The 57,671-nt window shown below is 39.7% G+C and carries 38 protein-coding genes (1 of these 38 running past the window's edge); 24 read left to right on the plus strand and 14 right to left on the minus strand.

Going from position 1 to position 57,671, the window contains the following annotated elements; all coding sequences use genetic code 11:
• The first annotated feature begins 885 nt into the window (after positions 1-885).
• The 9 genes from MTF66_RS34115 to MTF66_RS34155 all read left to right on the plus strand — a co-directional run bounded on the left by MTF66_RS34115 (position 886) and on the right by MTF66_RS34155 (position 10,477).
• Positions 886-2,109 carry a reverse transcriptase family protein gene (locus MTF66_RS34115; protein ID WP_248529984.1) on the plus strand — a complete coding sequence of 408 codons (1,224 nt, stop codon included), beginning with the start codon at positions 886-888 and terminating at the stop codon, positions 2,107-2,109.
• A complete protein-coding gene (locus MTF66_RS34120) occupies positions 2,099-2,824 on the plus strand; it encodes a retron Ec48 family effector membrane protein (protein ID WP_248529985.1) in 726 nt (241 codons plus the stop codon). The genes MTF66_RS34115 and MTF66_RS34120 overlap by 11 nt, the downstream gene beginning before the upstream one ends.
• A gap of 73 nt (positions 2,825-2,897) precedes the next feature.
• Positions 2,898-3,209 carry a glycosyl hydrolase 108 family protein gene (locus tag MTF66_RS34125; protein WP_248529986.1) on the plus strand — a complete coding sequence of 104 codons (312 nt, stop codon included), beginning with the start codon at positions 2,898-2,900 and terminating at the stop codon, positions 3,207-3,209.
• 111 nt (positions 3,210-3,320) lie between these two features.
• Positions 3,321-4,058, plus strand: a complete 738-nt coding sequence (locus MTF66_RS34130; RefSeq protein ID WP_055021487.1) for a hypothetical protein — start codon at positions 3,321-3,323, stop codon at positions 4,056-4,058.
• Positions 4,059-4,139: 81 nt separating this feature from the next.
• Positions 4,140-4,340: a hypothetical protein gene (locus tag MTF66_RS34135; protein WP_248529987.1), complete on the plus strand. Its 201-nt coding sequence runs from the start codon at positions 4,140-4,142 to the stop codon at positions 4,338-4,340.
• 1,175 nt (positions 4,341-5,515) lie between these two features.
• On the plus strand, positions 5,516-6,895 hold the full coding sequence (locus MTF66_RS34140) for an MATE family efflux transporter (protein ID WP_248529988.1): 1,380 nt from the start codon (positions 5,516-5,518) through the stop codon (positions 6,893-6,895).
• Complete coding sequence (uvrB, locus tag MTF66_RS34145) at positions 6,892-8,886, plus strand: excinuclease ABC subunit UvrB (RefSeq protein WP_248529989.1); 1,995 nt, start codon at positions 6,892-6,894, stop codon at positions 8,884-8,886. Before MTF66_RS34140 ends, uvrB begins: the two co-directional genes overlap by 4 nt.
• A gap of 5 nt (positions 8,887-8,891) precedes the next feature.
• Entirely contained in the window at positions 8,892-9,821 is a 930-nt protein-coding gene (locus tag MTF66_RS34150; RefSeq protein ID WP_248530015.1) for a class I SAM-dependent methyltransferase, read from the plus strand.
• On the plus strand, positions 9,821-10,477 hold the full coding sequence (locus MTF66_RS34155; protein WP_248529990.1) for a tRNA (adenine(22)-N(1))-methyltransferase TrmK: 657 nt from the start codon (positions 9,821-9,823) through the stop codon (positions 10,475-10,477). The genes MTF66_RS34150 and MTF66_RS34155 overlap by 1 nt, the downstream gene beginning before the upstream one ends.
• Before the next feature lie 15 nt (positions 10,478-10,492).
• Here the strand turns inward: MTF66_RS34155 and MTF66_RS34160 are convergent, their stop codons facing one another.
• From MTF66_RS34160 to MTF66_RS34200, 9 genes are all read right to left on the minus strand, one after another.
• The gene (locus MTF66_RS34160) at positions 10,493-10,735 is read right to left on the minus strand and encodes a hypothetical protein (protein ID WP_058583760.1); all 243 of its coding nucleotides are present in this window, start codon (positions 10,733-10,735) and stop codon (positions 10,493-10,495) included.
• A 69-nt stretch (positions 10,736-10,804) separates the two neighbouring features.
• Positions 10,805-11,650 carry a DMT family transporter gene (locus MTF66_RS34165; RefSeq protein WP_308200337.1) on the minus strand — a complete coding sequence of 282 codons (846 nt, stop codon included), beginning with the start codon at positions 11,648-11,650 and terminating at the stop codon, positions 10,805-10,807.
• Positions 11,651-11,733: 83 nt separating this feature from the next.
• Entirely contained in the window at positions 11,734-11,892 is a 159-nt protein-coding gene (locus MTF66_RS34170) for a YbaM family protein (RefSeq protein WP_082401733.1), read from the minus strand.
• The gene (locus MTF66_RS34175; RefSeq protein ID WP_217874466.1) at positions 11,889-12,161 is read right to left on the minus strand and encodes a late competence development ComFB family protein; all 273 of its coding nucleotides are present in this window, start codon (positions 12,159-12,161) and stop codon (positions 11,889-11,891) included. Before MTF66_RS34175 ends, MTF66_RS34170 begins: the two co-directional genes overlap by 4 nt.
• A gap of 46 nt (positions 12,162-12,207) precedes the next feature.
• Positions 12,208-13,101, minus strand: a complete 894-nt coding sequence (locus tag MTF66_RS34180; RefSeq protein WP_248530016.1) for a histone deacetylase — start codon at positions 13,099-13,101, stop codon at positions 12,208-12,210.
• Positions 13,098-13,706: a primosomal replication protein gene (locus MTF66_RS34185; RefSeq protein ID WP_054563653.1), complete on the minus strand. Its 609-nt coding sequence runs from the start codon at positions 13,704-13,706 to the stop codon at positions 13,098-13,100. The genes MTF66_RS34180 and MTF66_RS34185 overlap by 4 nt, the downstream gene beginning before the upstream one ends.
• Complete coding sequence (locus MTF66_RS34190) at positions 13,707-14,483, minus strand: TSUP family transporter (protein WP_055021493.1); 777 nt, start codon at positions 14,481-14,483, stop codon at positions 13,707-13,709.
• Complete coding sequence (gene dinG, locus MTF66_RS34195) at positions 14,483-16,558, minus strand: ATP-dependent DNA helicase DinG (RefSeq protein ID WP_248529992.1); 2,076 nt, start codon at positions 16,556-16,558, stop codon at positions 14,483-14,485. The genes MTF66_RS34190 and dinG overlap by 1 nt, the downstream gene beginning before the upstream one ends.
• An 85-nt stretch (positions 16,559-16,643) precedes the next feature.
• On the minus strand, positions 16,644-18,356 hold the full coding sequence (locus MTF66_RS34200) for a tetratricopeptide repeat-containing sulfotransferase family protein (RefSeq protein ID WP_248529993.1): 1,713 nt from the start codon (positions 18,354-18,356) through the stop codon (positions 16,644-16,646).
• A 68-nt stretch (positions 18,357-18,424) separates the two neighbouring features.
• Between MTF66_RS34200 and MTF66_RS34205 the strand changes: the two genes are divergently transcribed.
• The 3 genes from MTF66_RS34205 to MTF66_RS34215 all read left to right on the plus strand — a co-directional run bounded on the left by MTF66_RS34205 (position 18,425) and on the right by MTF66_RS34215 (position 25,593).
• Complete coding sequence (locus MTF66_RS34205; RefSeq protein WP_248529994.1) at positions 18,425-20,773, plus strand: DNA polymerase II; 2,349 nt, start codon at positions 18,425-18,427, stop codon at positions 20,771-20,773.
• Positions 20,774-21,028: 255 nt separating this feature from the next.
• Entirely contained in the window at positions 21,029-23,887 is a 2,859-nt protein-coding gene (locus tag MTF66_RS34210; protein WP_248529995.1) for a TonB-dependent receptor domain-containing protein, read from the plus strand.
• Positions 23,888-23,946: 59 nt separating this feature from the next.
• Entirely contained in the window at positions 23,947-25,593 is a 1,647-nt protein-coding gene (locus MTF66_RS34215) for a sulfotransferase (RefSeq protein ID WP_248529996.1), read from the plus strand.
• Positions 25,594-25,633: 40 nt separating this feature from the next.
• Here the strand turns inward: MTF66_RS34215 and MTF66_RS34220 are convergent, their stop codons facing one another.
• From MTF66_RS34220 to MTF66_RS34230, 3 genes are all read right to left on the minus strand, one after another.
• The gene (locus tag MTF66_RS34220) at positions 25,634-27,424 is read right to left on the minus strand and encodes a putative 2OG-Fe(II) oxygenase (protein ID WP_248529997.1); all 1,791 of its coding nucleotides are present in this window, start codon (positions 27,422-27,424) and stop codon (positions 25,634-25,636) included.
• A 53-nt stretch (positions 27,425-27,477) separates the two neighbouring features.
• A complete protein-coding gene (locus MTF66_RS34225; protein WP_248529998.1) occupies positions 27,478-28,623 on the minus strand; it encodes a DUF547 domain-containing protein in 1,146 nt (381 codons plus the stop codon).
• Positions 28,624-28,685: 62 nt separating this feature from the next.
• The gene (locus MTF66_RS34230) at positions 28,686-29,861 is read right to left on the minus strand and encodes a DUF547 domain-containing protein (RefSeq protein WP_248529999.1); all 1,176 of its coding nucleotides are present in this window, start codon (positions 29,859-29,861) and stop codon (positions 28,686-28,688) included.
• Positions 29,862-30,501: 640 nt separating this feature from the next.
• Between MTF66_RS34230 and MTF66_RS34235 the strand changes: the two genes are divergently transcribed.
• From MTF66_RS34235 to MTF66_RS34260, 6 genes are all read left to right on the plus strand, one after another.
• Positions 30,502-33,165, plus strand: coding sequence for a TonB-dependent receptor (locus tag MTF66_RS34235; RefSeq protein ID WP_058583747.1), 2,664 nt, complete (start codon positions 30,502-30,504; stop codon positions 33,163-33,165).
• 115 nt (positions 33,166-33,280) lie between these two features.
• A complete protein-coding gene (locus tag MTF66_RS34240) occupies positions 33,281-35,221 on the plus strand; it encodes a S9 family peptidase (protein ID WP_248530000.1) in 1,941 nt (646 codons plus the stop codon).
• 291 nt (positions 35,222-35,512) lie between these two features.
• Positions 35,513-38,179 carry a TonB-dependent siderophore receptor gene (locus MTF66_RS34245; RefSeq protein WP_248530001.1) on the plus strand — a complete coding sequence of 889 codons (2,667 nt, stop codon included), beginning with the start codon at positions 35,513-35,515 and terminating at the stop codon, positions 38,177-38,179.
• Between the two features lie 243 nt (positions 38,180-38,422).
• The gene (locus MTF66_RS34250) at positions 38,423-42,577 is read left to right on the plus strand and encodes an ATP-binding protein (RefSeq protein WP_248530002.1); all 4,155 of its coding nucleotides are present in this window, start codon (positions 38,423-38,425) and stop codon (positions 42,575-42,577) included.
• A 110-nt stretch (positions 42,578-42,687) separates the two neighbouring features.
• A complete protein-coding gene (locus MTF66_RS34255) occupies positions 42,688-42,993 on the plus strand; it encodes an H-NS family nucleoid-associated regulatory protein (RefSeq protein ID WP_054564036.1) in 306 nt (101 codons plus the stop codon).
• Positions 42,994-43,061: 68 nt separating this feature from the next.
• The gene (locus MTF66_RS34260; protein ID WP_058583744.1) at positions 43,062-44,807 is read left to right on the plus strand and encodes a DEAD/DEAH box helicase; all 1,746 of its coding nucleotides are present in this window, start codon (positions 43,062-43,064) and stop codon (positions 44,805-44,807) included.
• 26 nt (positions 44,808-44,833) lie between these two features.
• Here the strand turns inward: MTF66_RS34260 and MTF66_RS34265 are convergent, their stop codons facing one another.
• Complete coding sequence (locus MTF66_RS34265; RefSeq protein ID WP_248530003.1) at positions 44,834-45,166, minus strand: ribonuclease E inhibitor RraB; 333 nt, start codon at positions 45,164-45,166, stop codon at positions 44,834-44,836.
• 171 nt (positions 45,167-45,337) lie between these two features.
• Here MTF66_RS34265 and MTF66_RS34270 point away from each other — a divergent pair, with 171 nt between their 5' ends.
• From MTF66_RS34270 to MTF66_RS34295, 6 genes are all read left to right on the plus strand, one after another.
• Complete coding sequence (locus MTF66_RS34270; RefSeq protein ID WP_248530004.1) at positions 45,338-47,065, plus strand: autotransporter assembly complex family protein; 1,728 nt, start codon at positions 45,338-45,340, stop codon at positions 47,063-47,065.
• Complete coding sequence (locus MTF66_RS34275; RefSeq protein WP_248530005.1) at positions 47,065-50,751, plus strand: translocation/assembly module TamB domain-containing protein; 3,687 nt, start codon at positions 47,065-47,067, stop codon at positions 50,749-50,751. The genes MTF66_RS34270 and MTF66_RS34275 overlap by 1 nt, the downstream gene beginning before the upstream one ends.
• 91 nt (positions 50,752-50,842) lie before the next feature.
• Complete coding sequence (locus tag MTF66_RS34280; RefSeq protein ID WP_248530006.1) at positions 50,843-51,733, plus strand: peptidylprolyl isomerase; 891 nt, start codon at positions 50,843-50,845, stop codon at positions 51,731-51,733.
• A gap of 260 nt (positions 51,734-51,993) precedes the next feature.
• Positions 51,994-55,884 carry an ATP-dependent RNA helicase HrpA gene (gene hrpA / locus MTF66_RS34285; RefSeq protein ID WP_248530007.1) on the plus strand — a complete coding sequence of 1,297 codons (3,891 nt, stop codon included), beginning with the start codon at positions 51,994-51,996 and terminating at the stop codon, positions 55,882-55,884.
• Positions 55,885-55,957: 73 nt separating this feature from the next.
• On the plus strand, positions 55,958-56,371 hold the full coding sequence (locus MTF66_RS34290; RefSeq protein ID WP_282658903.1) for a two-component system response regulator: 414 nt from the start codon (positions 55,958-55,960) through the stop codon (positions 56,369-56,371).
• Positions 56,372-56,379: 8 nt separating this feature from the next.
• On the plus strand, positions 56,380-56,676 hold the full coding sequence (locus MTF66_RS34295) for a PilZ domain-containing protein (protein ID WP_054564030.1): 297 nt from the start codon (positions 56,380-56,382) through the stop codon (positions 56,674-56,676).
• Here the strand turns inward: MTF66_RS34295 and MTF66_RS34300 are convergent.
• A protein-coding gene (locus tag MTF66_RS34300; protein WP_248530008.1) for a class I SAM-dependent methyltransferase crosses the window boundary here: on the minus strand, positions 56,673-57,671 show its 3' portion. Its footprint extends 192 nt past the window's final position; 999 of the gene's 1,191 nt are visible here — the last part of the coding sequence; the start codon falls outside the window, past its right edge; the stop codon is at positions 56,673-56,675. The genes MTF66_RS34295 and MTF66_RS34300 overlap by 4 nt on opposite strands.

The raw sequence follows: 57,671 nt of genomic DNA on the forward strand, positions 1-57,671 counted from the left end.
CCCCTCCCCGACTCGAACGGGGGACCTGCGGATTAACAGTCCGTCGCTCTAACCAACTGAGCTAAGGGGGAAGCGTCATGCCTTTCAACGGGGCGAAATATTAATGACAGCATTGCAAAGTGTCAACATAAAAACTTCATAAATTCAAAAAAGAAGCTTATTCGATGTTTTTATGTTCGATCTGAGCAAAATGTAGCTGAAAAGCTCAACATTTTTTGCTTAGCAGCGGGGGATCTATGTCGAATGCATCACTTTTTTGCATGCTTTTTGAGCTGAGTCATTTTTTAAAAATATAAAAAAGGTTTCTTTGCTAAGTCATTCTTTACCAAATCGAGGAAATCACTATTAATGCAATGTTTTCAAATTTTAAAGTTGAACCTATAGAGCATTAAAAATGCTCAGAAGGCATTGCGAGATATTCAAATATGGCAGGAGTTTAATGGTCAAGTCATCTAAGCTTTAGCCATTAAATTTGGTTTAACGCAAAGGCGTGTTGCTGAGGTAATTCAGCAACAGCGAGGGGTCGAAGTACAGAGAAGACAGAGAAGTTTATTTTGATTCATTCACTTTAGATTCATATTGCAGCATTTTCTCTTTGGTGTTAGTCTTAAATAATCAGTGGCGCATCGCCACTCTGCTTTGTACTAATGTCTTTGATAGTAAATGCTATCTTTCGATAGCCGTTCTAGGAATTCAAATTGACTTCACTAGAACTACAAGGGGCTGCCCTCCACCATTGCCTGACCCGGCGAGCGGCTGCAGTCAAAATGATAAGCCTGGCAGGTTGACATTTAGGTAGATACTATCAAAAATTTAGTAATAAAAAGCGGCTGAATGTTAATTCCTATTGTATGGATAGCCAGGCTTATATCAAAAAGGACTTTTGTGAAAACTCATTTTCAGTATCACATTAAAAAAAGAACAAACAGATCTATCCCCTCAATAGGGGTACTTAAAAGGACATTAAGTATTACCGATGAAGAGTTTGACTCTTTTTATACCTTAATTGCTAATGATGATGCTTATAAAAAGGTATCAGGGCACTTCAAAAGTTCAGGCGATGAACGGCTAGTTTATAATCCTCACCCACTAGTCAGAAAAATTCAAAGAATGATTAACTCTCGCATTTTTAATCCAAAGAAACCTAAGGAAGGGGTAGTTATTTGGCCAAAATATTTATATGGTTCAGTACCTAATACACTAAAATGGGTAGATGGTAAGCTAGAAGTTTTTCACAGAGATTACATCTCATGCGCTAAAAACCACTGCCTTACCAAAAGCATTTTAAAAGTTGATATTAGCGACTTTTATGAAAATATACATTGGCAGGACGTTTACGAAATATTTAATAAAGTATTTAAATATGCCGATGATGTCTCGAAGGCATTAGCTGACTTTTGTACTTATGATAACAAAGTGCCACAAGGAGGATTAACTTCTAGCTTCATAGCATCGGCAGTTTTACATGATGTCGAGCCCAAGCTAGTTCAGAGGTTACATAAAAAAAAGCTTATTTATACACGTTTGGTTGATGATATAACAGTTTCAAGCTATACGAAGAACTATGACTTTACTCTAGCTGTCGGATTAATCAAGGAAATGCTTTTAAGTAAGGATCTTCCAATTAATGAAGAGAAGCTAGTTATCTCTAATCACTCAAACTCTTCAACGTTAGTACATGGCCTGAGAGTGAACTTTAAGCAACCAAGGTTACCAGAGGACGAAGTCTCTAAGATCAGGGCTTCTGTTCGCAGCCTAGAAAACTTAGCTAAAGATTCAAAGTATAGGACTAGTCGAGATTATAGAAAAAGCCATGCTATGTGTATGGGCCGTGTAAATAGAATGCAAAGTATAGGTCATAATCAAGCAAAGCAGTTACTTAACAGAGTCTTAAAAATACTGCCACTGCCTTCATATCAAGACATAATTACAGCACATAAGCTAGTCTATAGGCTCGAAAAGAACTTTGAAAATGACAAAGGGAAATACTCTTATAAACGAATATATAACCTTGCTCATTATGAACTTAACCTTCTGCAAAGAAGTTTCTCCAGTCATGCAAAGGGTTTGAGGTTAAGGCTTAAAGAAGTGAGGCCAAATGAAGTTTAATTTAAAATGCGATCCACTTAAGGTATCAAAATATTTAATAATTTTTCATGTAGTGATCACATCGCTTGCTTTTATTTTTATAACGTCAGTAATCTATATAGAGCAATCTTATTTCAACAGACCTTTTTGCTTCACTCAAAAATGCATTAAAACATTCGGGCTTAGCTTTAAGGATGCATTTGACTTCTTAGAGATATCTCTAAAGCTGTTATTCACTTCAGTAACAATATTTAGTATTTATTTTGCTTTAAGAAATTACATAAGCGCAACAACCGCTGCAAAAACCACGATTCACCTTACTAATTTAAACACTTTTAAGGATTATTTAATTTCAGAATCTAAGGGTGAAAATGCTTTAAACGTAAAGAAAATAGATATCTTGAAGTGGTACAATATCATCTATCCAGATTCTCGTTTCGGGGAACTGTATGTTTCCGAAACCTATAAACAGAAATTGAGTGAGATAAATAGGCTAATAGACAATTCAAATTCTTGTTTTTCAGGAACTTCAGAGGAGGTAAGTTTCTTTGATTATAAACAACATCAAACTCAAATGATTAATTTACTCAAGACTATAGGAATTAGCCTACCTCGTTCGCCAAGAAATAGCTTTAAAGATAACGAAAGATCAGTTTTTAGTTTAATTAATAAAATAAACAAAGAGTTCTGTGGGCATAATAATGCAACTTTGATTAAAGCTCAAAACTATAGATAATTCCCGAAACCCCGCACGGCCATAACTAATCGAATCCCAACCACAATACCGAAAAACAACATGGTTTTTCGGTATGTCTCAAACAATCAACCTATCCCCATTTAAACAACTGCCAGAAGTAAAGGCAGCGTTAGCGCCTTATTCACTGCACTTTTCTGAATGCATTTTGACACTGCTATTTTTGGAAGGTGGTTTGCGAAGTGATGGCGGGCTAAATGATAAAGCATCAGACCGTGGAGGTTTAACTAAGTTTGGCATAAGCCAACGAGCTTACCCTAATTTAGATATAGCCAATTTAACACTGGCCCAGGCTGTGCGTATTTATCACCGTGACTATTGGCGCGCCATGTGGTGTGAACAATGCCCGCCAGGTGTTGCATATTAGCTACCAGGTGGAAGTTTAAAAGAGGATAAAATTCTTTTTCTGGGTTGATTTTAAAGCCTGTTCGTACTTCATATTGCAACCTCTCTTATGTGGAGTTAAAAATCGCTTAGAATGAGTTTTAAACAGCATTTAAACAGGTTAGAGTTTGCAACTCTGTATTTTAATATGATGAAAGGCTTAACAGTGCTAAAAAAAATTATAAAATTTATCATTATCTTGTTGGTTGGTGGACTCGGTTCAGGAGTTTGGGAGTTATTTTTAAAGGATACTATTTTCACTATCGGAGAGTTGTTTGTGAGGTTTTTTAACTCTTTTATCAGTGATTACAACAACAGCTTATATGAAAATGTGGGAAGTGGAGGGGAAGCCTTGAAAGTTTTTTCTTCAATTATACTTCTTGTTTTGCTGTGTCTGATTCCAATTTTTTATTATATAAGGTTTTGTCGAACCTGGTCTGAAATTGAAGAAAGTGGTGAATCTAAGTTTTCTGAACCTGAAGAAAACAATGAATCTAACTTTTTTGAACTGTTTATAGAAAAACATCCTATGATAGTTAATATTATCGTCTTTTTCGCGATGTTAACTTGTTCCTTAATGTACGTGAACCTCACTATTCAGTTAGCATCAGAGACTGCTGCGGTGAATGCAATAAAAAGAAGACTAGATATTATTAGACCTTATATAAATGAAAATGAGTATTTCAAACTTTATAGTGAATATAGACAAATTGATGGTATTTTTACATTACAAAGATTGATAAACAAAACAGAAGCTATTGCTGTTGAGAAGAAGGTTCAATTACCAAAAGTTAACTTATATGGGATAACTACACCGAAACTAGAAAATTAAAATTCCTGAATTTCCGCACGGCCAATAATCTCGCCTTAAACACCAAACTGAACACAGATTTTTTAAAACCTGTGTTCAGTAATGACGACTAAAAAGCCAAAACCACTTACAGTTTTAAATGCCCTGCACCCGAATAGCTTGGGGGTCGCTGCATGTCGCTTTGATAGTGAAATTAACGAGCAGGGGATTAGCCCGCGCGTTATGGTTATGCCAGATGGTCATTTTAAGTCACACTATGGCCGCCCATTTGATGTGCCAATTAATAATTGGTCTTGTGACTAAGTTACTTATGATGATCTTAAAAAAATAGAATCACTTGCACCAATGTCTTTTAATTTGATACAAGCTTCGAATTATTAAGAGAGTGAACGAAATGGCATGCAAGGTTAGTCTTAACTATGGTCGAAGTTTAATCATATAAAAGCGAATATGGAGTGAAACATAGGTTTAAAGTTATGTTTCAGCATATTTTAAGGTTTTTTTATAGGTTCTTCAAACAAGCTTCAATTCTTTATAATTGGAAAAATAATGATGAGTTATACATTAAATTATCTAACTTATTGAAACAGGTGGTGTAAGTTAAGGTTTTATCAAATTGTTGAGAGTTTCACCGTTAGGGAGCCGTACAACGCATTTAAGAGGCTTTACCTCTAAACCTAACAAGTAAGCTCATTGAATTGTTTCAAGGCGCTGAATAGCCTATTGAAAGGCTATATGAGACTGGCAAAGACCTATTACAATCTATTTCTGCATTACTGAAGTTTACAAAAGCTTTTACAGATTAAAAAAACAGCACCCGCTACTTTTTTCTTACCAACCCTTACCCATTCTAGTCTGCGCGGCTTTCGTGGATAATTTAAGTTTACACATCATAACCCTTGCAATTACCGCGATTAGTATCGCGGCTACAGTTGTAGAACATTTTTTGCGCCTTCTTTTCACTAAACTTATAAAACGGTTAAAACAAGATGCTTTGCTATTTATAGTATTGTGCGTTTCAGGCTAGCCTTAAAAGCCTTTATATTTGCGGCTTCTAGCGAGTTATCCACGGTTTCTGTGGATAACTCTGTTTATTAAACTTTAAGAACAGCTATAGTGCTAGGATTTTCGAGGGCTACAGCAATTTCAAGTATTTAATTAACTTTTTTTAATTCATTTTAAATCAATGTGTTAGCGTTTTTATCTGAAGCCTTGCTGAATTGATGAGTAAATTTATTCGTGACGATGAAATGGTGCTATTTATTGTGTAAAAAAACAGCGAATACTGCCTTTTAATTGTAACAAAGCTATTAAACTTGTTTTTATATTGTTTTTTATGAGGGTTAGTGGTTATTTTTATGTCAAAGCGGCAAAAGTAATAGTTTTGTGTATGAATTTTGATTCTGTTAATAAAGCATAGCTTGCAAGAGAAGGATGCTTTAAACTTACAGGTTCAGAAAAAGAGGCAAAGTATTCCCATGAGCGTGAAACCGCAGAGCAAAACTAAACCTGATCTTTTAAACTCACCCATTCTGCCAACCTTGAAAAAAATGACCATCCCAATGATCTTTGGCATGATCACCCTAATGATGTTTAATTTGGTTGATACCTTCTTCATTAGTTTGTTAGGTACAGAGCCTCTCGCCGCTGTCAGTTTTACCTTTCCTGTTACTTTTACTGTTATTAGCCTTGCAATTGGTTTAGGTATAGGTACCTCTGCGGTGATAGCTAAAGCACTTGGTAGTGATAAGTTAGATGAAGCACGTTTTGATGCCAGCATGTCGTTGTTGGTATCGGTGGTGATGGTGTTTAGCTTATCTGTAGTTGGTTATTTATTAATAGATCCGATCTTTAAGTTATTGGGTGCTGGCGAATTAGTCTTACCGCTTATTCATGAGTATATGAGTGTGTGGTTCTTAGGCAGCGTATTTCTAATTACCCCTATGGTTGGCAACTCTGTACTTAGAGCCAGTGGCGATACTAAAACGCCAAGTATTGTTATGGGGGGAGCAGGGCTGATTAATGCTACTTTAGACCCTATACTTATTTTTGGCTTTGGACCTGTTCCGGCATTAGGTATTCAAGGCGCAGCTATTGCTAGTGTTATTGCATGGTCAGTTGCTGTCGTTATCATTTTATACATTCTTGCGGTAAAAAATGGTCTATTGAGTTTGCATGCTGGTGTGCAAACGCCGCTTAGCTCGATACGTAAAATTCTTAAAATTGGTTTACCTGCGGCTGGCGCAAATATGCTGACACCTATTGCCATGGCGGTCATGACAGCATTAGTGGCTAAACATGGTCCTGAAGCGGTTGCGGCGTTTGGTGTAGGCAGTCGCATTGAATCTATCGCAAGCCTTGTGGTGCTTGCTTTGTCGATGACCTTGCCGCCATTTGTGAGTCAAAACTTTGGGGCAGGTAAGTTTGAGCGTGTTAAAGAAGCTTACACAAAAACCTTGAAATTCGTGATGATTTGGCAGTTCGCTATTTATATTTTACTGCTTTTAACCTCTGGCTTTATCGCTGATGTATTTGGTAAAGAGCAAGCAGTAATGGATGTAATTAAGTTATTCATTTATATCTTGCCATTGAGTTATGGCTTGCAAGGGGTGATTATTTTATCTAACTCTTCATTTAATGCCCTGCATAAACCAATGAATGCACTGATTTTAAGTGTGGTACGCCTGTTTGTTTTTTATGTACCTTTTGCTTATATAGGCAGCGAAATTGCAGGCTTAACCGGTTTATTTATTGGTGCGGCGATTGGTAACTTATTCACTGCAATGGTTGCCTATAAATGGTTTATCAAAGAAGTTGATGGGTTAAGTGAGTCATATATGAAGGAGTGTCATTCATGAGCGACCATTTCCAACTAGTTTCTAAATTTCAGCCAAGTGGTGACCAACCAACGGCAATAGCACAATTAAAAGATGGCCTAGAGGCTGGGCTGGCGCATCAAACATTATTAGGGGCTACGGGAACGGGTAAAACCTTCACCATGGCCAATATTATTAATGATTTGAATCGTCCAACTATCATCATGGCACACAACAAAACGCTCGCTGCACAGCTTTATGGCGAAATGAAAGAGTTTTTTCCCCATAATGCGGTTGAGTATTTTGTATCTTATTACGATTATTACCAGCCAGAAGCCTACGTTGTTGCCAGTGATACCTTTATTGAAAAAGACGCCTCCATCAATGAGCACATTGAACAAATGCGTTTAAGTGCCACCAAAGCGCTGCTTGAGCGACGCGATACTATTATTGTGGCTTCGGTGTCTGCTATTTATGGTTTGGGCGACCCTGACTCATACATGAAGATGATGCTCTTACTGAAAGTGGGTGAAACCGTCGATCAGCGTGATATGCTGCGCCGTCTTGCTGAGCTGCAATATACACGCAACGATATTGAATTTAGCCGCGGTACTTATCGCGTTCGTGGTGAAGTGGTCGATATATTTCCTGCTGAATCGGATACTTACGCAGTTCGTGTGGAAATGTTTGACGATGAAATTGAACGTTTAAGTATTTTTGACCCGCTTACAGGGGCTGTTGAAAAGCACATTGTGCGGGCAACTATTTACCCGAAAACCCACTATGTAACACCCCGTGAAAAAATTCTTGATGCCATTGATAAAATTAAAGGTGAGCTTAAAGACCGCCGAGCTCAGCTACTTAGTGCCAACAAACTTGTGGAAGAGCAGCGTATTGCTCAGCGCACCCAGTACGATATTGAAATGATGACCGAGCTTGGTTATTGCTCAGGCATCGAAAACTACTCGCGATACTTATCAGGTAGAACACCGGGCGATCCACCGCCGACATTATTAGATTACTTACCTGATGATGCATTGATGATTATTGATGAATCACACGTTACTGTGTCGCAAATTGGTGCTATGTATAAAGGCGATAGAAGCCGTAAAGAAAATCTTGTTGAGTATGGCTTTCGATTGCCATCGGCATTAGATAACCGCCCATTACGCTTTGAAGAATTTGAAGCCATTGCGCCGCAAACTATTTATGTGTCGGCAACACCTGGTGACTTTGAGCTTGAGCGCTCATCAGGGGAGGTTGCTGAGCAGGTCATTCGTCCAACCGGGCTTATAGACCCTGAAATTGAAGTGCGCCCTGTGGGCACCCAGATTGATGACTTACTTTCAGAAATCTATAAACGAGTTGAAGTGAACGAGCGAGTACTTGTCACTACTTTAACTAAGCGTATGGCAGAAGATTTAACCGACTATCTCAACGACCATGATGTAAAAGTTCGCTACTTGCACTCAGACATCGACACCGTTGAAAGAGTCGAAATTATCCGTGATTTACGTGCCGGTGTGTTTGATGTGTTAGTGGGCATTAACTTATTGCGAGAAGGTCTCGACATGCCAGAGGTTTCACTTGTTGCGATACTTGATGCTGATAAAGAAGGCTTCTTACGTTCGACTCGCTCACTTATTCAAACCATTGGTCGTGCTGCGCGTCACTTAAATGGTAAAGCGATTCTTTATGGCGACCGCATAACTAACTCGATGCGACAAGCCATTGATGAAACAGACCGTCGCCGTGAAAAACAACAAGCTTATAACCTTGAGCATGGTATAGAGCCGCAAGCACTGGTTAAAAGTATCACCGATATTATGGATGTCGGTGAAGAGGCAAGTCCGAAAGATAACCTTAAGTTGGTGCGTAAAGAGTCTAAACAAGTGCTCAGCGCGAAAGATATTGCTAGCCAAATCAAAACCCTTGAAGCGAAAATGCATGCTTATGCTAGCGATCTTGAGTTTGAAAAAGCGGCGTCTGTGCGTGATGAAATTCACGAATTACAACAACAGTTAATTAACTAAAGATGATGACAAACGATTTTTCTGCCATTTTAAATGCCTTAGCAGAGGCTCCACTTGCTGCTAATGAATTATGTCGTGTATTCCATGGCCGTGGTCACTCAGTCGCTGAGCTGAGCCACATAAACTTAGACTTTTATCCGCCAGCACTTTTTTTAGTTTCATATGAAGAAATAGATGAACAAGTGCTTGCGCAATTAACTGATACCCTGTGGCAATGGGCGCAACAGAATGCGCCAGAGCTTGTAAGTGCATTGGTTTACCAACAACGTAGCGGCATTAACACTCGTAATGCCCTGATGTTTGGTGAATTACCCCAAGAGCACCATGTCAGTGAAAATGGTATTAAGTTTAAAGTCGATTTATTGAGTCGCCAAAATACTGGGATTTTCCCTGATATGCGCCGTGGCCGCGAGTTTGTTCAAGCCAATAGTAAAAATGCAAAAGTGCTCAACCTATTTTCATACACGTGTGGCTTCTCTGTTGCAGCAATGCAAGGTGGTGCTGACCAAGTTATTAATATGGATATGAATAAAGGGGTGCTGCGAACAGGTAAACAAAACCATCAGTTAAATGGTTTTGCTCAAGGTGTTAGTTATTTTCCGCACGACATTTTAAAATCATTCGGTAAGCTTAAAAAATCAGCGCCGTATGAATTAATCATTGTTGATCCACCGAGCTTTCAAAAGGGCAGCTTTATATTGACCAAGGATTATCAAAAAATCTTGCGCCGATTACCTGAGCTGTTAAATGAAAACACCCAATTATTACTGTGTGCCAATAGCCCTGAGCTTTCAGAGCAGGCGTTTAAAGATCTCATTAGCGATCATACACAAGGAGCAATTAGTTTTGTTGAGCGATTAGCTCCTACCGATGGTTTTATTGAAGTAGACAGTGATCGCAGCTTAAAAGCGTTAGTTTATAAAACAGCAAACTAATGGCACTGAGTAAACGACTATCAGCCATCATTGATCTCGTAGATCTAGGTTATGACGAAATCTGGGATTGTTGCTGTGATCACGGTTTGTTAGGCATTGAGCTGCTACAGCAAGATAAAGCACCGCTTATACATTTTGTTGATATTGTGCCTGAGTTAATGCAGGCACTAAGTGATAAACTCGAACGTTTTGCTACAAGAGAGCAACGCGGCCGTTGGCAGGTACATTGCCAAGATGTAGCAATGATTTCACCAGACCCTAAAAAACGCCATCTTGTTATTATTGCTGGAGTGGGTGGTGAGTTGTTAGTGCAGTTCTTAGCGAAGGTTGTGAGCCAACAGCCAAATACGCATATCGACTTTATTGTTTGCCCAGTGCATCACAGTTATCAAGTTCGCAGCTATTTACAAACATTGCCATTGGGGCTCGTCTCTGAGCAGTTAGTGTGTGAAAACAAACGATTTTATGAAGTTATAGCCATGACTGCGTCATCCTCGCAACAGATCACTCGAGTAGGGCACTCAATGTGGCAGCTAACAAGTAAAGAGCACCAAACGTATTTAAAGCAGTTATGTGCTCATTACCAACGTATGTTAAATCAAGATGCCGATTATTATCAGCCAGTGCTTGAACAATACAGGGCATTATTGTCTTAATTAGAGTTAACTTAATTAAAGTTTATTAATCTCTTGTTTTACGTTGTAGCTAGAGTCAGTGACAATGGCTTCGAGGGTTTGTACACGCTCTCTTAGCTCTTGCAACTCTTTTGTCACTTCTGCTACATGTTCGTTTGCTTCTTTTGAATTTTTTAAAGTTCGTGATTTAAACTCAAGGTGTTTTTTATACATATCATAAATTACCCCAGAGCCGACTGATATCAGCACGATTAACACCACCATGGTAGTACCTGACATACACTTCTCCTTCCTTTTTTAGTACCTAATAGAGTATAGATTGTATTTAAAAATGCAATTTGCATTCTGTTACAAAGTGTTTCGTTTTAGAAACGGCTTGATGCGAATAAAGCCTGTAACGAGCATGGTACCTGCGATAACACAGAGTGCGCCAACCAAGGTATTGGGACCAATTTGCTCATCTAGAATTAAATTTCCCCACACTATGCCAAAAAGTGGGATCAAAAAAGTAACAGTCAACGCAGAGGTTGGGCCAATGTCATCAATCAAGCGGAAGAACAAGATATATGCCACTGCGGTACACAGCACTCCGAGTGCCACCACACCAAGCATAACCTCGTTACTTGGCATTTCTCTGGCCGGAATAACAAGAATAAGCGGCAGTACCATGATACTCGCCGCCCACATACTGCCATGGGCATTATCAAAAGCAGATAACTTAGGTGCATGTTTAGTGTAATGGGATGCGATGGCATAACTGAGCGAGGCACACAGTGCTGCAACAATTGCTGTGATGGCTTGACTGTCGATAGTGAGGCTATTTTGCCCCACTAAAATTGCTACGCCTGTTAAGCCTAATAGCAAGCCAAGCAGCATACTTTTAGTGGGTTTTGTTTTACTCCATATAATACCAACAAGGGCACCCCAAATTGGCGTTGTTGAATTTAATATGGATAAAGTTGAGGCATTGATGGTTTGTGCTGCATAGGCAAACAATAAAAAAGGAATAGCAGAATTAAGCGCGCCAATAATGAAAAAATGCTTTTTGTGGGTCGCGAACGAAAGTTTCTTTCGTAAGTACAACGCAAAAATAAACAGTGTAATTGCTGCAAAGCCAACTCTTAACTCAATTAATACCGCAGGGCCTAAGCTATTCGCTGCCATGCGCATAAATAAGAAGGAAGCGCCCCAAATAGCAGCGACATGGTTTTACATTCTTAAATTATAAAACCTGAGCATACCAAATTTATGCTCCAGTACTCGCCATTTTCGGACTATTAATCAGTTGATTGTGGGAGTTTCTTTTCGAAGTCAGACTTTACGATCTCTAAAGCCGCTAATACATCTTCGGCGGGAACGTCGTTTTGTTCTAAGAGCATAATGAGATCAACAGCAATTTTTATATAGTTAGGTGCGCTTTCTAACTCACTGCTCATGCTTTTAGTTCCTTTTTCTTAGCAACTTGGCTGATGGCCACATCGATAGCAGTTTGCACTTGTTGCTCCATTTTAATGCGCTCTGTTTGCGGCAAATAAAATTCCATATCAACATCATAGCGAATGTAGCGGGCTGGCAGTTGATTTAATACAGTGCAGCATAAATCTGCCATAACATCATCACTATAGGTTGATTCTAAGTTGCGCTTAGTGATGTCTTCGACAACTAATTTTTCATAGTAGTTGTGAATGTCGTCATGCAATTTCATACAGATTGAACCTAATTAAAAAGTCACTTTAAGTGTATACCAAGCTTTAAAATAAATCGACAGCAGCCCTAAAAAGCTGACCATGAACATCAACCAAACGGCTTACATTTCGTTGATAGCCACCGCCCATAGCTGAAAACACTGGGATTTTAGCTTCCTTTGCTTGGTTTAATACAAAATAGTCACGTTGATACACTCCCTCTAAACTCACTTGAAAGTGTCCTAACTCGTCATCTGTTGCGATGTCTGCGCCGGCGTTATACAAAATGATATCTGGCTGGTGGAGCCTAATGGTCAAGGCTAAAGCTTCTTTGACTGTTTCTAGGTATTCAGCATCTGTAGTGCCATGCTCAAGTGCAAAATCGTAGTTTGATTGCTGCTTAATGCGGGGGAAGTTTTGCTGACAATGAATAGAGCAGCTAATTATTTGAGGATGTACTTGCGTAACTTCAGCTGTGCCGTCGCCTTGGTGAACGTCACAGTCAAAGATTAATACGGTGTCGGCTTGCTCAGTATCAATCAAGTGTGCAGCAGCTATCGCTAAGTCATTAAAAATACAAAAGCCACTACCATATCCTGTAAAAGCATGATGATAACCACCACTTAGGTTAAAAGCAGCACCCTGTTGTAAGGCAAACTCAGCGCCTTGAATACTCGCCCCAACAGAGTAAAGTGTTCGTTCAACCAATTCAGTGGACCAAGGAAAGCCCATTTTTTTAATGGCTTTGCTATCAAGACTACCAGCTAAAAATGCGTCGACATACGCGGGGTTATGGCACAGAGTAAGCTGAGCTTTAGTGGCTTGTTGTGGGGTAATGAAATACTGTTCATCAATAAAGTTGCTGACAAGCTGTTTTAACAAGCGATATTTATCAATGGGAAAGCGGTGACGCTCAGGCAAAGCTAACGCTGAATAACTTGGATGGTAGTAAAACATTATCTCAGCTGCTGTTTCTCGACCTGTTGAATTTTGTCTTCAGTGGCAGAAATTGCCTTACGACAACGGCCAAGTCTTGCGTGTAATGCGAGTATTTCTTTGTTAATTTCGGCTGCTTGTTGTGTATTTGCAGCTTCAAGTTTTAGTTTTCGCTCTTCGATCATCAATACTAAGCGGCGTTCAAACTCATGGTTTTGCTTCAGTTCGTCATACAGTTCATGGGATGACTGCATGATTTTCTTAACTGCTTGTTTATAAACCTGTGGTTTAGCTTTTGGCTTAAAACTGTACTTATTTTCTTTAGCCCATACCGGGGTTGATTTGATCACATTAAATACCGCCTCTACCTGAAGGGTAATGCGCTCAAGCGCATATTGGTAGGCATGGCGATGCTCAGCAGGCGGCAAGCTGTTTAGCTCATCTTCGATTTCGCTTACGTAGTCAGCAAGCTTCATACTTTTTGTGCTAAACACGGCTTTATCAAACAAACTTGGTTGGGCTTGCATATAGCGATTTTTAGCAAATAAATTACCCTTATCAAATTGTGTGGCTAATTGTTTGAGCCTTTCAATTTGTGAACGTAGTTTATCAAAAGCAGTCGATTGCATTTATAAATAAGCCTCATAGATTAACTTTAATGCTAACACTATAACCACAGTGTTAAACACTGGGCGGATCATTTTACTACCAAACTTTATTGCTGAATGTGCTCCTAACCATGCTCCAAGCATCAAGAAAAAGCCCATTGTAATACCAAGTAAAAAGTTCACATGGCCAAGCGCCACGAATGTGATCAAAGAAATAAAGTTTGAAACAAAGTTCATTGAGCGGGCAAGGCCACAGTTAAGCAATAAGCTCATTTTATATAATAGGCTATTTGAGGCTGTCCAAAATGTGCCAGTACCTGGGCCTGCTAAACCATCAAAAAAACCAAGCCCAAGACCTTGCAGCCATTGTTTAATTTTAGTTTTGCTATCAAGCTTTGGTAACTCGTTATGCTCAGTTGTACTCAAACTGCCAAATAAGCTGTAACAAGCGACTAAAATAATCACCACAGGTAGTAATTTATTTAAAAATTCAATACTTAAGTAATCAACCACTAAAGTACCTACGAGTGCCCCAATAGCTGTCGCTAAAATGGATGCAGCCCAAAACCGTGGGTTGAACAACTTTTTACGAAAATAAGTCACGCTGGCCGTCAATGAGCCAAAACTCGCTGCAAGTTTATTGGTGCCTAAGGTGAGGTGGGGCGGTAAGCCTGCAGTTAATAGCGCCGGCACAGTTAACATCCCGCCACCGCCTGCAATTGCATCAATAAAGCCCGCTGCCAGTGCGACTGCGCATAATAGTGCCCAGGTTGCTGGGTCTAAAGCTAATTCAAACATTAATAATCAATTTGTCTTTTAAAAGGTGGCAAGGTATCGAGCATGGCTTTGCCATATCGCTTGGTCACTAAACGGCGATCAAGGATAGTAATGCGACCCTGATCATTTTCTTTGCGCAGCAGTCTACCACAGCTTTGTACTAATTTCTTTGCCGCATCAGGTACGGTTATCGAAAGAAACGGGTTGCCACCTTTACTTTGCACAAACTCAGCCTGCGCTTCTTCTATTGGTGAGGTAGGCACCGCAAATGGAATTTTTGTAATTACCAGATTTTCTAAGTATTTACCTGGTAAATCAAGACCCTCAGATAAACTTTGAGTACCAAATAAATAGCTAGCACGGCCTAAATCTACATTGGCTTTATGTTTTTTAAGCAGTGCTTCGCGGGACATTTCACCTTGCACTAAGACCTCAATTCCTTTGCTACGCAGCGCTTTAACAACATGATCCATCTGCCAATAAGAGGCAAACAACACTAAATTTGCTTTTTTATCATCAAGGAACTTAGGTAATTGCTCAGCCAAATGGTCGCTAAACGCTTTATCGGTCGGCTCAATATGACTTGTAGGAATATGCAACGTCGCTTGTTTTGGGTAATCAAACGGAGAAGGGACTTTTATGTATTTTACGCCTTCTTCTTTGGCAAGACCGCATTCATAGGCAAAGTGATCAAATGAACCCAATGCAGTTAAGGTGGCTGAACAAAGTACGGCACCCGCACATTGATTCCATAATTTATCTTTTAGGTAATAGCCAACTTCAATAGGGCAATCACTGAGTAAGTGGTCGTGGTGATTCTTATATTCTAAGCGTTTGATCCATCGCGCATGGGGAATACCTTCGCCTTTTGTGGCGTAACTAAACCACAGCTTGTTTAATAACTCTAGACGATTAATGTACTGACCACTTTCAGCCAAGATTGGATCGGCCACATAAGGTTTTATATCGCCATCACTTACGTCTTGCACTAGGGTGTCGTGCATCTTGTTGAGTGCTCTTAGGGCATCAAGGGTGGCATCGCTAATATCTTTTGCTTTGGTATGTAAAGATGCTGGGATTTCACCGTGCTCAAAACGATAGGTGTCATCACTGTTATAGTTAAAGTCTGCGTTATCAAGAATATCACGCACCACTTTTAAGTTTTTGCCGGCATCATTGATACTGTCACTGAGCTTAAAGTTTTGCCCAATTGCTTTTTGACCTACGAGCACATTGGCCATTTTACCTGCAAATTTTACCAGTTTGTCGAGCCAGTCTATGGTGCCTTTAATGGTTGCTGCAGCAGAAGAAAAATCGCGGGTGATATGCGCTAAATGGTGTGCTTCATCAATCACATAAATTGTATCGTCAGGCTCAGGTAGAATTTTACCGCCACCCAAATCAAGATCAGCCAATAATAGAGAATGGTTGATCACTAGCACATCCATTTGCATCAGACGCTGACGCGCCATATGAAAAGGGCATAGCTGGTGAGCACGCATTTGTCGTTGGCATGAATGCTTATCACAGGCAATTAAATTCCACACTTTATCAGGGATGGTATCAGCCCAGCTATCGCGGTCACCTTGCCATTGCTTTTTTGAATAAGCATCATAAAGTTGCTTTAAGCATTTGGTTTCCATATCAGAAAGCGGCGATGACAGGGTCGGCATAAACTCCATTTGCGTTTGACTGTCGCCATTTACAGCAGCACTGAGTTTTTGTGCACAGATATAACGCTGTCGACCTTTCACTAAATCAAACTTGATGTCTAGGCCAGAGTGCTCTTTAAAAAAAGGCAGCTCCTTACTAATTAACTGCTCTTGTAGGGCAACGGTTGCCGTCGAAATCACTAATTTCTTTTTCTTGGCCATTGCTAAAGGCAATGCCCCTAAACAATACGCTAACGATTTTCCGGTTCCGGTGCCTGCTTCAATAACACAAATTCGTTGGCTCTTGTGATACTCGCCAGCCAGGGTTTTTGCTATTTCGGCAACTAAATAGTTTTGACTGCTTCTAGGGCGGTAATCGGTGAGGTTATCAGCAACATGCTTATGAATTTGCCGAATTGTTTTTTTTAAAGAGTCAGAAAGCATGCCCAGAAAACCTAAAGTATGTATATAATTACAGTAATGAATTTTAGAGATTTAACTGGGCAACTACAAGCGACTTGTTTGATTATTATTTTATTAGCTTGAGTAGGGGCTCTAAGTGAACTTTATAATTTGTCCATTGCGTTAGAGCATCTTTGTAAATCGGTTGTCTTACTTGCTCTGAGCTTGGTGTCATTATCGGACGCTGATGAGTATAAAAGCTCATGCAGTTTTCATGCATTTCTAAACTACAATACTCAAGCAACTCAGAAACTGTATTGGAAAAATCATTAACAAGGTTTTGATAGTCAACGTTGAAGATTTCATCTGGATAAAGAGCATGCCAGTGCGACATTAAATCTGCGTAATCATTTATATATTGTGCAAGCAATTTGAAATCGTAGCTATAGGCGTGGCCCTCAGAAAAAGAATGCTTGTATAAACTCCATGCTGTTGCAGCTTTATCTCTTGTTACTTCGAGAATTTTAGCGTTTGGAAATAGAGTTTTTATTAATGCGATATGGTGAAAATTTGCGGGTTGTTTGTCGATAAAGACCTTACTTTTTCCGCGTAGTGGAGCAATAAAATTTAAATACCTTGCGGCATAATGAGCCTTATCTTGTTCTGAGAGTTTATCAAGGCCATAAGGTACATCAGAGAGTTTTTTACTCTCAAGCTCTCGCGCAATTGCGTTAATTTCTGTTAATTCATAACTTGCATCAACATCAGGGTGGCTTGCTAAAATTTGCTCAACTAAGGTAGAGCCACTGCGAGGTAGACTGACGATAAAAATCAGCTGTAACGACTCATCAAATGCATTATGAGCCATTGGCTTCTGAGTTAAATGTTGCGTGCAACGAGAAGTGAAATTACTAGGCTTGTAGGGCGTTAGTGACTTTTGAATACTGTTCGCTTTTTCTAACATCGCAAATGATAAGCTGAAGTTACCTTGTTGTTCATATGCCTTTGCGAGCGCAAAATAGAATTGAGCACTATTAAGGTTTGGCTTAGCAGCTTGCGTTAGCTGTTCTAGAAAGTCTACATCTTTACTGTCAAAAATGTATGTCTTTAAGTTTGCTAAATTCCAGTAAGCCTCACCAAGTTTTTTATCTATTTGCAGTGCTTGTTTGTAGTGAGCAATTGCAAGCCCAGTATTACCTTTTATTTTTTCAATGTTTCCAAGGCGAAGGTGGCATTGGGCTGCGTAATAGTTTGCATCAAGTAACTTAGTATAGATGGTTGTAGCTTCATCAAATTGCATTAATTTTACATGAGCGATCGCTAATAGGCTCTCAATGTATAATGTCGGTGAAGATATCGAAGAGCGGTAAAAAGAGATTAACTCATCAAATTGCTTGGTATTGAGTAGGGCTTTACAGTAGCTTTCTTTAACAGTTTGTTTTTGCGAGTTGTTCTCAAGGTTATGTTTTGATATTGCAAAGTAAGCTTTGCTATCACCCACTTTAAATGCGATCTCAGCCAGCGTTTCGAGTGCTCTATATTCATTTGGTACTAATTTTAATAATTGCTGAATGGTTTGCTGCGCTTGCAGAGGGTTTTGATTGGTTAATTGTTTAGCCGTGTCTAATTGTTTATTAAACCAATGAATCATTTCATATTGTTTGAGTGCACTTTGCTGTTGTTCATGCTCTTGCAGTAGTTTGTGAATTTCAGCAAGTAAAGCCCAGCCATCGTGATATTCTGGATTTTCATTGAGTACTTCTAACAACATAACTTTAGCTTTATGTGGTTCAGTAGCAACGAGTGTCTTTGCGTTATTAATCGCATCAATTGGGCTCATAATTGGCTCTTATAATTTTATGTAGTTAGGGTGTACTATACCCCTTCCGTAATAGATATTTGAAGTAAATGGTTACAGATACAGGTTTTATCCTTTCTAAAGAAGCGTTTGATAGCTCATCAGGAGTTAGTTTTGTGTTTTGGCTCTGGTGTGAAAACGGCCCTTTAAAAGTACAGGTTGAGCACCAAGAGGTGGTATTTTTCATTCCTGAAAACCAAGTAACTGCTGCAAAGCGACTATTACAAAATCAAAACATTCATGTTCGTTTTGCTGATGCCAAACTAAAAAATTTCCAAAATCAGTCGGTGATATGCTGTTATTTTAAATCGTTAAAAGATTACTACAGCGCCATTAAGGTTTTAAAAAGTTCACAACTAGTTACTTTTGAAGATGATGTTAGGCCAATTGACAGATTTTTGATGGAGCGTTTCATTAAAGGCTCAGTATGGGTAAAAGGTGAAATACAAATACGAAGCGGTTTTCGACTGTTAAAGAACGCTAAATTAAAACCAAACAATGAATTTAGGCCTTTTTTCAAACATGTTTCTATTGATATTGAGTGTAATGGCGAAGGCGTACTGTTTTCTATTGGCTTAGTCGGAAACGGCATTGATAAAGTCTTAATGATAGGGCGCCCAGAGCCAACGACTCATCTAGATTATCAAATCAATTGGTGTGAAGATGAAATAGATCTTCTTACTCAGTTTGAAAATGAAATTCAGCGAATTGATCCTGATGTACTGATTGGTTGGAATGTTATTGAATTTGACTTCAGTGTGCTTCACGCAAGAGCTGAGGCGTTAGGTATATCTCTAAAGCTTGGTCGCAACAAAGAAATAATGCGCGTGCGCTCGGGAAACATTACTCGCATAACAATGCCTGGTCGCGTAGTTATTGATGGTATTGATACTTTAAAAAATGCCACTTATCACTACGACAGTTTCAGTCTTGCCAATGTAGCGAGTATCGAACTTGGTGAAGAGAAGCTGATCAGCACAGATAACCGTCTTGAAGAAATTATTCGCCAGTTTAATGAAGACAAACTGTCTCTTGCTAATTACAACAGGCAAGACTGTATTTTAGTTTTGCGGATTTTTGAGAAATTAAAGTTACTCGATTTTGCAGTTGTAAGAAGCCAACTCACCGGACTTGAATTAGAACGAATGGGCGGCTCAGTAGCGGCCTTTACTAATCTTTATCTACCGCTATTGCATAGAAGTGGCTATATAGCCCCTAATTTAGGCGATCATGGGTTAAGTTTTGACAGCCCAGGTGGTTATGTCATGTCATCGCAGCCAGGTCTTTACAAGAATATCCTGGTGCTTGATTACAAAAGCCTCTATCCATCAATAATGCGTACATTTTGTATAGACCCTCTTGGTCTAGTTGAAGGGTTAAAAAAGCCAGATGACGCAATCGAAGGCTTTAACCAAGCACAGTTTTCACGTACTGAGCACCATCTGCCTGAGCTTATTCGTGAACTTGCAGCAACAAGGCAAATAGCCAAAGATAAAAACCAACCTATGCTCTCGCAGGCAATTAAAATCATCATGAATAGCTTATATGGTGTACTTGGCTCTAAAGGTTGTCGCTTTTATGACCCGAGATTGTCGAGTTCAATCACTCTGCGTGGCCATGAAATAATGCAAACAACCAAGCACTGGATAGAAGAGTGGGGCTATAACGTCATTTATGGTGATACAGATTCGACCTTTGTTAAGCTTGATGATGATCTAAATTCACTAAACTGTAATGAAATCGGTACGAAACTGGCGGAGAAAATTAACAAACGCTGGCAGCAGGTTTTGCAGAAAGACTATAAAATAGACAGCTTTTTAGAAATTGAGTACGAAACTCATTATAGCCCATTTTTTATGCCCACTATTAGAGGAAAAACAATGGGTTCTAAAAAGCGTTATGTAGGAAAAGTCGAAAAAAATGGTGCTTCAAAATTAGTTTTTAAAGGTATGGAAACCGTAAGGAGTGATTGGACAGAACTTGCTCATGAGTTTCAAACAGAATTATTTGAGATATTATTTGCTGAAAATTATAGCCAAGAATTAATTTTTCAAACCTTTGATAGGTATGTTAAAAAACTATATGCAGGTGAGTTTGACGCTAAGTTAATCTATCGCAAACGCCTGGGTCAGCATTTAACCGATTACCAAAAAAACATCCCTCCCCACGTTAAAGCAGCGAAACAGTACTTAGCTGACAATCCTCATCTTGCATTTCAGCGTGGACAAATAATTAAATATGTTTACACCCCTAACGGCGCTGAGTACTACACAGGTCACCATAATTACGATTATGGCATTTATGTTAACAAACAATTGTTGCCAATAGCTGAAATGATTGTTGTTGATTTAGGTACTAAAGTTTCGTCACTAAGTGACCGTCAGATACAGCTTTTTTAGAAAAATTAACATTTTTTTGACTCTTTGTTGCGATGAATGATCGGTAAGCTCAGTTTAAACGCTTATTTGTGTGTTTTTTGTCCATAAAACGAGAAAAAGTAAACTTTTTGCTGCTTCATTAAAAAATTGTAAATAAAGGGCTGGATATTTTGTTTTATTTGTTTATTATTTGTTTGTCGCAGTCCTGATGCGATACAAATAATAAACAAGCTTATGCTAAATATAGCCACAATATAGTGGTCCAGGGAGAATCAAATGTTAAATAATAAAGTTTCAAAAGCAGTTCGCTTAGCGCTTGCTTTTGGTACAGCTTCAACAGCTGCGTTTTCTGTAAACTCTTATGCTGCTGAAGAAGAAGCAGTTGAAAAAGTTGAACGTATTGAAGTTACAGGTTCACGTATCAAACGTACTGATATCGAAACTGCAAGCCCAGTACAAGTTACAACAGCTGAAGAAATCGAAGTAGCTGGTTTCACTCGTGTTGAAGACATGATGAACAGCTTGCCTCAACTAGAAGCTTCAAGCACTGCATTCCAATCAAATGGTGCTTCTGGTACTGCTACTCTTGATTTACGTGGTATGGGTTCACAGCGTACTCTAGTACTTATCAACGGTCGTCGTATGCAAGCTGGTGGTATCTACAGCCAGTCTGCTGATATTAACCAAATTCCAGCTGCACTTATCAAACGCGTTGACGTTATGACAGGTGGTGGTTCATCAACTTACGGTGCTGACGCGGTAGCGGGTGTTGTAAACTTCGTGATGGACGATCAGTTCGAAGGTTTCGAAGTAAACCTTGGTTCAACAGCTTATCAACACGATAACGACAACGAGTACATCCAAGGTTTAATGGATGACCGTGATTTTGATTACCCTGATGGAAGCTCAGGCTTTGACGGTTCATCGTTTGATTTCTCTGCTACTTTAGGTGGTTCATTCGATAGCGGTAAAGGTCACGCTGTAGGTTATTTCACTTACAACAAACAAAACGAATTACGCCAAGGCTCACGTGATTACTCTTCATGTGCTCTAAATGCTGCAGGTACAGCGTGTGGTGGTTCTGGTAACGCGGTAGTTCCTAACTTCTACATCTCAGGTGTAACTGACACAGGTGCATTTGATTGGGATGATTACGATTACTGGACACTTGGTTCTGATAGCAGCTTCATTCCTTCAAGCGGTAACGTATATAACTACGCACCAGTAAACCACTTTATGCGTCCGGATGAGCGCCACACAATGGGCTTATTCGCTAACTATGAAGTAAACGATAACTTCCACCCATTCATTGAAGCTATGTTCATGCGTGACCGTACTTCTGCACAAATCGCAGAATCGGGTACGTTCTTTAATGAAAACTACGTAATCGATTACGATAGCCCTCTTCTTACAGATGCACAGCGTCAAAACTTAACTGATCGTTTCGGTTTAACTTCAGGTGACCAGTTTGCTACTTACATTGGTAAGCGTAACGTTGAAGGTGGCCCACGTGTTAACCAACTTGAGCACAGCTCATTCCGCTTAGTACTAGGTAGTAAAGGTGAAATCAGTGACCTTTGGTCATATGAAGCGTTCATGCAATATGGTTCAACTTCTTCATCTTCTGCATACGAAAATGACTTCTTCGGTCCACGTATCAGTACTGCGCTTTCTGCAAATGGTGAAGACTGTGCCGCAACTGATGGCTGTATCCCTTACGAAGTATTCACATACCAAGGTGTTTCTGCTGAATCAGCTGGCGCATTAACTGGTACTGCGATTCTTAACGGTGTTACTGAACAGTTCATCGTAAGCGGCTTCGTAACTGGTGAATTTGAATTTGGTCTTCCTTCTTCAGATTACCCACTTGCTGCAGTATTCGGTGCTGAGTACCGTGAAGAAACATTTGGCCGTACAGCGGATGAAGTGTACGCACAAGGTCTATTACTTGGCCAAGGTGGTCCTACTAAGAGCCTTAACGGTGAGTACGATGTAACTGAATTCTTCGGTGAGTTAAGTATTCCTATCGTTGAAGGTATCACTGGTTTTGAAAGCCTGTTAGTTGACTTAGGCTACCGCTGGTCTGATTACAGTACTTCAGGTTCAGAGCCTACTTATAAAGTAGCAATGAACTGGGACGTAACTGAGAACTGGAAAATCCGTTCAAGCTACAACCGTGCGGTTCGTTCTGCAAACAACGGTGAGCTATTCGCTCAACAAAGCCAAGGTTTATGGGCAGGTGTAGATCCATGTGCGACTGCAACTCCAGAACTTAGCCAAGCAGCTTGTGCTAACACAGGTATTACAGCGTCTCAATACGGTAACGTAGGTAAGAGCCCTGCAGATCAGTACAACGGTTTCTTCGGTGGTAACCCTGATCTAAGCCCTGAAATCGCAGATACAATCACTCTAGGTGTTGTTGGTAACCCATTTGAGAGCTTTAACTTCTCAATCGATTACTGGGATATCGACCTTGAAGATGCAATCGGTGCAATTGACCCAGAGTTAATCGTTCGTCAGTGTGGTCTAACAGGCGATGCTCAATTCTGTGATAAGATTGAACGTACTCCTGGTAGCGGCAGCTTATGGATTGGTTCTGGTCAAGTTGTAGCAACAAACACTAACTTAGGTAACATTCATTTTGAAGGTGTTGATTTAAGTGCTAACTATGACATGGAAATCGGCGGTGGTACACTTTCTACAAGCCTAATCGGTACTTACATGATGACTAAAGAATATGAAGATATTCCAGGTGTAAGTGAACCGTATGACTGTGTTGATACACTAGACAATGGCTGTTTCCCACAACCAGAATGGCGTCATGTTCTAACTGCAAGCTACGACACAGGTAGCTGGTGGAAAGCTACTGCTAAATGGCGTTACTTCAGTGCAGTTAATGACTACACAGGCTCTGACACTTTAGTTCAAGACGGCATTGGTTCACAAAGCTACCTTGACCTTAAAGGTTCATTCACTATCAATGATTACACTCGCGTACTTGTTGGTGTGAACAACGTATTAGATAAAGAGCCACCACTAGTAGGCGGTACGTTATCTACAAATGGTAACGCAGTTGCTGGTTACTACGACACTCTAGGTCGTTACTTCCACGCAAGCGTTTCATTAAAATTCTAATTTGAATTAATTAATGTATGATAAAGCGAGCTTCGGCTCGCTTTTTTTATGGGGAAACAATGACATCAGAACAACACGCGTTTACCCAAGCTGTTGCTTTACTTCAGCAAGGTAAAGTTAACCAAGGGATAGAATTATTAAAACCGTTAACACATAACAATGAGTTTGCTGAAAAAGCGTTACAGATCCTTTTCAAAGTTGCTATGCAGCAACAAGATACTGAAACAGCCATTGCCTATTGCCAAAAACTGGTATCAATAGCTCCAAAAAAGTTTGATTATGTACTGACCTTAGTACAATTAAGTATAAGTTGTGGTGAGTTCAAAATTGCAAAAAGCGCGCTATTACCTTTATATGAGACAAATCCGCAGCAAGCTGATATTTGCTTTCAGCTAGGAAAAATAGAAAGAAAGCTTGATAACCACGATTCAGCGATGCGCTTCTTTGAACAAGCTCTAACATTATCTGAGCAGTTTAAAGCACCCGCTTTAATAGAAATTGCTTTTATGCATAATGAGCAATTACATCACCCCGATGATGCCGTACGTTACTTACAACAAGCGATTAGTCATGATGAAAATAATCTTCAAGCTCACTTTTCATTGGCAAATATTTACGAACAGCTTGGTGATAAAGAGAAAGCGAAAAAAGGCTTTCAACAGGTTTTACAAATAGATGCATTTAATGCGATGGCTCAAGCAAGGTTGGCCGATATTGAAACCTTCACTGAGCGCGATGCAATTGACTATGAACAAGCAAGCTTAGCCATTTTAAAGCGAGAGTCAGATGACATAGCGTGTGCTGATATTTATTATGCACTTGGTAAAGTATTTAATGATTGTAAAAACTATCAGAAAGCTTGGTATTATTATGTAAAAGCTAATCATTACAATAAAAAGTATTTACCAGCCTATGATCGCCAATCTGCTGAGAAGATTACTGACTACACCTTAGCACGTAATATTGCTCTGCAAGAAGCGAATAGTTCAATAACACCAATTATAATTTGCGGAATGTTTCGTTCTGGCTCAACACTAATTGAACAAATCATCAGCTCTAACGAGCAAATAGCGGCAGGTGGTGAAATTGCCTATTTACATTCATCGTTATTCAATTTGATTGGCGATGAAAAGGCACTTGTTAATAAGGCTAAAGAGCCTGAATTTATTGATGGTTATAAAGAACAATTAACTTTAAGAGCTGAAGGTGCGCTTTATGTAACAGATAAACGCCCTGAAAATTACCTTTACTTAGACATTATCAAGCAGCTCTATCCAAAAGCTAAGATTATCTGGACGGAACGAGATATTAAAGACAATAGCTTGTCAGCTTTTTTCCAGCATTTGGGTCCGAGCTTAAACTATGCTGTATCCCTTAGTGATACTCTACATCACTATGAGCAGCAGCAACGTATTAAGTCACATTGGCAGTCGTGTTTCAGTAATGATATTTTTACCCTGAATTACGATCAGCTCGTTTGCTCACCCGAGCAGATTTTAGAACAGCTGTTTAGTTTTTTAGGGCTTGAATATACTGATGAAGCCCAGCGATTTCATAATAAATCTGGCACTGTAAGTACAGCGAGTGTATGGCAGGTTAGAAAGCCACTTTATAAGTCATCCTCAGGACGATTTGCAAATTACCTTGAACACATACAGGCCGATGAAAAATCCTACCAAGATGCCAAAGCGCTGTTAAATAAGTAATTGGTAATAAAAAAGACCATCATTTAGATGGTCTTTTTTATTATTTTAAGGGCATGATATCACATGGAATAGTTAGCCGAGGGCTAGTGCTTTTTAGTTGGTATGTACCATGCCAAATATAGCTTGGAAATATAATAATTTGACCTTCCTCAGGACATATTTCACGAGCTATAGACTCACGCTCACCTAAGTTAAGACTGGTTTCTCCTAGCTTAAGCCAGCCATTTTTAGTTTCATCATCTTTACTCATCTCATTAGGAATAGAAATATAGCTCGGCGCTGATAACCAACCTTGAGGGTGGATATGATTAGCATGAAAACCGCCTTCTTCTAGTTTCACCGACCAACTACCTCTGGCAACAAAGCGTTTATGATTACGCGCTAATAGAGGGTGGTTAGCATCCTCTGGTAGCTGCATCAGGTATTGATTAATGCATTCATTCATAGATGACTTAAATAAATCAATAAGTTGGTTTGAACGGTGTAACAAGTGACCTTGTGTTTGGCTGCCACTGCGCACACTTTGATCTAATGGTTGTAGTTTATTTGTGTGAAGGCTGATCATTAGCTCCTGCAACTGCTTATTAAAATCAGCAAAGGTCTTAAAACCAGGCGGAGCAGGTAGCTCCATCACTTTAACGAATTTATCTAGGTTAGTTAACCAGTGATATTTATCATTATTTGATAGTCGCCAAGCAATACTTAAATATGCCCAAAGCTCTTGGTTGTGAGGATTAAATTTTACTGCGGTTTCTAAATGAGAGATCGCTGAGCTGTAATCGCCTTGTTGTATGTAAAAGTTTGCTAAATCAATACAGTAACGAGCATTTTGTGGGGCAGCTTTAACGAGTTGCTGAAGGAGTGAGAATGCTTTTTCTTCGTCACCTGTTCTATCTAGAATTATACTGTGTGCATGATGTAAATCTAAATTTTGTGGATGGTTTCGTGTTGCATCACTGCTTACTAATAATGCTTCTTCCAGCTTATCTAGTTGCAGTAGTTGGCCAATTTGAGAGTGGATCAGAACAGGGTTTGCATCAAAGTGTTTAAAAGTGTCTGCATATGAACTCATTAATTGGCTCTGCGAGTGTTCCCAGTAGAGCTTGTTGAGGCTTTCATGCGCTGGTACATAGTTAGGAGCAAGTTCTAAGCATGCCTTAAGGTGAGCTTGTGCTTGTTCATATTGCTGTAAATCATAGTATGTACAACCAACTATGTAATGCAACTCGGCGCTTGGTTGCTGTTTTAGAAGCATTTGCAAAAGCGCTAAGGCCTCGGCAAATTGACCTAAATTTCGATAATTACAAGCATGTTTATAAACGAAATGAAATTGCCCCTTTAATTGAGCTGGCAATTTTGTTTGAAAATACTCTTCGATACGTTGTAAGTCACCAAAGCGCTCGAAAAGTTCTAAAGTGAGCCAATGGTAACGAACGAATGTGTTCTGCGAGGGCGATGTTTTGCTCAATAAATGTTCGGCTTTTAATAATTCATCTTGATTAATTAGGCTTTCAATGTAATTAAGTCGTGGCTTTTCGAGTGATAAAGAAGCTGTGTTGTATTCACAAAACTGAATACACTCTGCATACTTTTTTTGTTTACAAAGTAGATTTGTGTAGTTGTCTAAAAGGCCAACATGATTGCTAAATTGGCTAAGGCCTTGTAAATAACACTGCTCTGCTTCAATAGTTTTGTTTACAGCTGATAAACATAAGCTATTTAATGTATACCAATCAGCGGTTTTATTTGTATGTAAAGAAAGGAGTTGTAACGCTTGCACATATTGTTGTTGATTGAATGCGTGCAAAGCTCTTTGCAATGAATTATTCACTCGTACACCCTGTTTTTGCTTTATGTTAACAGGGCGTACAGTAAAGTAAAATATTACTCTTGATTTACATCAAGGTCTTTGATTTCTACAGTACCTTTAATGCGTTCTCTTTGTTTATAAAGCTTACGAATTTTCTTCCAAACTTGTGGTGGGTATCGACCAAATTGAGCTAGCCGCTTCGTTAAGGGATCGGTGATATAGCTTCCGTCTGCTGCACGATATCCATATGTTATTCCTCCTATACCCTCTAGCGGGGCCCTGTTAATAGCAGAAGAGGCGCCATAGGCTCTATGCGTGCGATATAAATCCACGATATGCCAATCATCTATTGTAAGTTTAAACCCTTTAGATGACTCTACAGCATCTTTTAAAGAGCCATTAGTATAGTGTTCAATATGAGACTTTAAATCTTGCTCAAAGTCGTCAAACAAGGCTTCTGTTTGCTGGTAGTAGACGGATAGGTAAAGTCTATCTTTCCCTTTAATTTGCATACCTCGATTAGAATTAACAAATTCCTCACCATTGTCTGCTAGTTGGTAATACACTTTGCTTCCTACATAGGCCTCTGGGCGAAGATTTGGGCTGCCGATATTCCCTTGATGAAAGCCGTACATTACAATCGGTTTACTTTTGCCAAACTTTTTAAAGACAATGTTGTGTTGTATGTCATTCAAAGACAGGCTATGTCCCATAACAGTAATAAATTCCTCATCAAGTAATGAATTATCACCAAATAATAAATCTTCAGTACTAAAAATAGGGTAGTGTTCAATGAGTTTCTCTAATAATGCTGTGGTATATAAATTTAGCCAATAAGCCAGTTGCTCAGATAGAACCAGCTCATTAAGAGGGATTTGTTCAGGAACTTGTTCAAGGCTCAGACGTATTTTTTTAAAACCAGTTTTCAGGTTTGCCTTTACAACTTCTTCATAATAAAAACGATTTGCTTCTAAAGCTGTATCGTTATTTTTGTGTGCTCTCGTACGTGTGCCAATGCCTGATTGGCCTTTTCGAAAACCTCGGTCTGAGCGGCCTAAGTCAATAACCGTGATTTTAAGTAACTGGTCTAAATCACCATAAGATATTGTTAAATCACTATCTAAGCCGAAATCGGCAAACTCTTCTGGTAGAGTGTCTAGTTTTGCTGACGAGTGTGCAGTAAAGAAAAATGCGGTAATTAATAAGAGTGGTTTAAGCATAGCAAACTCCCTGTTCAGAAAAAGCCACCCGTCACATTCTTTTGACGAGCGGCCTTTTTATTTTAATTGTTTGAATCCAGATCCTTAATCTCAACAGAGCCACTGTTGTCTTGGCGCTTTAAGTTAAGTTTTTTGATTTTCTCTAACATTTCAGGAGAAAAACGACCAAAATCCATGGTGCGCATCATTATTGAATCTGTAATATGACTCACATTAACCGCTCCAATACCCGAGCCACTACCTTCAGGACCGATTGGTACAGCTGAGTTGCTTGCGACAGCATTAAGCATTGCTGCAGGGTTAGTTGATGCAGAACCGCCATAGTCACGGTCGGTACCATATAAATCAGTAATACTCCAATCTTCGATATCAACTTTGAAGCGTTTGGCGTATTTAACATCGCTTTTCATTTGACCTTCAGCGTAGTCTTCTAAGTGCTCACGTAAGTCACTTTCGAAATCTGAAAATAAAGACTCAGCTTGCTCATAATACTTAGATACATAAAGGCGGTTTTTACGTTTAATTTGCATGCCTCTATTTGAGTTTACAAATTCCTCTCCATTTTCAACAAGTTGATGGTAAACCTTGCTACCTTTATACGCTTCATCTCGAAGGTTTGGGCTACCAATGTTACCTTGATAAAAGCCATACATAACTATCGGCTTTTTTTTACCAAATTTTTCGAAAACAATTTTATGTTGAATATCATTGAGTGAAAGTTTGTAACCGGCAACGGTTAAAAACTCATCTTCTAAAATCGAATCATCACCAAATAGAAGGTCTTCTGTATCGCGAATAGGGTAGTGTTCAATTAATTTTTCGACCATGGCTGTATTATATAGGTTAAGCCAGTAAGCTAACTGCTCGTCTAGGCTTAAATCATTCAGCGACACTTCGCTAGGTACCTTCTCTAAGCTAACTCTAATCTTGTGAAAGCCATCTTTTATCTCTGATTTAGAAACACCTTCGAAGAAAAAACGATTGGCTTCAAGCGCAGTATCGTTGTTTCTGTGCGATTTCATGCGAGTGCCAATGGAGGATTGAGATTTGCGAGAGCTTCGGTCTGACATCCCCATGTCGATAACAGTCATTTCAAGTAAGTTATCAAGGTCCTCATACGAAATTTTAATATCTCGATTAAGGCTAAAGTCTGAAAATTCTTCTGGTAGTTCATTTATTTTTGCATACGAAGAAAGTGAGCAAAACGTAAATGCAATTAGTAATAATTGTTTAAACATGATTTTTCCTTGTTGTTTTAACAATCTTACTATCAGTGATTGTTACAGTTTTTTCAAGTTTATATGTACCGAATTTGTTCTGGTTTTACTTATTTATCTTCAGAAAATATAAGGGGTTAAATGTTTTTCTGCACTTTCCGTTAGTTATTGCTGGTTAATAGAATGTTCATTCTATTAACTTTTGCATCATTTTGTCCTTTTTCTGCATGTACCATTCATTTTGACCATATTTGTTGTGGTTTCATCTTAATTGCAAGGTCTTAAAATTTTATTTTTTTATTTTTAAAGATAAAAAATACCATTTATCAGTGTTGAGTTTTGTTGCGGAAATTGCAATTAATGATGGGTTTTGTTTTAGTACCCATATTAATACTAAAAAATTAAATTCTTTTTGACCTTTGTAACTTGTTGTAAGTATTGCTGTGCCTATTGTATTTAAAGGGGTTTGAAGGTGTTAATTATGTTTTATTATTTTGGTTAGTGTTTTATTTATTGTTAAAAATTGAACTTTTGAGTTAGCGAAGTGTTGACCTTTAAGAGTGGCGAGTATTATTATCAAAGCTCAAAATTAATGCCTAATATGCATTTTTTTTGAATAACTATAAATATTCCATGAATAACATGGTCCAGGGAGAATCAAATGTTAAATAATAAAGTTTCAAAAGCTGTTCGCTTAGCGGTCGCTTTTGGCGCAGCTTCTACAGCTGCATTTTCTGCAAGCACATTTGCTGCAGATGAAGAAAACGCAGAAAAAGTTGAGCGTATCCAAGTTACTGGTTCACGTATCAAGCAGGTAGATCTTGAGAACAGCTCTCCAGTTACCGTTTTATCAGCGGCAGAAATCAGCCTTTCAGGTGAGCCTACAGTTGCTGACGTTTTAAATAACCTTGCTTCTAACTCTTTCGGTTCTTGGAAAGGTGTATCTGGTTACGGTGCTGGTGGTGCAGCTTCTTCTAACATTAACTTACGTGGCCTTGGTTCTGACGCGACACTTGTATTATTAGATGGTCGTCGTATGCCTGGTACAAGTTCATCTTCTGGTTCATCGGCTGATACATCAATCATTCCAATGGCAGTTGTTGAGCGTGTTGAAATCCTTCGCGATGGCGCATCAGCTGTTTATGGTTCATCTGCTGTTGCTGGTGTAATCAATATCATCACTAAAAAAGACTTTGATGGTGTTAGCGTAAAATACGATTACGAAGTACCTAAAGTTGAAGGTGGCGAAAGCAAAACTTTCTCAATTACTTCAGGTTACACATCTGAAAAAGGTAACATCATCTTCACGTATGAAAACTCACGTGACAATGCAATCTTCGACAAAGAAATTTGGGCGATGGACGATCCGACTTACGGTGCTTACAGCGGTTATAGCCATGTTCCAAACTACCGAATCGGTGGTGCGGGTAGCTATATCTCTAACCCTGAGCTTTGTGACCAAACAGCTGACGTCGTAAATTCTATGGATGAGAACGGCGTTGGTGGTTGTTTATACAACTACGGTAACGTTACAAAATTCTACCCAGACGTAGAAAACAACTCATTCTTAACTAACTTTAACTATGAATTGACTGACAACATTCGCTTTGTTGGTCGTGCAATGGCAAGTTTCAACGAAACAAACTCTCGTTACGCAGGTACGCCAGTATCTACCGGTGCAGTTTGGATGGATGCTGACAACCAATATAACCCAGAAGATGAAGATATCCGTCTTTACATGCGTTCTGTGCCAATTGGTAACCGTGATACAAAAACAGAAGTTGTAACTACAGACATCGTATTAGGTCTTGAAGGCTTCACTGATATTGGTAATGGTTTTGATTGGGAAATCAACTATCAAAACAGCATCTCTAAAACAAATGTTTTTGGTAGCAACCTAGTTAATGACGTAATGTTACAAAGCGCAATTGACTCTGGTGAATATGATATTCTTAACACTACTGGCATGAGCTACGAAGAGTGGAATACTCAACTTACAGACTTATACCAATATGCAGCGCATACAGGTACTTATGAAGGTCGTTACGAAAGCCAACAAATTGATGGTTTAGTGTCTACTACATTCGTTGATAACGGTGATTTCGTTATTGCTGGTGTTGTTGGTGCAGAATTTGAAGAAATTGATTTCACTCAAGTATCTGACCCTGAGTCTGCAAATGGTTTCATCTCAGGCGGTTCAGGCGGCGATGACGTATATGCAACTCGTGACCGTACTGCTGCATACATGGAAATTCAAGCAAGCCTACCTTACGAAATTGATGTAACTGTTGCTGGTCGTTATGAGAAATACGAACAGTCAGGTATGACTAACCTTGGTGAAAAGAGCACTACATTTGATAAGGTTGTTCCAAAAGTAGGTGTTACTTGGCGCCCAACTGACACATTATTAATCCGTGGTTCTTGGGGTGAGTCTTTCCGTGCTCCTAACATGGGCGAAATGTTCCAGTCTTATGCATTAAGCTTCCCAACTGTTCGTGATACAGCATGGTGTGATGCTAACCCTGGTCAATCATTAGAAGGTTATTGTTCTGACGCTGGTGAGCAAGTAGCGACATGGTTCGGTGGTAATGCAAACCTTACTGAAGAAACGGGTGACTCTACGACGCTTGGTTTCGTATGGGATATCGTTGATGGCTTAGCAGTAGAATTAACTTACTACGATATCAGCTACGAAAACCGTATCGATGACGTAAGCACAACTGAACTTCTACGTATTGAACAAGAAGAAGGTGGTTTAGGTTCTACACCAGATGCTATCGACCGTGCTAATGGTACTGGCCAAATTGATTACATCTACACAGGTTATATCAATAAAGCATCACTACAAACGTCTGGTTTCGATTTCTCAACTCGCTATAAGCATGAAACTAGCTTCGGTGACTTTGGCGTAATGCTAAACGTTTCAAAAGTTATGGAGTTTGAAGAAAAAGCTGATAAAGATGCAGAACCGTTTGATTATGCTGGTCTTCAAGACTACCCAGATTGGAAAGCTGATTTAGGTGTTAGCTATTCTTATGAAGATTACAGTGCTTCTTGGACTATGTTCTACGTAGGCGCTCAAGAGTCAGGTAACGAAGAGTGGGGTGTTGATTACCTTGCTGACGTTCCTTCATACTTCAAGCATAATGCTCAGTTCACATACACTGCACCAACAAATACTAAAATTTCTGTAGGTGTTAACAACGTATTTGATAAGAAAGCACCTTCTTGGTATGACGGCTTCCGTGATTACCGTGATTCAAGCTGGTCATTATACGATCAAACAGGTCGTTCAATGTACCTTCGTTTAGAACAAAAATTCTAAGCTAAAATAATTAGTATAAGCTCTTAAAACCCTGCTGTAGCAGGGTTTTTTTATGCAAAGTACTAAGTTATAAATAACCCAAACATTTATCGTCATAATTAAAGGGAATATTAAAATGAAAATAATATGGTTTTTACTTTTGAGTAGTTTGCTCAGTTTATCTATGAGTGTCGGCTCCAAAACGCAAGACATCCCAATTGAGGACTTCTTTAAAACACCTAAATTTTCTAATTTGCAACTTTCTCCAAATGGTAAGTACCTTGCGGTTTTATCGCCAATTAACGAGCGTAGAAATATTGTTGTAATGGAAGTTGATGGCTTTAAAAATGCGAGGCCAATAACAAAGTTTGATGAGCAAGATATCAATAGTTTCTCTTGGGCGAATAATGATGACATTATTTTTACACTAGACAGTAATGGTAATGAAGCATTCAGTATTTATACAATTGATGCCCATAAGAAACGTGCGAAGGTCGTGCAGTTAGTCGGATCAAAAGTTGGCGCATCAGGTATCCGCTCTGCATCAGTTGTGCATTTATTACCAGATGATCCGAAGCATATTCTGGTGCAATATAACGGCCGAAACATTGTTGCTCCAGATTTATATAAACTGCCAATCGACAGCCGTTGGGATCGTAAACACGAACGTAATTACAAGATGCACTTACTTGCAAAGAACCCTGGTAACGTTCAGGGGTGGATGCTTGATCATGATGGTGAGGTACGTGGCGCTTTAACGATTGAAGGTTTAAAAGGTACTTTACTATATAAAGGAAAAGGCGAAGAAAAATTCAGAGTATTACGAGAGTACAATGCCGAAGAAGCAAATATTGAACCATTGGCATTTGATTTCGATAATAAAAGGTTGTTCGTCGCTTCTGATTTAGGTCGTGATACCAAAGCTGTTTTTTATTTCGATCCAGAAACGAATAAGTTAGGCGAACAAATTTTTGCCCATGATAACGTTGATGTTACATCGCTTAGCTTTTCGAGAAAGCGTAAAAAGCTTACTTCAATTAGTTTTTATGACAAATACCCTGAAGAAGTATACTTCGATGAACAGACTGCAAAAATGATGACCTCATTAAAGCAGGCATTTCCCGATAAAGTTGTGACAATTACCAGTCGCTCTGATGATGAAGTGCTCAATATTGTCTATGCAGCGAGTGACACTGATCCCGGCCAATATTATTTATTCAATAAAAATGACAATAGCTTAAAAGCATTATTAAGCCCAATGTCATGGATAGATCCTAAAGCGATGTCGCCGATGCAGCCTATCAAATTTAAAAGTAGAGATGGTTTAACATTAAATGGTTATATCACAATACCTAAAAACTCATCGGGTAAACTGCTACCTCTCATCGTAAATCCACATGGTGGTCCCTTTGGAATTCGAGATTATTGGGGATTCAATCCTGAAGCCCAGTTTTTTGCAAGTAGAGGCTATGCCACAGTTCAAGTTAACTTTAGGGGGTCTGGCGGTTATGGTCGCAAATTCCAGCAAGCGGGCTATGGTGGTAAATGGGGCGCTGAAATGCAAAATGATATTACAGATACCGTTAAATATTTGGTTTCAGAAGGTATCGCAGATGCGAATAAGGTCTGTATTTATGGCGCGAGTTACGGTGGCTATGCCACAGTAGCAGGCCTTGCGTTTACACCTGAACTTTATAAATGCGGAATAGATTACGTTGGCGTAACAGATGTGTCTTTATTATTTGATACATTACCAAAGCATTGGGAGTCACAACGTGAAGTGCTTGAAATGCAGATTGGTGATCCATCAGATGAAGCACTAATGAAACGAATGTCACCGTTGCAACATGTTGATAAAATTAAAGCGCCACTAATGATAGTGCAAGGTGCGAAAGACCCGCGTGTAGTTAAGCAACACGCAACTGATTTACGCGATGCACTGGCAAAAAAAGGAGTAATTTTGTCAGATGATGAATGGATAATGAAAGAAAATGAAGGTCATGGCTTTCAGAAGCAAGAAAATAAAGTTGAGCTTTACACAAAAATGGAAAAGTTTTTGGCTAGATATTTGAAATAATAAATTATCAAAAAAATACAAAAAACCCAGAAATTAAGGCTCAAACCTTATTCTGGGTTTTTTATTGTTTCGAATATATAAACTAATGTGAAATATATGTAATCAAATTTTTCTTTAATCTTATATACACCTGAAACTTAAAATTTACATTGAAAAACAATGGTTAAAAAACTGTTGACCAAAAGTTGTCCCTAATATTAGTATTTAATTCCCTTATGAGGTACTAGTACCTCTTTAAGGGGTAAAATAAATTAATAAAGTCATAACATGGATATGACCAGGGAGAATCAAATGTTAAATAATCAAGTTTCAAAAGCAGTTCGTTTAGCGATTGCTTTTGGTGCAGCGTCAACTGCTGCATTTTCAGCTTCGTCTTTTGCTGCTGAAGAAGAAGGTGTAGAAAAAGTTGAGCGAATCGAAGTTACAGGTTCACGTATTAAACGAACTGACCTTGAGGGTGCAAACCCTGTTGTTGTAATCGACCGTGCATCTTTAGATAATTCAGGTCAATTAAGTGTTGCAGACGTATTAAACCGTTCAACATTTAACTCATTTGGTTCGATTCAACCATCATCAGGTAGTACTGCGCAAAGTCAGGCAACAGTAAACTTACGTGGTTTAGGCTCTTCAAGAACACTTGTTTTAATTAATGGTAAGAAAATGCCAGGTTCACCTGTTATGGGTGGTGGTGCAGCTGACTTAAATACCATTCCTTTTGCTGCTGTAGAGCGCATTGAAGTTATGGGTGATGGCGCATCTGCGGTATATGGTTCTGATGCGATCGCCGGTGTAGTTAACATTATTTTAAGAAAAGATTTTGAAGGTGTTCAAGTTCAGGGTCGTATGGGTACTCCGAGCCGTGATGGCGGTGGTGATGAGTCATCATTCTCAATTATCACAGGTCTTAAATCAGAAAACTCTAACCTAGTATTCAGCTATGAGCATGATGAGCGTGATATTATTTTTGCTCGTGATCGTTGGTTCTCACGTGCAACAGACGATGGCTCAGGTACATACGCTGGTACAACAGGTCAAAGCTGGTATGGCCGTAACATTCTAGATATGCAAACATTTGAGTTTAACCCAATGATCACTGGTCAAGACTGTTCTCAGTACGGTGATTCATTTGCTTATCATAATGATGCACCAGATTTCCCTGCTGATGACGGCTGCCACTATGATTATACTGCTGTTGCTGCTGACGCTGCTTCAACAAAGCGTGACTCAGTATTTGTTAACTTTGATTATGACATCAATGATGATTTAATCTTTAACTTCCGTTCATTACATTCGCGTAATGAAAGCTTTGGTCGTTTCGCACCAGCAGCAGGTTGGTTTACATTCCCTATCGCGCTTGCTGAAGACACAGAAAAAGGCTTAATGGCTGTTAATGAAGGCGACCGTGGTTATTACCGCTTTAATAACGTAGGTACTTCACGTGATACTTGGCAAGTTAGCAACATGGCTGATTGGAGTGCATCTTTAAATGGTATGGGTGATATGCTTGATTGGCATGTAGATGCACACTATAACCGTTATGAAATGAACGAGTGGGGTCAAGGCTATGTTCATCGCCCAAGCGTTGAAAATGCGATCATTGATGGTTGGGATCCACGTGACCCAGATCAATCTGCGTATGCTACTCAATTAGCAAATATTGCTGCAAATAGTAACCGTCGTTCTGGTAGTACATTACGTGAAGTAACTGCAGGTGTAAGCTTCAATGAGTTAGCTACTTTACCTGCAGGTGAACTAGGCCTATATGTTGGTGCAAGCTACCGTGAAACTGATTACTTTGACCAAGCGGAAGCTCAAAACGAAGCGAAAAACATCATTGGTACTGCTGGTGGTTCAGCGTCAGGTGACCGTACAGAATCAGCTGTATTTGCTGAAATGTTAATCCCTGTAGTAGACACATTAGAGTTAAACTTAGCTGCTCGATATGATGATTACAGCGATGTAGGCTCGTCATTTGTTCCTAAAGTTTCACTTAAATATCAGCCATTTGATGAGTTAGTTTTACGTGCTGCTTGGGGTGAAGGTTTCCGTGCTCCAACGCTGGAAGATCTATATAAAGCACCACAAGAGTCAGCTTCATCAGCTAAAGATGTTGTGGTATGTACATCAGCAGGTACATCACGTTCTGATTGTCGTACTCAACAACATACAACTTACTTCATCGGTACTGATTCATTAAAACCTGAAGAATCAGAAAGTGTAAGTTTCGGTATGGTTTATAACATCACTGATAATATCGATATGTCAGTTGATTACTATGATATCGAAATCACTAACCAAGTTAGCTCGTTATCTACACAAGACGTATTTGACCTTGAGTTAGCTGGTCTTTTAGGTGACCCTGAAGATCCAAATGATAACGCTGCTGGTTATGACCAAGTATCTGTAGACCGTGGTGGTAATCCAACAGGTCGTTCGTTACTTGTTACTGCACCAATGGCTAACATCCCTGGTTTCTCTACAGATGGCTTAGATTTCAAACTTAACGCAGTATTTGACTTAGGTGGCGCAGGTTTACTTCGCTCTAAGTTTGCTTGGTCAGAAGTACTTAGCTATGAAGAGCCAGATATCATCGGTTACCCTAACGTTGATAAAATTGGCCGTGCTGGTTTACCAGAAAGAAGAATCAGCTGGGGCTTAACATGGGATATCGAAGCTCACATGTTAAACGTAAATTGGAACCACATTGCTTCTACAGCTGAAGAAACTGAAGATGCAAATGATGAAGGTACTAAGTTCAAAGCAGTTGGTGAGTTATCTTCGTATAACATCATCGATATTAACTACACTTACGCAACTCCTTGGAATCTTGATCTAACACTAGGTGTTAATAACTTAGCTGATAAAGATCCAGTATTGAACTCTGAATTAGACTACGACGATACTCTTTATAGCCAAGTTGGTCGTCTGTACTATGCAGGTTTCAAATTTAAGTTCTAAACGAACGATTTAAATACATGTATATTAAAACCCTGCACTTGCAGGGTTTTTTCTTTTATAAACAGATTCACTATAAGCTTTACAGTTATAAAATAATTTATTTTTAAGGTTTAATTATTTACTTAAGCTCTTGCTCAAGATTTATGTGCAGTTGTTTAAATCAATTTATGCTCTTATACTTAAAAAACCTTAATAAAAGCGATGTTTCAGTTGAGTTATTTCCATAAAATCATAGTGTTGTTTTTGACGCTGTGTCTTTCATTCGATGTCTTAGCCACACAACTCAAAGCGGGTATCGTTAACTATAATTTTTTTCCTTACCATACCCGTGATGCTGATGGGCAGTTTTCGGGGGTTATTGTTGGTTATAGTAATGAAATCGCTCGCTTGGCAGAAGCTGACCTTGAATACCGTGTTTACGACAGTTTAGACGAGTTGTTAGATGCGCTTAAAGTTGGTGAGATCGATTTTGCTGTAGGTCTAAACAAAACCGCACAACGCAAAAAGCATTTTTTATTTTCAACACCCTTCATGGAAGCGCCAAGAGGCATTGTCGCAAATCAGTCTATCGCAAATGATGCTTTGAAAAACTTAGCGAGCCTGCGTTGGGTGTGCATTACGGGGAGTTCACATTGTGAATATTTAGTTGAAAATGGCGCGTTATTTATTAATCGTTTTATAAAACCCGAAGACGCCTTTAAAAAAGTAGCAGATGGCTCGTTTGATGCCTTTATGGGTGATTACTCGGTTTTATCCCACCAACTAAAAAATCGCTCTCAAGAAAACCTGAAAGTTGTAAGCCCAGTTTGGTTATCGAGCGAAACCTTGCATGTAATGTTTAATAAAAACAAAACAGCATTACGCAATCAAGTTAATTCGGTATTAGCCGCTATTTCACCAACCACGAAACAACTATGGGAAAGTTCTGCTAGTGAAGAATATTTAGCCGCTAAAGCGTATAGTCAATTTAAGCGTGACTTTAACCGTATTGATAAAAAAGAAGAAAATAATTACTTACTGACATTTTCTTTTGTCGATGGTTTATATCCAATTCATGCGACAAGTAATTTAGGAGAGGCAGACGGCTATTTAAACGATACCCTTGAGCTTTTAGCCCAGCGCAGTGACTTTCAGTTTAAGTATATACCTGCGGCTAATTCGAAAGAGTTGGAACGTCTATTTTTGGCCAATAAAATTGATTTAATTCCGACCATGAACCCCACTAAAATTGATGAGGGGGTGTTGATAGCACTGCCAGCTCATTACAGTTTAGAGATGGTGTTAATCTCTAAACGAGCAAGCCAAACTAAACGAATTGGTTATTTAGAAGCGTTTGCTGACCCTAAGCAAAAGCTTGTAACGAATGAACTCGTTGAAACGGTATCATTTGACTCAATTAAAACGCTATTTTATGCACTGAGAAATGACAACATTGATGCTGTGATATTGCCGCAAAGTATTGCGGCATACCAATTAAACCAATTCTATATTGGCGAGTTTTATATTAATCCAAAATACCGTTATACCCAGCCTATTTATTTTTTAGTCAATAAGCACTTTTCTGAGTTTGCGACTTTGCTAGATAGCTTATTTAAAACACTGACCAGCAACGATTTTAGCCATGTTGTGAACCGTCATGGCATTTTTAGTATTGAACGTGGCTACGACCGTAAAACAGTGAATACCACGGCAATTCTTATTTTAATTTTAATCGCTGTGTCGGTGATTTATTTTATTAGCTGGCGGTTAACTATTAATCGTGAAATTGCAAAGCGTAAAGAAGCTGAAGAAGTGGCATTGATTAAGCTTAACTTTACCCAAAAACTCATTGACGACTTACCCACTATGGTGGTGATACAAGATCAGCATCAAAAACGCGTTATGTGGAATCGTGCCTATAAAGAAAATTTTGCTCATTTATGGGATGAAAATAACCAATATCTGCGCGGCGATATTAAAGTCGTAAAAAAACTAATTTCACAAAATGAACAAAGTTTAAATTCAGGCAAAGTCATTAATCAGCATATTAATTACACTAACAAAGCTGGCAAAGAACTGGAGCTGCTTTACACTAAAAAGCCGTATTTGGGGTTAGATGGTGAACTAGCAGGCATCATGACAGTACTTACTGATGTTACCGAGCACCGCCATTTACAACGTGAGAATCAGTCAGTTCAACAGCTTCTGCAAACTATTACTGATACCATACCCGGCGGCGTATTCCAGTATGAGTATTATGACAATGGTGAGGGGTGTTATACCTATATAAGTAAGGGCGCGCAGAGCTTGTTAGGTGTCACTTCACGAATGATTAATCAGCGGGGTATGACGGGATGTATCTCGCCATTTATTGTTGATGAAGACCGCGTGCAAATCGCCAAAAGTTTTAAAGCAGCGACAAAGTTTAACAAACTGATTGATATTGAGTTTCGGATAAATAATCTCGGCCAGCAAATTTGGTGTCGATATATTGCTAATGCTGAAATTAATAAACGAGACGATAAGCAAGGCGTGCGTTGGAACGGGATCTTACTCGACATCAGCTTACTTAAACGTCAACAAGCAGACTTAAGTAAAGCTACTCAGCTTGCACATCAAGCTGATCTAGCAAAAAGCCGCTTTATTGCCACTATGAGTCATGAATTAAGAACGCCAATGTCTGGGGTAAATGGCTTTATAGAGTTGTTAAAATCATCCCCCCTTGATGAAGAGCAGCATTACCTCGTTGAGCACATTGACAGCTCTGTAACCAAGCTTCGCACATTAGTGGATGATATTTTATATTTTGCTAACACCACGACAGGCAATATTGAAGTTGAATTACGTGAGGTCGACCTAGAAGCACATTTATGTCGTGTTTTGCGTGCCCATGAATACCTAGCTAAGCAAAAAGGGCTTGAGTTTAACGTGATATGGCGCACAGCTGCTTATACCTTAGCTTCTGTTGACATAAGCCACTTGATGCAGGTTCTCTCTAATGTTTTAAATAACGCTGTGAAGTTTACTGAAAATGGTTCAATAAGCTGCGATGTGTTATTTGAGAAGCAGTCTTTAAAAATTGAAATATCAGATACAGGTAAAGGTATGACGGCTGAGCAGTTGGCGCATACATTTACCCCTTTTGAGCAAGCTGACAACTCAATTCAACGTCGCCATGGAGGTACAGGCTTAGGCTTGAGCTTGGCAAAGCAGCTTGTTGAAGCAATGCAAGGTGAAATATCCATTTCAAGTACTTTTGGTAAAGGTACCAATGTTTACATTGCTGTGCCACTTAAAAGCGTCAGCAAACAAAAACTGCAGGCTGTATCAGTGAATTGGGCTGTGTGTTCTCAAGACCATCAGTTATTAAATAATCTAGCTAATATGGGTGTAAAGCATCATCAATTAAGTTGGCCAATAGATATAGAGGCATTTACACAGGAAGATAATATTCTTATTGATGAAAGCTATATTAAAACGTTGTGGGGCGCTAACTGGCTGCAATCAATCAGTACTGCAACCAACAACTACATTTTAGTCGCAAGTGCAAAAAAAGAGCATAGGCCGGCTAATTGTAGCTGTCATATTTTACCTATAGAGCCATTATATCCAGATACTCTAAGAGAGCTTTTAGATAATGTACATACCAGCAATGATGAGGGGTTGGCTGCGCAAAATGCTCAGTTACATGGGCAAATATTAATTGCTGAAGATAATAAAACAAATCAATTATTACTCGAAAAACAATGCCAGAAGCTCGGTATCAAAGCAGTGATGGTTGATGACGGTATTGCTGCACTCAGAGCACTTGAAACAGGACAGTTTGATTTATTATTAACCGACTGTCATATGCCCGATTTAGATGGGTTTAAATTAACGGAGCAATTACGCAGCCAAGAAAAGTTTAAACATTTGCCAATAATTGGCTTTACCGCTGATGATTCAAAAGAATGTTTTAACAAAGCATTAAAGTCAGGAATGAATAGTGTTTTATTTAAGCCTTATAAACTTAATGAATTATATAATCGTCTAGCTGAGTTTATAGATTTAAGCTCTAATGATTTGCCTAATAGCAGTGAAGGCGTTGATATCAGTTTACAAGGTATAAAAGATAAGCAGCATTGGTTAACTGTTTTTGGTAATGAGAGTGATGCGAAAATGCTTGCCGACGTATTTATTAACAGTTTGCAAAGTGATTTAAATACTCTGCAAGAGCACTTGAAAGCTCAAAATTTAGAAAAGGTTTCTGCTGCAATACATAAACTTAAAGGCGCTATTGTTATGCTGCAATACCCACCTTTATCTGAGCTAATAGTGACAACTGAAAATACCTTTAATCAACAGCAAGATACATTAATAGTGGAACAGTTAATTACTGAGTTAAGGGATGTAATAGATAAAATAAAGCTATGGCTATAATAAAAAGATAGGATAAAAAATAAACATGGAATAGATTATTTCATTAAATCCACATATACTAGCTACTGTTGAACATTTAACTTAACTTTTAATACTTAAGAGAGCTCTCAATGAAAGAAATCCGATCTTTTGTGAAATCTGCGTCATTATCTGAATTAGAAAAAGCAAAACAGCTAATTGACACAGCAATCGAGAAATATACTCAACAGCAAGAAGCTAAAAAAGAAGTACTCGATCTACTAAAAGAAAAAGGACTTACATTAGAAGATTTACAAGATGTTGCTTCAACAGATAAGCGTACTAAGGTAAAACCAAAGTACCGCATCGAATTTAATGGCGAAATTGTTGAATGGACAGGCCGTGGCAAACGTCCTAAAGCATTCCAAGGTGTCGATTTAACAAAACACCTCGCTTAATTTTTGCTTTAAAGAATATCAAGGGAAGCGTATGCTTCCCTTTTTTATGTCGATTATAGTCCGATAACATGAAGTACGTACTCAGACCCTACCAACAAGAGGCCGTAGCACGCACGGTTGCTCACTTTCGACAAACAGATGACGCCGCACTGATTGTTTTACCAACAGGGGCTGGAAAAAGTCTTGTTATTGCTGAACTTGCGCGCATTGCTAAACAAAAAATTATGGTGCTCGCGCATGTTAAAGAGTTAGTAGAGCAAAACGCCGAGAAATATATTAGCTTTGGTTTTAAGGCGAGTATTTTTTCTGCGGGGTTAAAGCAAAAGTCTTTAACAGAGCAAGTCACCTTTGCGAGTGTGCAATCACTGGCACGCAATACAGAAAAGCTCACTGATGCTTACTCTTTGTTGATCATTGATGAATGCCACCGTGTAAGCGGTGATGAACAAAGCCAGTACGGGCTGGTGATAGCGAGTCTAAAAAAACAAAATCCCAATCTTAAAGTACTTGGCTTAACCGCAACACCATTTCGTATGGGGATGGGTTGGGTTTACCATCATCACTATCATGGTTTTGTTAGAGGTGATAAAGATGCACCGTTTAAGAAGTGTATTTTTGAGCTACCACTGCGCTATATGATCAAGAACGGCTATTTAACGCCGCCCCATGAAGTCGATGCAGCCATTAGCCATTATGACTTTTCATCATTACCGAGTGATTCATTTGGTCGGTATAGTATTGAGAATATGAATGCGTTATTGAAAGATAATACACGCGCAACAAAAGCGATTATCAAGCAAGTTATAGAATACAGTGAACAGCGTCATGGCGTGATGATCTTCGCAGCAACCGTAATGCATGCCAAAGAAATTACCAGTTACTTACCTGAGGATAGTACGGCACTTATCACGGGTGATACTGATAATAACGAGCGTGACCGAATTATTAATCAATTTAAAGCAAAAAAAATAAAGTATTTAGTAAATGTATCTGTACTCACGACGGGTTTTGATGCGCCTCATGTCGATTATATTGCGATTCTACGTCCCACCGAGTCGGTCAGTTTATACCAACAGATTGTTGGCCGAGGCCTTCGTTTAAGCGAAGGAAAAAAAGACTGCTTAGTTATTGATTATGCAGGTAACGGCTTTGATTTATTTTACCCTGAAGTAGGGAGTAAAAAAGCGCAAAGTGATAATGAGCCTGTTCAAGTGCTGTGTCCAGGCTGTGGATTTGCGAATATTTTTTGGGGTAAAACAGACAGCGAAGGCAAAGTGGTTGAGCATTTTGGTAGGCGTTGCCAAGGCTTGCTGGACGATGGTGAAGAACAAGTACAGTGCGATTATCGTTTTCGATTTAAAGAATGTGAGCAGTGTGGTGAACAAAATGATATTGCTGCAAGGCAGTGTCAGTCCTGTGGTGCCATGATGGCAGACCCGGATGATAAACTACGAGAAGCACTAAATTTAAAAGATGCCTTGGTATTAAGGTGTAGTGGTTTGTCAGCTCAGGTACTCGCAAAAGGTTTACTTAAAATTAGCTATTATGATGAAGATGGAGCCAGTTGTGATGAGGTATTTAACTTAGCAAATGACACCGGACGATTTATTTTTAATAAGCAGTTTGGTAAGCGAGCAGCACCAGGTTTTACCCCAATGGATTGGCAAAGTGCGGAGCAAGTTGTCAATTTACAACAGCAACTACTGGCACCCGATTTTGTGATTGCGCGTAAAAATAAAAAATACGGTTGGAAAGTGGCTGAAAAGCTATTTGATTATCAGGGCAATTTTCGTAAGGCGAATCAATTAAATTGATCCCCTTACGAGATTATGGGAATGGCTTATTCTTCTTCGGCCATCAACCCCCAACCATCACCATAGCCATTATGGCCATTAGCGATGCTTTCTAAGTATTGTTCAGTTTGGCTAAGTAAAGTGTGATCTGGCACCATCTTCACACGAGTAATTACTTCCCACACCCCTGTATCTGGGCATTTGGCTAACTCTGTTGAAGGGGCAAGTTCATCACTTGTAATGGCTTCAGCAAATTTTTCTGCTTCAGGCTTTTGTTCAAAAAGAATATAGAAATCGATAGTTTGCATACTGGTTAAATCGACACCAGCGTCAGCAATTTCAGCTAATAATTGACCGTTTTCGTCATCAGGGAAGTGCATTTAGTCGCTCATTCATTATAAATCTAGGTATTATCCGCTATTGTAGCGAAAATAATTGTTTAACGCGTACTAATTTTAACATTTCAATTATGTCAGTGGCTATGGCACTGTGCTAGTATCATTTTGTACTCACTTTAGATTATGACTCTTCCAAAAAAGTAAGGATATTTTTTGTATACTCGGCATTTCTTTTTTGTCTTTGTGTTTATCTGCTTTTCATACAGCCAGCACGCAATTAGTGCCTCAACTGTTATTAAAGATTATAAAATTCAAGGGATCAGTGATGATCTCGAAAAAAACGTTGAGCTTTACATTAAGCAACTGGTCGATGAAAAAACTTCTAAGGCATTAAGGCGTCACGCTAAAAGCCAAGTTGAAATGAGTTTAAAGGCGCTTGGTTATTATAAGCCGATAATCAAAATTAGTTTCGATGATGCTCAGCAGCTTTTAATTGTTGATGTTCAACGTGGTCCTGCTACCCGAATTGCAGATATTAACGTGACTATCACGGGCGCTGGTAAAGATGACGCTGAGTTCATGTCTGCCGTCAACAGCATCAAAATCAAACAAGGTGACTTTTTAAATCACGGTAAATATGAGGCTGCAAGAAAACGTATTGAAAGCCAACTATTAGACTTAGGTTATTTTGATGCAAAATGGCATGAGCATAAATTGGCAGTTTCACTAAAAAATAATAGCGCAAAAGTCATTTTCAATGTCGATACTGGGCCCCGTTATCAGTTTGGTGACATCACAATTGGTAGTGAGACTCCAGCCGAAAAATACATTCGTTCGCTGGCTGAATTTAAACAAGGTCAGCCTTATAAAGCGACCGAGATTTCTGATTACAACTTAGCACTGTCGAGTACCCCTTACTTTGCGAGTGTTCGTGTGTATGCAGACATCGCAAAGCGTAAAAATAACCAAGTCCCTGTCAACGTTGATGTGTTACATAAGCCTGCCAATAGTTATGAAGTAGGTGGCGGTTATAGCACTGACCTTGGACCAAAAGTCCGTTTCAAATGGACCAAGCCTTGGATCACTGAAGATGGCCACTATTTAGAAAGTAACCTCAATGTATCTGAGCGCCAGCAAGATATTTCACTTGGCTATACGGTGCCAGTTGACGACCCTAATGATGATCTTTGGCGCTTTTCTGTGGGTTACAAGCTCGAAGATGAATTAACCAATGATTTATACAGCCGTATATTCACGGGGCAGCTTCAGCGGCAGTGGCTCACTGATGACGATTGGGTACGTACTGCTTTTTTAAGACGCGATTACGAGACCTATCGAATAGGGGATGAAGAACAAAGCGCAAAAATGCTGATGCCAGGTATTAGTTATGCCAAAAAAGACACCGAGGGGGGCACAACGCCTTATGAAGGTTATCAATGGATGATGTCAGTAGAGTTTGGTTTAAAAGATATGATGTCTTCAACCAATATTTTGCGCTTACAACTGCAAAATGCCTGGTTAACTACTTTTGCAGATCGCCATATGCTGTTTTTAAGAGCCAACCTAGGTGCCATGCTGGTCGATAATATAAATGATGTGCCGTTATCACTGCGTTTTTATGCCGGTGGTGATCAGAGTGTACGTGGTTTTGCCTATGAATCTATCTCCCCTGAAAATGAGGAAGGGCGCTTAATTGGTGGTAAATATTTAATGAGCGGCACTGTTGAATATAACTATCAATTTGCTGAGCATTGGCGCGCAGCTTTATTTGTCGATAGTGGTACTGCGACAAATGATTTTAGTGACCGCGTTGAAGTAGGTGCCGGTTTTGGTGTTCGGTATTTAACGCCGGTTGGCCCTGTGCGAATCGACCATGCTTGGGGTTTAACAAAAGAAAGTAAAAGTACCCGATTAAGTATTACCATAGGGCCTGAAATCTAATGAAGATGTTAAAAAAGATAACCAAGGTTCTATCAATCACGTTGGCAAGTTTGCTAGTTATTGTGTTTTGTTTGTTATTCACCGCACCCGGTAATCACTTTATTGCATATACAGCGAATAAGTTAGTTGATGGCTTAAAAATCAACCTGCCATCTGGGCGTTTTTTATATAACGATGCGTTTGATGTTCACTTTGAAAATCAAGGTATCAAGCTTGATGCAAAGCAGCTAAAAATTGATTTATTCTGGTGGCGTTGTGATGGTATCTGCCTAGATAATTTAAGTGCCCAGTCGATTGATCTAAGCATTAAAAGCCAAGCTGTATCAACTGAGCAGAGCACTGAAGCAGAGCCTGAAGCAGAGCAAGCTGGTCAAATCAACTTACCAATGAAAGTTGCTGTTAAGCGAGTTGCAATTAATCGCTTTAATCTTGCGCATCCGAGTGCCGACGTAACAGTCAACAAATTAAACTTAAGTGGTCGCGGCGAAGCATCGGATATTACAGTGGATACACTGACCATTGCTGATGTTGCTGTGATGCTACACGAAGCAAAAGAGCAGCCTAAATCAGCCCCATTAACAGATCTGCCAGCATTACCAGCAATTGATATTACGCTACCGATTAATATTGAGTTAAAGCAATTTCAAATCAGTAAAGTTGCTGTTACCCCTTATGGTGCTGAAGAGGCTCAGCTTGTAGAAAATATCGAATTAGTTGCGTCTGCTAAGGGGAGCGATATTAATCTTGAAAAGCTTGCTGCAAGTTATCAGCAATGGCAATTGCACTCTAATTTAATGGCAGAGCTTTCTGGTGAAAATACAATTGAGGGAGCAGTGTCTGTAAAAAGCACTGAGCATCAAGCTAAGTTATCGCTTTCAGGCCCGCTTGAGGATTTAACGTTAGATTTAGTAATGCAAGGAACATACCCAGCAGAGTTAAAAGGGGCTGTGAACCTAAAACAAACAAATTACCCATTTGATTTAACAGGCCAGATAGCAAAGTGGCAAATTACGACAGATACACAACAGTTGCAATTATCAGACTTTGATTTAAAAGCGAAAGGCCATGCCGATGCTTATGCTGTCGATTTGAGCTTAGTCACGCAGTTAGGTGCATTACCTGCGATGACCGTGAAATCGCAATTACAGGGTAGTTTAACAAACGCAAAACTTGAGCAGTTAAGCCTAAATGCGAATGATAGTAAAGCAGACATTAACGCATCAGTTGATTGGTCGAACGGGGTAAAAAGCGAGTTTAAAGGGGTTTTAAGCCACTTAAAAGCCCAATACTTAACGGATGCACTAAGCAGTGATTTATCTGGTGAATTTAGTGGTTCATTTAATTTACAGGCAGGTGAGTGGCAGCTTGTCTTAGATAACACGCAATTAAATGGTTCAGTTAATGAAGTGCCAGTGACCTTGTTGTCGGATTTTGAATTTGATAGCAGCCTGCATGCGAGTTTTAAAAAACTTGAAGTGAAAAGCGGTAAAAATGAAATTGCGCTATCGGGACAGGTTGATGACGTATGGCGTGTAGACGGTAAATTGCGTCTAGATGCCAGTGGTCAAGATATCTTGCCTATCCAAGGCAAGGGCTTTGCAGATTTGAGCTTACGTGGTGAGCGTCTTGCGCCAACGGTTGATTTAAATCTAGTTCTTAATACATTGAGCTATCAAGATATTCAGGTTGATGGTTTAACATTAAAAGGGCAATTTGATTACGCTGCAGACTGGCAAACGGATGTGTCACTGGTGCTTGATTCTGCATCTGTTAGCGAACACAAAATTAATCAAATTGAGTTAGATGCCAGTGGCGATAAAACAGATCACCATTTAACTTTTTTACTCGATGCAGATCAAGGCAAGGCATCATTTGATGTAGACGGTAAATTCAATAAAGAGACCTGGCAAGGTGCGCTGAGCCAAATTCTTGTTACCGATAATCAGGTGCGCTTTGGCACTAATAAGCCAGTTAATATTCAAGTGAATACCAAAACCTTTGACTTTAATGTAGGCGCGCATTGCTGGCAAAGTGATAACTCAAAACTATGCTTTGAGACCTTGCAGCAAACTAAGCAATTAGGCCAGTTAAATGCACAGCTTGCAGCGCTCTCAATTGCTGAATTTAAACACTTCTTACCTGATAACTTGAAAGTAACTGGCGATGCAAACGGCGAGTTTGTTGCTAATTGGAATAAAGGTGCATTGAAAACGATTCGTGCCAATATCAAAACCAACCAGCTTGAAGCATCTTTAATTGATGACGCAAATGTTTATAAGTTACCGATAGAGGTTTTAGATATCTCGGCAATGAGTGATGCGCAAATGGGTAAACTTAATGCCACTATTGATTCATCTGTATTAGGTAAAGTGACGTCAGAGCTCAACATTGATGATATTCAAAATCAACAGACCTTAGCGGGCGACTTGGTTATTGAGAAAATTGAGTTAACAAACCTACGCCCTTTTATTGCTTCACTTGAGCAATTAACAGGCGACATAAAAGGCCGGTTAGCAATCGCAGGTACTTTAAAAGAGCCATTACTCAATGGTGATTTTGATGTCGAAAATATCAATCTAGAAGGGGCAACCTTGCCGGTATCGCTGCAAAACTCTTATGTGAACATTGCCTTTAATAACCAAAGTGCGAAGCTCACAGGCGAGCTCAAAGACACCGAAGGGGGCGCGCTTAATTTATCTGGCGGTGTTGACTGGCAGCAAGATTTACCGGACGTTGACGTGAAGTTAAACGGTAAAGAGTTTTTTGTACGTGCTCAGCAAGATGTCACCTTTAAAGTGTCTCCAGACTTAACTATGTCGTTAAAAAATAATGCGTTTACTCTTGATGGCCAAGTCGTCGTGCCATGGGGACGTATTGCGATTGAAGAGCTACCAGAAGGTGCTGTGCAAGTCAGCGATGATGAAGTCATTGTTGATATTGAGCAGCAACAGTCAGAAAAAGTCCCCTTTGACTATGCTATTAACTTAAAGGTGTTGGTTGAGAATGATGTGCGCGTTGACTCGTTTGGCTTACAGTCGAAAGTTGAAGGCGACTTAAACATTAGCATGGACCAAGTTACGCCGATGATAGCAACGGGTGAGTTGAACCTAGTTCAAGGTACCTATCGTGCTTTTGGTCAAGACTTGCAAATTCGTACTGGTCAGGTGGGCTTTAGCGGTTCAATTGATAAACCGTACTTGAACATTAAGGCAATTCGTAATCCAGACAACACCTCAAATGGCGTGATTGCGGGTATTACCTTAACTGGTAATGTTGAACAGCCTTCATTAAAAGTATTCTCAGAGCCTGCGATGGACCAAGCCCAAGCATTGGCTTATTTATTAAATGGGCAACCTCTTGATGAAGGAGATAGTTCAACCGATGCGATGCTCACCCAATTATTGCTTGCCCAAGGTGTAAACCGTAGTGAGGGTGTGGTATCTAAAATTGGTGAAAGCTTTGGTTTGTCTGATGTCAGCTTAAGTTCAAGCGGCAGCGGGGATGACACCAAAGTCGAAATATCTGGTTACGTTACTCCGGGTATTCAAGTGAAATACAGTGTCGGCATTTTTGATTCACTAAGTGAAGTGGCAGTTCGTTATCAATTGTTGTCGCAATTGTATATTGAGGTCACCAGCGGCCTTTATCAAAATGTTGATATTCTTTATAAATTTGATTGGGACTAATACCTCTACTTGTGACCAAACATCGCTTTTACTTGCTTATTAGGGCATAAGTTAATAGGCTGAATTGTCAATTACTTAAAAGATAATAACAATGAAATTAAGTCTATTAACTCTGTGCCTTGGCGTAGTTTTAGCTGCACCAATTGCTGCAAAAGAAACAAGTCAAAAACGCTCCGCTGGCGAAATCATTACAACCGCAAGCAGTAGTGAGTGGCGAAAAGTCAGTGCCGAAAACGTCATTAAATTAACCTTACCTACGGGGGCTGCTTATATCGAACTCAACGATACACTAGCTCCCATTCATGCAAATAACATGCGACAGCTTGCCAAAGAAGGGTTCTATCAAGGCCTAAGTGTGTATCGATTTGTTGAAGGGTTTGTCGCGCAGGGCGGGGATGCCAGCGAAAGTAAACCCGTTAAAAATGCCAAAAAAGGGTTACCCGCTGAGTTTTATCTACGCACTGAGACTCCATTAGCGATTACAGAGCTTAAAGGGCCTGATGGCTATGCCGCTAAAACGGGCTTTTTAAATGGCTTTGCTGTGGCACAAAACCAAGACCAAACCGAAACATGGCAGGTACATTGCCCAGGAATTTTTGCCATGGCCCGCGGTAATGATATCAATTCCGGTGGTACCGAGTTTTATGTCACCATCGGCAATAGCCAGCGCTATTTAGACCGTAATATCACCGTGTTTGGTCGCGTTTTAGAAGGCATGGAGCATTTTAATCTATTGCAGCGTAAAGCGACTGAAGGTCAGGCATTTAATCCCATCACAGATATGCAAGTATTAGCAGATATTAAAGACACAGATAACAGTGAATTTCGGGTGATGAAAACAAACTCAAATGCATTTAAAGACCTCATCGAAGCGCGTAAAAATCGAGTAGAAGAATGGTTTGTTGAAAGCCCTGACTACATCGATGTTTGTGCAATGCCAATTCCAACCGAACGGATTATGCCAACTCGCAATAATACTTAATCATTTTGAGGGATTAAACCTGTCGCTAACTGCGTTAAAAATCTCTCATTTACGACTGCATGGATGCAGGAGGTAGAGCAATGCAGGAGCAATTGCCGAGAACAACTAAATAACGAAATTTTTGCCTTGTTATCAACGAGATTTTATTGCCTCAAAACTGTCCACTTAATTAAGCGAATTGGCATAAATAAAGCCATGACCACCTGATAGATTATTTGATACAATATCAGTCTATTGGTTAAGAAATATAAGGGTATCGGGTGGTTAACCTAGGTCCGCTGTTCGGCGAATTAAAAACGTGTTTACGCAAAGATCAATTCATCTTCAAAAAACGCCTTCATGGCATTAAAAAAATCAACGATGAAACTAAGCAAGCAAACATAGCGCAAAAAATAGCAGAAGATATTAGTCGTTCGCAGCAATTGCGCGAGCAACGTTTGGCTGCATTGCCTAAAGTGACCTACCCAGAGCAACTTCCTGTTAGCCAAAAGAAAGATGACATTAAACAGGCGATTGCCAATAACCAAGTGGTGATCATTGCCGGTGAAACTGGCTCTGGTAAAACGACGCAGATCCCAAAAATGTGTTTAGAGCTTGGCCGCGGTGTTGATGGATACATTGGCCACACCCAGCCTCGCCGACTCGCGGCTCGAAGTGTCGCGAATCGTATTGCAGAAGAAATGCAATGCGAGCTAGGTCAACAAGTGGGTTTTAAAATTCGTTTTAGTGACCAAGTTTCTGACAATAGCTATATTAAATTGATGACAGACGGTATTCTGCTGGCTGAAATTCAACAAGACAGATACCTAAATCAGTACGATACTATCATCATCGATGAAGCCCACGAACGTAGCCTGAATATCGATTTCATCTTAGGCTATTTAAAAAATTTACTGCCAAAACGTCCTGACTTAAAAGTTATTATTACCTCAGCGACGATTGACCCAGAGCGTTTTTCTAAACATTTTGATGATGCACCCATCATCGAAGTATCCGGTCGAACTTTCCCAGTAGAGGTTCGTTATAGACCAACCACTGAAATCAACAAAGACGAGATGGAAGCGGATGGTGACCAATTACAGGGGATTTTTGATGCCGTTGATGAGCTGTGCGATGAAGGCCCCGGCGATATTCTGATTTTCATGAACGGTGAGCGAGAAATTCGCGATACCGCTGATGCGTTATCAAAGCGAAATCTCAAAGGCACTGATGTTTTACCGCTTTACTCGCGTTTATCAAACGCTGAACAAAACCGAATTTTTGCGCCGCATAGCCGCCGTCATATTATTTTAGCTACCAACGTGGCTGAAACATCACTAACGGTGCCGGGTATTCGCTATGTTATCGACCCAGGTACCGCGCGCATCAGCCGTTATAGCTACCGTACTAAGGTACAACGATTACCGATTGAGCCTATTTCACAAGCCAGTGCCAATCAGCGAAAAGGCCGCTGTGGTCGTATAGAAGCGGGTATCTGTATTCGTTTATATAGCGAAGAAGACTTTAACTCGCGTCCAGAGTTTACTGATCCTGAAATTTTACGCACCAACTTAGCCTCTGTTATTTTGCAAATGCTTGGCTTAGGGCTTGGCGACATGCAACAGTTCCCGTTCGTGCAAGCGCCGGATAGCCGTAATATCAACGATGGTTTAACGCTACTCGAAGAACTCGAAGCCATTAAGCCAGCTAAACGCCATAAAAAGACTGAGCTTACTAAATCAGGCAGAAGCTTAAGCCGTTTACCGGTTGATCCACGTTTAGCGAAAATGGTGCTGACTGCCGATGGCTTAGGTGCACTGCGTGAAGTGATTATTATAGTTGCGGCATTGTCTATTCAAGACCCAAGAGAGCGACCACAGGAAAAACGCGGTGCAGCGGATGAAAAGCATGGCCGTTTTGATGACCCTGATTCAGATTTTATCGCCTTTTTAAATCTGTGGAATTACCTTGAAGAGCAGCAATCTGAATTGAGCAATAGCCAGTTTAGAAAGTTATGCCAAAAGGACTTTTTAGCCTATATGCGTATTCGCGAATGGCAAGATATTGTTTATCAGCTATCAACGGTATGTAATGAAATGGGCATGAAGGCCACTACCAATGTTGCTGATAGCGAGCGAATTCATCAATCTTTATTAAGCGGTATGTTAAGCCATATTGGTTTTAAAGATGAAAAACAAATTTATAAAGGCGCCCGCAACAGTCAATTCCATATTTTCCCAGGTTCAGGATTATTTAAAAAGAGCCCAAAATGGATTATGTCGGCAGAGCTTGTTGAGACCAGTAAGCTTTATGCGCGGATCAACGCGCGCATAGACTTGAAATGGGTTGAAGGCTTTGCACAGCATTTAGTCAAGCGCAGCTACAGTGAACCGCATTGGGAGAAAAAGCCAGGTGCAGTTATCGCGTTTGAGCAGCAAACCTTGTATGGCCTATTAATTGTTAATAAGCGCCGCTGTGTGTATAGCAATATTGATCCAAAAGTAAGTCGCGAATTGTTTATTCGCACCGCTTTAGTAGAGCAAGAACTGGGTCAAAATGAAGGCTTTTTACAATATAACCAAGAGTTAATTGAAGATATTCAGGTACTCGAAAATAAATCTCGCCGCCGTGATATCTTAGTTGATGAACAAACCCTATTTGAATTCTACGACAAGAAAATTCCACAAGATGTAAATAATCGTGCTGCGTTTAATAAGTGGTGGAAAGGGCAAAAGCAAAAAGATAAGCGCTTTTTGCACATGTCTCGAGAAGAGTTAATGCAGCATGGTGCCGATCATGTTACCGAGTTCGATTACCCAGATACATGGCAGCAAGAGAACTTATTATTACCACTAGCATATCACTTTGATCCAGGGCAAGCCGTTGATGGTGTTGCGGTACAAATTCCGGTAGCGCTGTTAAACCAAGTTCAAGAAACCGGTTTTGATTGGCACATTCCTGCATTTAGGCATGAGTTAATTTGTGCGCTTATCAAGTCGCTACCAAAAACGATTCGTCGCAACTTTGTGCCTGCGCCAAACTACGCCGATGCGGTACTTGCTGCAATTGAGCCGATGCAAGGTAACCTAATTGATGCAATTAGCACACGTTTATTGCGCATGACAGGAGTGCGTGTTGAACCTGATGCATGGGATTTATCAACCCTTGCTCCGCATTTACGCTTACAGTTTGAAGTGCGCGATGAACACGATAAGTTACTCGCTCGTGGTTTAAATCTATCTAAGCTAAAAGCACAGTTACAAGGTAAGGTAACGGATACCTTATCGAAAGTAGCCGACAAGGGCATAGAGAAAGCTGATTTAACCGAGTGGAGCTTTGGTGAGCTACCAAGTTCTTACGTGAAAAAACAAGGTCAATACGAGATTAAGGCGTTTCCAGCGCTGGTGGATAAAAAAGACTCAGCAGCGGTTGAGCTATTTGATAATGAACACAAAGCACAGCAGGCGCACCAACAAGGTTTACGCCGCTTAGTGTTATTAAACGTGCCATCACCGATTAAGTATTTACAACAAAACTTACCGAACAAATCTAAATTAGGCTTGTACTTTAATCCGTTTGGTAAGGTCAATGACTTAATTGATGACTGTATTGCTGCAGCCGTCGATAGCTTATTAATTAAATATGGCAATATCCGCACTGCAGATGCATTTGAAAAAGCGAAAGAGCAAATTCGTGGTGAGCTTGGTGATACGGTTGTTGAGATCGCTACCCAAGTAGAGCAAGTGCTGAGTATTGCTCATGGTTTAAATAAACGTATGAAAGGACGCGTTGATTTAACCATGATCACGGCGCACGGTGATATTAAATCACAGTTACAAAGCTTAGTTTTCAAAGGCTTTGTTAGCCAGCACGGCGCAGCAAAAATGACAGATTTAATTCGTTACTTAAAAGCCATTGAACGCCGCCTAGAAAAGCTCCCTGTTGATCCTAACCGTGATAGGTTGTGTGTGCTTGAGCTTGAAAAAGTAGCTGAGCAATATCAAAAATTAGCGAACAAAATCCCTAAGGGCATGCCAATTCCTGAAGAGATCAGTGCGATATTTTGGATGCAGCAGGAGTTACGTGTTTCTTTATTTGCACAAACACTAGGGACGCCTTATCCTGTATCTGCTAAACGTGTTTTAAACGCAATCAAAGAATGTGAGTTATAATACTAAGGAATGAGCAATGAGGTTAGCGCCTCCTTGCTTTAAGTTACAAACACAGATGCTAAAAGGAGATTATGTGGGCATTGAAAAGGAAAGACCGATCTCAGTTCCTGAGCGTACGGTAAATCGACCGCGTCCAACCATTTTGGTCGTCGATGATGAATATTTTAATTTTGAAATGCTCAAAGCAAGCCTTGGGGATGAGTTTTCATTAAGTTATGCAAACTCAGGCGCATCGTGTTTAACTTCAGCCATTGCGGAGCCGCCAGATGCTATACTACTAGATGTTTGTATGCCTGGCTTAGATGGTTATGATACTTGCCGCTTACTAAAAAACACCCCAGAAACAGAGCAGATTCCTGTTGTCATGGTGTCTGGCCTTGAAACCGAGCTTGAACAAAAAGCGGGGTTTGATGCCGGGTGCGACGCCTATGTAGTGAAGCCTTTTTCTGTTAAAACATTAATAGAGAAAATAAAAACACTGGTATAGGAGGCCATATGTTTCATGAGGAGAAACGCGACTTTCGCCGCATGCAAATTCATACCCCTGCAAAACTGATCCCATTAGATGTTGTTAATGGTGAAGAAATTCAGGCTATGTGCACTGATTTAAGTGCAACTGGGCTGGCAATACACCTTGATGAAGTTTTAGAAATAGGCAGTCTGTATCGGGTGTTAATTGCTTCGACTAGCACGGCAATTACTTCATTTGATGCGACAGCCCGTGTGATTCGAGCAACCAAGGAGCAAGATGGCTCCTTGAGTGCCGGTTTAGAAATTGTAAGTTTTAACTAGTAAACCTTACAAATTAAGCCTTTAAGATAAAAGCCTTCTGGGTAGCTGCCAGCAATAGGGTGGTCGGCAGCTTGGTTTAGCCGCTCCATAATTAATAAGTCTTTACCTGCATCAAGGGCAGCATCCGCAACTACTTTTTGAAATAAATTTTGTTCCATTAATCCAGAGCACGAGAAAGTGAGTAAGGTTCCACCTGGTTTTAAGATCTGCATCGCAATCATATTAATATCTTTATAACCACGACATGCACCGGTTAATTGCGCTTTGTTGTCAGCAAATTTTGGTGGATCCATAACGATAGTATCAAATTGCACACCTTCATCACGGTATTGGCGCAATAACTTAAAGACATCTTGTTTCACGAAATCAACTTTAGATAAATCAAGGTTGTTATGCTCAACGTTACGCTTTGCCGTATCAAGTGCTGGCTGTGACACATCGACGTTAGTAACGTGCTTACAACCGCCACGCAAAGCATAGAGCGAGAAAGTACCTGTATAGCTAAAGCAGTTTAATACTGTTTTGTCTTTAACAAAGCGCTCAAGGGCTGCACGGCTATCACGTTGGTCTAAGTAAAAGCCAGTTTTGTGGCCTTCAAGAATGTCTACTTCGAGTTTTAAGCCATTTTCTTCAATGACGACTGGCTCTGTTGGTTCTTTTCCCCAAAGTACGCCCTTGATTGGCTCAAGGCCTTCTTTAGTACGAACATCAACATCTGAACGTTCATAAATATCGCAGCCTGGGAAAATAGTCATTAGTGCAGCAACAATTTCACCTTTATGGCGCTCTGCACCGGCACTAAGCAGTTGGCACACCAGTACATTATCAAATTTATCGATAGTGATGCCTGGCAAGTAGTCAGACTCAGCAGCGCTTAAACGAAAACCCGTTAAGCCGCCTTCGCTGATCACCTGTTCGCGCGCATCATAGGCACGGCGCAAACGCTTTTCAAAAAATGCTTGGTCAATGATATCGTTTTGGTCGAAGCTCCATAC

The organism is Pseudoalteromonas sp. 2CM39R, assembly GCF_023161845.1.

Coding starts and splice junctions, on each gene's coding strand:
- MTF66_RS34125 (WP_248529986.1), top strand. CDS start 2,898: ATGTCTCAAACAATCAACCTATCCCCATTTAAACAACTGCCAGAAGTA.
- MTF66_RS34280 (WP_248530006.1), top strand. CDS start 50,843: ATGAAATTAAGTCTATTAACTCTGTGCCTTGGCGTAGTTTTAGCTGCA.
- MTF66_RS34245 (WP_248530001.1), top strand. CDS start 35,513: ATGTTAAATAATCAAGTTTCAAAAGCAGTTCGTTTAGCGATTGCTTTT.
- MTF66_RS34160 (WP_058583760.1), bottom strand. CDS start 10,735: ATGTCAGGTACTACCATGGTGGTGTTAATCGTGCTGATATCAGTCGGC.
- MTF66_RS34275 (WP_248530005.1), top strand. CDS start 47,065: ATGAAGATGTTAAAAAAGATAACCAAGGTTCTATCAATCACGTTGGCA.
- MTF66_RS34265 (WP_248530003.1), bottom strand. CDS start 45,166: ATGCACTTCCCTGATGACGAAAACGGTCAATTATTAGCTGAAATTGCT.
- MTF66_RS34230 (WP_248529999.1), bottom strand. CDS start 29,861: ATGTTTAAACAATTATTACTAATTGCATTTACGTTTTGCTCACTTTCT.
- MTF66_RS34140 (WP_248529988.1), top strand. CDS start 5,516: ATGAGCGTGAAACCGCAGAGCAAAACTAAACCTGATCTTTTAAACTCA.
- MTF66_RS34240 (WP_248530000.1), top strand. CDS start 33,281: ATGAAAATAATATGGTTTTTACTTTTGAGTAGTTTGCTCAGTTTATCT.
- MTF66_RS34120 (WP_248529985.1), top strand. CDS start 2,099: ATGAAGTTTAATTTAAAATGCGATCCACTTAAGGTATCAAAATATTTA.
- MTF66_RS34170 (WP_082401733.1), bottom strand. CDS start 11,892: ATGAGCAGTGAGTTAGAAAGCGCACCTAACTATATAAAAATTGCTGTT.
- MTF66_RS34210 (WP_248529995.1), top strand. CDS start 21,029: ATGTTAAATAATAAAGTTTCAAAAGCAGTTCGCTTAGCGCTTGCTTTT.
- MTF66_RS34225 (WP_248529998.1), bottom strand. CDS start 28,623: ATGCTTAAACCACTCTTATTAATTACCGCATTTTTCTTTACTGCACAC.
- MTF66_RS34175 (WP_217874466.1), bottom strand. CDS start 12,161: ATGAAATTGCATGACGACATTCACAACTACTATGAAAAATTAGTTGTC.
- MTF66_RS34155 (WP_248529990.1), top strand. CDS start 9,821: ATGGCACTGAGTAAACGACTATCAGCCATCATTGATCTCGTAGATCTA.
- MTF66_RS34295 (WP_054564030.1), top strand. CDS start 56,380: ATGTTTCATGAGGAGAAACGCGACTTTCGCCGCATGCAAATTCATACC.
- MTF66_RS34135 (WP_248529987.1), top strand. CDS start 4,140: ATGACGACTAAAAAGCCAAAACCACTTACAGTTTTAAATGCCCTGCAC.
- MTF66_RS34190 (WP_055021493.1), bottom strand. CDS start 14,483: ATGTTTGAATTAGCTTTAGACCCAGCAACCTGGGCACTATTATGCGCA.
- MTF66_RS34260 (WP_058583744.1), top strand. CDS start 43,062: ATGAAGTACGTACTCAGACCCTACCAACAAGAGGCCGTAGCACGCACG.
- MTF66_RS34215 (WP_248529996.1), top strand. CDS start 23,947: ATGACATCAGAACAACACGCGTTTACCCAAGCTGTTGCTTTACTTCAG.
- uvrB (WP_248529989.1), top strand. CDS start 6,892: ATGAGCGACCATTTCCAACTAGTTTCTAAATTTCAGCCAAGTGGTGAC.
- dinG (WP_248529992.1), bottom strand. CDS start 16,558: ATGCTTTCTGACTCTTTAAAAAAAACAATTCGGCAAATTCATAAGCAT.
- MTF66_RS34255 (WP_054564036.1), top strand. CDS start 42,688: ATGAAAGAAATCCGATCTTTTGTGAAATCTGCGTCATTATCTGAATTA.
- MTF66_RS34235 (WP_058583747.1), top strand. CDS start 30,502: ATGTTAAATAATAAAGTTTCAAAAGCTGTTCGCTTAGCGGTCGCTTTT.
- MTF66_RS34150 (WP_248530015.1), top strand. CDS start 8,892: ATGACAAACGATTTTTCTGCCATTTTAAATGCCTTAGCAGAGGCTCCA.
- MTF66_RS34205 (WP_248529994.1), top strand. CDS start 18,425: ATGGTTACAGATACAGGTTTTATCCTTTCTAAAGAAGCGTTTGATAGC.
- MTF66_RS34185 (WP_054563653.1), bottom strand. CDS start 13,706: ATGCAATCGACTGCTTTTGATAAACTACGTTCACAAATTGAAAGGCTC.
- MTF66_RS34200 (WP_248529993.1), bottom strand. CDS start 18,356: ATGAGCCCAATTGATGCGATTAATAACGCAAAGACACTCGTTGCTACT.
- MTF66_RS34130 (WP_055021487.1), top strand. CDS start 3,321: ATGAGTTTTAAACAGCATTTAAACAGGTTAGAGTTTGCAACTCTGTAT.